The organism is Nodularia spumigena CCY9414 (assembly GCF_000340565.2).
Classification (GTDB): Bacteria; Cyanobacteriota; Cyanobacteriia; order Cyanobacteriales; family Nostocaceae; genus Nodularia; species Nodularia spumigena.
Genome location: NZ_CP007203.1, coordinates 1,631,002 through 1,688,672, shown reverse-complemented (window position 1 = coordinate 1,688,672; position 57,671 = coordinate 1,631,002). Strand labels below are relative to the sequence as shown.

General features: G+C 41.6%; 55 protein-coding genes (2 of these 55 only partly in view). 30 read left to right on the top strand and 25 right to left on the bottom strand.

The window, feature by feature from the left end:
* The 4 genes from NSP_RS07415 to NSP_RS07400 form a co-directional block, all read left to right on the top strand.
* A protein-coding gene (locus tag NSP_RS07415; RefSeq protein WP_017803943.1) for a DUF3598 family protein crosses the window boundary here: on the top strand, positions 1–416 show its 3' portion. Its footprint begins 28 nt before the window's first position; 416 of the gene's 444 nt are visible here — the last part of the coding sequence; its start codon lies off the left edge, out of view; the stop codon is at positions 414–416.
* A gap of 276 nt (positions 417–692) precedes the next feature.
* Positions 693–2,081, top strand: a complete 1,389-nt coding sequence (gene hisS / locus NSP_RS07410; RefSeq protein WP_006198395.1) for a histidine--tRNA ligase — start codon at positions 693–695, stop codon at positions 2,079–2,081.
* Between the two features lie 186 nt (positions 2,082–2,267).
* Entirely contained in the window at positions 2,268–3,275 is a 1,008-nt protein-coding gene (locus NSP_RS07405) for a zinc-binding dehydrogenase (protein WP_006198396.1), read from the top strand.
* Between the two features lie 151 nt (positions 3,276–3,426).
* The gene (locus tag NSP_RS07400) at positions 3,427–3,825 is read left to right on the top strand and encodes a nuclear transport factor 2 family protein (RefSeq protein ID WP_006198397.1); all 399 of its coding nucleotides are present in this window, start codon (positions 3,427–3,429) and stop codon (positions 3,823–3,825) included.
* Positions 3,826–3,860: 35 nt separating this feature from the next.
* Here NSP_RS07400 and purU read toward each other — a convergent pair whose 3' ends face one another.
* The 5 genes from purU to NSP_RS07375 all read right to left on the bottom strand — a co-directional run bounded on the left by purU (position 3,861) and on the right by NSP_RS07375 (position 9,355).
* Positions 3,861–4,715: a formyltetrahydrofolate deformylase gene (gene purU / locus NSP_RS07395; RefSeq protein ID WP_006198399.1), complete on the bottom strand. Its 855-nt coding sequence runs from the start codon at positions 4,713–4,715 to the stop codon at positions 3,861–3,863.
* A gap of 18 nt (positions 4,716–4,733) precedes the next feature.
* The gene (locus tag NSP_RS07390; RefSeq protein WP_006198400.1) at positions 4,734–5,345 is read right to left on the bottom strand and encodes a DUF4340 domain-containing protein; all 612 of its coding nucleotides are present in this window, start codon (positions 5,343–5,345) and stop codon (positions 4,734–4,736) included.
* Positions 5,346–5,424: 79 nt separating this feature from the next.
* Positions 5,425–7,281 (bottom strand): GldG family protein, encoded by a 1,857-nt coding sequence (locus NSP_RS07385; RefSeq protein ID WP_006198401.1) that lies wholly within the window; start codon positions 7,279–7,281, stop codon positions 5,425–5,427.
* Between the two features lie 265 nt (positions 7,282–7,546).
* Positions 7,547–8,359, bottom strand: coding sequence for an ABC transporter permease (locus NSP_RS07380; protein ID WP_006198403.1), 813 nt, complete (start codon positions 8,357–8,359; stop codon positions 7,547–7,549).
* Complete coding sequence (locus NSP_RS07375; RefSeq protein WP_006198404.1) at positions 8,360–9,355, bottom strand: ABC transporter ATP-binding protein; 996 nt, start codon at positions 9,353–9,355, stop codon at positions 8,360–8,362.
* Positions 9,356–9,543: 188 nt separating this feature from the next.
* On the opposite strand from NSP_RS07375, the gene NSP_RS07370 reads away from it, so the two are divergent.
* From NSP_RS07370 to rnhA, 4 genes are all read left to right on the top strand, one after another.
* A complete protein-coding gene (locus NSP_RS07370; RefSeq protein ID WP_006198406.1) occupies positions 9,544–10,017 on the top strand; it encodes a helix-turn-helix domain-containing protein in 474 nt (157 codons plus the stop codon).
* A 56-nt stretch (positions 10,018–10,073) separates the two neighbouring features.
* Positions 10,074–11,117, top strand: a complete 1,044-nt coding sequence (locus tag NSP_RS07365) for a DUF262 domain-containing protein (RefSeq protein ID WP_017803942.1) — start codon at positions 10,074–10,076, stop codon at positions 11,115–11,117.
* Between the two features lie 151 nt (positions 11,118–11,268).
* Positions 11,269–12,306 carry an MAE_28990/MAE_18760 family HEPN-like nuclease gene (locus NSP_RS07360; protein ID WP_231859552.1) on the top strand — a complete coding sequence of 346 codons (1,038 nt, stop codon included), beginning with the start codon at positions 11,269–11,271 and terminating at the stop codon, positions 12,304–12,306.
* A gap of 197 nt (positions 12,307–12,503) precedes the next feature.
* Positions 12,504–13,442: a ribonuclease HI gene (gene rnhA / locus NSP_RS07355; RefSeq protein WP_006198410.1), complete on the top strand. Its 939-nt coding sequence runs from the start codon at positions 12,504–12,506 to the stop codon at positions 13,440–13,442.
* 364 nt (positions 13,443–13,806) lie between these two features.
* Here rnhA and cruG read toward each other — a convergent pair whose 3' ends face one another.
* Both cruG and cruF read right to left on the bottom strand, forming a co-directional pair.
* Entirely contained in the window at positions 13,807–14,973 is a 1,167-nt protein-coding gene (cruG, locus tag NSP_RS07350; protein ID WP_006198411.1) for a 2'-O-glycosyltransferase CruG, read from the bottom strand.
* Between the two features lie 166 nt (positions 14,974–15,139).
* A complete protein-coding gene (gene cruF, locus NSP_RS07345) occupies positions 15,140–16,048 on the bottom strand; it encodes a gamma-carotene 1'-hydroxylase CruF (RefSeq protein WP_173403268.1) in 909 nt (302 codons plus the stop codon).
* Positions 16,049–16,588: 540 nt separating this feature from the next.
* Between cruF and NSP_RS07335 the strand changes: the two genes are divergently transcribed.
* Positions 16,589–17,026 carry a hypothetical protein gene (locus NSP_RS07335; RefSeq protein ID WP_006198413.1) on the top strand — a complete coding sequence of 146 codons (438 nt, stop codon included), beginning with the start codon at positions 16,589–16,591 and terminating at the stop codon, positions 17,024–17,026.
* A gap of 27 nt (positions 17,027–17,053) precedes the next feature.
* Here the strand turns inward: NSP_RS07335 and rpmA are convergent, their stop codons facing one another.
* Both rpmA and rplU read right to left on the bottom strand, forming a co-directional pair.
* On the bottom strand, positions 17,054–17,335 hold the full coding sequence (gene rpmA, locus NSP_RS07330; protein WP_006198414.1) for a 50S ribosomal protein L27: 282 nt from the start codon (positions 17,333–17,335) through the stop codon (positions 17,054–17,056).
* A 27-nt stretch (positions 17,336–17,362) separates the two neighbouring features.
* Positions 17,363–17,761: a 50S ribosomal protein L21 gene (gene rplU / locus NSP_RS07325; protein ID WP_006198415.1), complete on the bottom strand. Its 399-nt coding sequence runs from the start codon at positions 17,759–17,761 to the stop codon at positions 17,363–17,365.
* 3 nt (positions 17,762–17,764) lie between these two features.
* On the opposite strand from rplU, the gene NSP_RS25905 reads away from it, so the two are divergent.
* The 3 genes from NSP_RS25905 to NSP_RS07315 all read left to right on the top strand — a co-directional run bounded on the left by NSP_RS25905 (position 17,765) and on the right by NSP_RS07315 (position 19,538).
* Entirely contained in the window at positions 17,765–17,911 is a 147-nt protein-coding gene (locus NSP_RS25905) for a hypothetical protein (protein WP_158442622.1), read from the top strand.
* Positions 17,912–18,042: 131 nt separating this feature from the next.
* Positions 18,043–18,231: a type II toxin-antitoxin system VapC family toxin gene (locus tag NSP_RS07320; protein ID WP_017803940.1), complete on the top strand. Its 189-nt coding sequence runs from the start codon at positions 18,043–18,045 to the stop codon at positions 18,229–18,231.
* 215 nt (positions 18,232–18,446) lie between these two features.
* On the top strand, positions 18,447–19,538 hold the full coding sequence (locus NSP_RS07315; protein WP_006197286.1) for a nucleotidyltransferase domain-containing protein: 1,092 nt from the start codon (positions 18,447–18,449) through the stop codon (positions 19,536–19,538).
* Between the two features lie 121 nt (positions 19,539–19,659).
* Here NSP_RS07315 and NSP_RS07310 read toward each other — a convergent pair whose 3' ends face one another.
* Positions 19,660–19,950: a hypothetical protein gene (locus NSP_RS07310; protein ID WP_017803939.1), complete on the bottom strand. Its 291-nt coding sequence runs from the start codon at positions 19,948–19,950 to the stop codon at positions 19,660–19,662.
* A gap of 94 nt (positions 19,951–20,044) precedes the next feature.
* Positions 20,045–21,169 (bottom strand): magnesium chelatase ATPase subunit I, encoded by a 1,125-nt coding sequence (gene bchI, locus NSP_RS07305; protein ID WP_006197284.1) that lies wholly within the window; start codon positions 21,167–21,169, stop codon positions 20,045–20,047.
* A 238-nt stretch (positions 21,170–21,407) separates the two neighbouring features.
* On the opposite strand from bchI, the gene NSP_RS07300 reads away from it, so the two are divergent.
* Positions 21,408–22,589, top strand: a complete 1,182-nt coding sequence (locus tag NSP_RS07300) for an AbrB family transcriptional regulator (RefSeq protein WP_006197283.1) — start codon at positions 21,408–21,410, stop codon at positions 22,587–22,589.
* Positions 22,590–22,632: 43 nt separating this feature from the next.
* A complete protein-coding gene (locus tag NSP_RS07295) occupies positions 22,633–23,448 on the top strand; it encodes a DUF1838 domain-containing protein (protein WP_017803938.1) in 816 nt (271 codons plus the stop codon).
* Positions 23,449–23,512: 64 nt separating this feature from the next.
* Here NSP_RS07295 and NSP_RS07290 read toward each other — a convergent pair whose 3' ends face one another.
* From NSP_RS07290 to NSP_RS07265, 6 genes are all read right to left on the bottom strand, one after another.
* Positions 23,513–23,881, bottom strand: a complete 369-nt coding sequence (locus NSP_RS07290) for a pentapeptide repeat-containing protein (RefSeq protein ID WP_006197281.1) — start codon at positions 23,879–23,881, stop codon at positions 23,513–23,515.
* A 71-nt stretch (positions 23,882–23,952) separates the two neighbouring features.
* The gene (locus NSP_RS07285; protein ID WP_006197280.1) at positions 23,953–24,489 is read right to left on the bottom strand and encodes a hypothetical protein; all 537 of its coding nucleotides are present in this window, start codon (positions 24,487–24,489) and stop codon (positions 23,953–23,955) included.
* 190 nt (positions 24,490–24,679) lie between these two features.
* Positions 24,680–25,708 (bottom strand): VOC family protein, encoded by a 1,029-nt coding sequence (locus NSP_RS07280; RefSeq protein WP_006197278.1) that lies wholly within the window; start codon positions 25,706–25,708, stop codon positions 24,680–24,682.
* 64 nt (positions 25,709–25,772) lie between these two features.
* Positions 25,773–28,001, bottom strand: coding sequence for a CHASE2 domain-containing serine/threonine-protein kinase (locus tag NSP_RS07275; protein ID WP_006197277.1), 2,229 nt, complete (start codon positions 27,999–28,001; stop codon positions 25,773–25,775).
* A 277-nt stretch (positions 28,002–28,278) separates the two neighbouring features.
* Positions 28,279–28,557, bottom strand: a complete 279-nt coding sequence (locus NSP_RS07270; RefSeq protein WP_006197276.1) for a hypothetical protein — start codon at positions 28,555–28,557, stop codon at positions 28,279–28,281.
* 158 nt (positions 28,558–28,715) lie between these two features.
* Complete coding sequence (locus tag NSP_RS07265) at positions 28,716–29,774, bottom strand: class I SAM-dependent methyltransferase (protein ID WP_006197275.1); 1,059 nt, start codon at positions 29,772–29,774, stop codon at positions 28,716–28,718.
* 493 nt (positions 29,775–30,267) lie between these two features.
* Here NSP_RS07265 and gifA point away from each other — a divergent pair, with 493 nt between their 5' ends.
* Positions 30,268–30,468, top strand: coding sequence for a glutamine synthetase inactivation factor IF7A (gene gifA / locus NSP_RS07260; protein WP_006197274.1), 201 nt, complete (start codon positions 30,268–30,270; stop codon positions 30,466–30,468).
* 193 nt (positions 30,469–30,661) lie between these two features.
* Here gifA and glnA read toward each other — a convergent pair whose 3' ends face one another.
* Complete coding sequence (glnA, locus tag NSP_RS07255) at positions 30,662–32,077, bottom strand: type I glutamate--ammonia ligase (protein WP_006197273.1); 1,416 nt, start codon at positions 32,075–32,077, stop codon at positions 30,662–30,664.
* A gap of 371 nt (positions 32,078–32,448) precedes the next feature.
* On the opposite strand from glnA, the gene apcB reads away from it, so the two are divergent.
* Positions 32,449–32,958 (top strand): allophycocyanin subunit beta, encoded by a 510-nt coding sequence (gene apcB, locus NSP_RS07250; protein ID WP_006197272.1) that lies wholly within the window; start codon positions 32,449–32,451, stop codon positions 32,956–32,958.
* A 198-nt stretch (positions 32,959–33,156) separates the two neighbouring features.
* On the opposite strand, the gene NSP_RS07245 is transcribed toward apcB, so the two are convergent.
* Positions 33,157–33,660, bottom strand: coding sequence for a hypothetical protein (locus NSP_RS07245; protein WP_006197271.1), 504 nt, complete (start codon positions 33,658–33,660; stop codon positions 33,157–33,159).
* A 256-nt stretch (positions 33,661–33,916) separates the two neighbouring features.
* Between NSP_RS07245 and NSP_RS07240 the strand changes: the two genes are divergently transcribed.
* The gene (locus NSP_RS07240; protein WP_006197270.1) at positions 33,917–37,774 is read left to right on the top strand and encodes a HEAT repeat domain-containing protein; all 3,858 of its coding nucleotides are present in this window, start codon (positions 33,917–33,919) and stop codon (positions 37,772–37,774) included.
* 71 nt (positions 37,775–37,845) lie between these two features.
* Positions 37,846–38,658, top strand: a complete 813-nt coding sequence (locus NSP_RS07235) for a TlyA family RNA methyltransferase (protein ID WP_006197268.1) — start codon at positions 37,846–37,848, stop codon at positions 38,656–38,658.
* A gap of 119 nt (positions 38,659–38,777) precedes the next feature.
* Here the strand turns inward: NSP_RS07235 and NSP_RS07230 are convergent, their stop codons facing one another.
* The 3 genes from NSP_RS07230 to NSP_RS07220 form a co-directional block, all read right to left on the bottom strand.
* Positions 38,778–39,050 (bottom strand): Calvin cycle protein CP12, encoded by a 273-nt coding sequence (locus tag NSP_RS07230; RefSeq protein ID WP_006197267.1) that lies wholly within the window; start codon positions 39,048–39,050, stop codon positions 38,778–38,780.
* Positions 39,051–39,326: 276 nt separating this feature from the next.
* The gene (locus NSP_RS07225; protein WP_006197266.1) at positions 39,327–40,676 is read right to left on the bottom strand and encodes a GTP-binding protein; all 1,350 of its coding nucleotides are present in this window, start codon (positions 40,674–40,676) and stop codon (positions 39,327–39,329) included.
* A 150-nt stretch (positions 40,677–40,826) separates the two neighbouring features.
* Positions 40,827–41,231, bottom strand: coding sequence for a hypothetical protein (locus tag NSP_RS07220; RefSeq protein ID WP_006197265.1), 405 nt, complete (start codon positions 41,229–41,231; stop codon positions 40,827–40,829).
* Between the two features lie 572 nt (positions 41,232–41,803).
* Between NSP_RS07220 and NSP_RS07215 the strand changes: the two genes are divergently transcribed.
* The 3 genes from NSP_RS07215 to bicA all read left to right on the top strand — a co-directional run bounded on the left by NSP_RS07215 (position 41,804) and on the right by bicA (position 46,048).
* Positions 41,804–43,222 (top strand): SulP family inorganic anion transporter, encoded by a 1,419-nt coding sequence (locus tag NSP_RS07215; protein WP_006197264.1) that lies wholly within the window; start codon positions 41,804–41,806, stop codon positions 43,220–43,222.
* A gap of 116 nt (positions 43,223–43,338) precedes the next feature.
* Complete coding sequence (locus NSP_RS07210) at positions 43,339–44,202, top strand: universal stress protein (protein WP_017803935.1); 864 nt, start codon at positions 43,339–43,341, stop codon at positions 44,200–44,202.
* A gap of 178 nt (positions 44,203–44,380) precedes the next feature.
* Complete coding sequence (gene bicA / locus NSP_RS07205) at positions 44,381–46,048, top strand: bicarbonate transporter BicA (RefSeq protein WP_006197262.1); 1,668 nt, start codon at positions 44,381–44,383, stop codon at positions 46,046–46,048.
* 175 nt (positions 46,049–46,223) lie between these two features.
* On the opposite strand, the gene NSP_RS07200 is transcribed toward bicA, so the two are convergent.
* Both NSP_RS07200 and NSP_RS07195 read right to left on the bottom strand, forming a co-directional pair.
* On the bottom strand, positions 46,224–46,550 hold the full coding sequence (locus NSP_RS07200; RefSeq protein WP_006197261.1) for a hypothetical protein: 327 nt from the start codon (positions 46,548–46,550) through the stop codon (positions 46,224–46,226).
* A 110-nt stretch (positions 46,551–46,660) separates the two neighbouring features.
* A complete protein-coding gene (locus NSP_RS07195) occupies positions 46,661–47,296 on the bottom strand; it encodes a TetR/AcrR family transcriptional regulator (RefSeq protein ID WP_006197260.1) in 636 nt (211 codons plus the stop codon).
* A gap of 627 nt (positions 47,297–47,923) precedes the next feature.
* Between NSP_RS07195 and NSP_RS07190 the strand changes: the two genes are divergently transcribed.
* The 5 genes from NSP_RS07190 (at position 47,924) to NSP_RS07170 (ending at position 52,935) form a co-directional block, all read left to right on the top strand.
* Positions 47,924–49,129 carry an ABC exporter membrane fusion protein gene (locus NSP_RS07190; RefSeq protein ID WP_006197259.1) on the top strand — a complete coding sequence of 402 codons (1,206 nt, stop codon included), beginning with the start codon at positions 47,924–47,926 and terminating at the stop codon, positions 49,127–49,129.
* 53 nt (positions 49,130–49,182) lie between these two features.
* Positions 49,183–50,355, top strand: a complete 1,173-nt coding sequence (gene devC / locus NSP_RS07185) for an ABC transporter permease DevC (RefSeq protein ID WP_006197258.1) — start codon at positions 49,183–49,185, stop codon at positions 50,353–50,355.
* Positions 50,356–50,464: 109 nt separating this feature from the next.
* Positions 50,465–51,205, top strand: coding sequence for a DevA family ABC transporter ATP-binding protein (locus tag NSP_RS07180; RefSeq protein ID WP_006197256.1), 741 nt, complete (start codon positions 50,465–50,467; stop codon positions 51,203–51,205).
* A gap of 119 nt (positions 51,206–51,324) precedes the next feature.
* The gene (locus NSP_RS07175; RefSeq protein WP_006197255.1) at positions 51,325–52,269 is read left to right on the top strand and encodes a M23 family metallopeptidase; all 945 of its coding nucleotides are present in this window, start codon (positions 51,325–51,327) and stop codon (positions 52,267–52,269) included.
* 123 nt (positions 52,270–52,392) lie between these two features.
* Positions 52,393–52,935 carry a late competence development ComFB family protein gene (locus tag NSP_RS07170; protein ID WP_017803932.1) on the top strand — a complete coding sequence of 181 codons (543 nt, stop codon included), beginning with the start codon at positions 52,393–52,395 and terminating at the stop codon, positions 52,933–52,935.
* 385 nt (positions 52,936–53,320) lie between these two features.
* On the opposite strand, the gene NSP_RS07165 is transcribed toward NSP_RS07170, so the two are convergent.
* A complete protein-coding gene (locus NSP_RS07165; protein WP_231859551.1) occupies positions 53,321–54,067 on the bottom strand; it encodes a L,D-transpeptidase in 747 nt (248 codons plus the stop codon).
* 299 nt (positions 54,068–54,366) lie between these two features.
* Here NSP_RS07165 and NSP_RS26235 point away from each other — a divergent pair, with 299 nt between their 5' ends.
* The 4 genes from NSP_RS26235 to NSP_RS07150 all read left to right on the top strand — a co-directional run.
* Positions 54,367–54,519 (top strand): hypothetical protein, encoded by a 153-nt coding sequence (locus NSP_RS26235; protein ID WP_006197252.1) that lies wholly within the window; start codon positions 54,367–54,369, stop codon positions 54,517–54,519.
* Positions 54,520–54,966: 447 nt separating this feature from the next.
* Positions 54,967–55,623: a sigma-70 family RNA polymerase sigma factor gene (locus NSP_RS07160; RefSeq protein ID WP_042202444.1), complete on the top strand. Its 657-nt coding sequence runs from the start codon at positions 54,967–54,969 to the stop codon at positions 55,621–55,623.
* Positions 55,624–55,781: 158 nt separating this feature from the next.
* Positions 55,782–56,396, top strand: a complete 615-nt coding sequence (locus NSP_RS07155) for an anti-sigma factor family protein (protein WP_006197250.1) — start codon at positions 55,782–55,784, stop codon at positions 56,394–56,396.
* Between the two features lie 594 nt (positions 56,397–56,990).
* Positions 56,991–57,671: the start of a TonB-dependent receptor plug domain-containing protein gene (locus NSP_RS07150; protein ID WP_017803931.1), read on the top strand. 1,395 nt of this gene lie beyond the right edge of the window; 681 of the gene's 2,076 nt are visible here — the first part of the coding sequence; its start codon is at positions 56,991–56,993; its stop codon lies beyond the right edge, outside the window.

Genomic DNA, 57,671 nt, shown 5'->3' with positions numbered 1-57,671 from the left:
TAATGGCGCGCCATGAAGGAGAATGGTCTGGTGCTTATACACTGGTTGATACAGAAGGAAAAATTCTGGATAAATATACTTCTCATTTAAGCTGTAAATTCAGAGAAAATCCTCCCTTTTCTTACCACCAAATAAATCGCTATCAATGGCCTGATGGTAGAAAAGAAGAACATCATTTTCCGGGAATATATCGTGATCAAAAAGTATGGTTTGACACCGAACGCCTTGATGGTTGTGCCTGGGAAGTAGACGATACTACTATTATGTTTCGTTTCGCATTTAAAGGAATGCCCGACGCATATTTATATGAAACAATTTTCCTAAGTCCTTGTAATAATTTTCGCTTCCGCACTTGGCATTGGTTTAAAAATCATCAAGTCTACCAACGCACCTTAGTACAAGAACAGCGAATATAATTTTTTGATGAATTATGCTGTTTATGGTGCATAAAAATTCGTAAATGTGCCTTTATTTAAATGAAGAAAAATTGGATATTTCGCTAAAGTATCACAATTGGGGAGGGAATAAGAATTAATTGACCACAGATAAATCCTACCATTTCCTTCTTCCTTCCTTTCTTTCTTCCTTCGTGTCCTTCGTGTCTTCGTGGTTCGTTTCCTCATAAATTTTCTTATTCATCCAACAAGCGCTATAATTTAAACTTCCAAACTCATACTTAACAAAGTAAAAACATGGCAAAAAGTGACAAAATAAACTTTTCAACACCCAGTGGATTTCCCGAATTTCTCCCCAGTGAAAAACGCTTAGAAGTATACTTATTAGATAATATTCGCAAAGTATTTGAAAGCTACGGATTTACACCCATTGAAACACCCGCAGTTGAACGCTTAGAAGTTCTCCAAGCCAAAGGAAATCAAGGCGATAATATTATTTATGGTATTGATCCTATATTACCACCAAATCGGCAAGCTGAGAAAGAAAAAGCCGGCGAAACAGGTTCAGAAGCTAGAGCTTTAAAGTTCGACCAAACTGTGCCTTTAGCAGCTTATATTGCACGTCATTTAAATGAATTAACTTTTCCCTTTGCGCGTTACCAAACTGATGTAGTTTTTCGGGGAGAAAGAGCAAAAGATGGGCGTTTTCGTCAGTTCCGTCAGTGCGACATTGATGTAGTTGCTCGTCGTGAACTCAGTTTACTGTATGATGCTCAAATGCCTGCAATTATCACCGAAATATTTGAAGCTGTAAACATTGGTGATTTTCTAATTCGTATAAATAATCGCAAAATTCTCACAGGTTTTTTCCAATCTGTGGGAATTGCAGAAACTAAAATTAAAGCTTGTATTGGCATTATTGATAATTTAGAAAAAATTGGGGAAGCTAAAGTTAAGCAAGCTTTAGAAACAGAAGGAGTTATCCCTGAACAAACTCAAAAAATAATTGATTTTATTAGTATTAATGGCAGTGTTGAGGAAGTATTAGATAAACTCAAACATTTGGCGGAAAATCTCCCAGAGGCGGAACAATTCAATCTGGGTGTAACTGAGTTAGCAACTGTAATTACAGGCGTGCGTAACCTGGGAGTCTCTGAAAATCGGTTTTGTATTGATTTATCTATTGCTCGTGGTTTGGATTATTATACGGGTACAGTTTACGAAACAACTTTGTTAGGACATGAGGCTTTAGGTAGTATTTGCTCTGGCGGCAGATATGAAGAATTAGTTGGGACTTTTTTGGGCGAACAAATGCCTGGTGTGGGTATTTCTATTGGTTTGACTCGTTTAATTAGTCGTCTGTTAAAAGCTGGTATTCTTAATACTTTGTCTGCTACACCAGCGCAGGTGATGGTGGTGAATATGCAAGCAGATTTAATGCCTATTTATTTAAATGTTTCTCAAGAATTGCGGCGGGCTGGACTTAATGTGGTAACTAATTTTGATAAACGTCCATTGGGTAAACAATTTCAACTGGCTGATAAACAAGGTATTCAATTCTGTGTAATTATTGGTTCTGAGGAAGCCGCAGCGCAAAAGTCTTCTCTTAAGGATTTAAAGTCAGGTGAGCAAATAGAGGTTACACTGGAAAATTTGGCTGGGGAAATTAAAAAGAGGCTTGGGTAAATGAAATCTTTTTTATCACGCAAAGGCGCAGAGGCGCAAAGGAAGAATTTTAAAGTTGTATGAAAAACTTCGTTAAAAAAGCATTTTTAGATAAGGAATGCGGATTTAATAAAATACAGAACCTCACCCCCAACCCCTCTCCTTACTAAGGAGAGGGGAGATTTTGACGCAAGTTAATTAAGTACTATGGAAGCAAAAATTTACAAGAAACTAATTGCTAAACGGTTTAGCCACGATTTTAAATCATCTGTGGAAGTTGTGGAGGTTCCTATTCCTGAACCTACAGGTAACGAAGTTTTAATTCGGAACCAATTTGCGGGTGTTAATGGCGGTTTTGATACTTTGCTTTGTCGCGGTGAAGTTCCTTTTGCTAGTTTAATTCCACCTTTTGATGTGGGTGTGGAAGCGGTGGGAGAAGTGGTGGATGTGGGGGAAAATGTCTCAGATTTTAAAGTGGGTGATACAGTTCAAACTATTGCTCGTGGTGGTGGTTATCGTGAATATCAGGCTGTAGATTCTAAATTAGCATTTAAGGTGCGTGAATCTAGACCAGAGGTGTTAACTTTAATGCCTACAGGTGTATCAGCTTTGGTTGCACTTGAACAAGTCGGTGAGATGAAAAGTAACGAAGTTGTTTTGGTGACGGCGGCGGCTGGTGGTACTGGTCATATTGCTGTACAATTGGCGAAGCTAGCCGGTAATCATGTGATTGGTACTTGTGGTTCTGAGACTAAGGCAGAGTTACTTAGGGAATTAGGGTGCGATCGCATTATCAATTATCGTCAAGAAAATCTCCACCAAGTCCTCAAACAAGAATACCCCAATGGCATTAATTTGATTTTTGAGTGTGTGGGTAAAGATGTTTTTGATACCTGCGTTGATAACTTAGCCGTGGGGGGACGTTTAGTAGTGGTGGGTTTTATCTCTGAATATGCGAAGCAACCAGAAAAAGTTACCCAACCGCGCATTTATCAGCAGTTATTTTGGAAAGGTGCTTCTGTGCGTGGCTTTCTCATGCCTCATTATAGTCCATATTTAGCCGAGGCAAGCGATCGCCTCTCAAATCTCTTCTACTCAGATAAATTAAAAGTTGCGGTTGACCCAACGCAATTCCTTGGTATAGAGTCTATCCCTTCTGCTGTAGAATATCTCCTGAGTGGTCAAAACTGCGGCAAAGTAATTGTCACATATTAAGTATAAATCCTGGTAAATCATCACTTTACCAGATGGGATATAGCGAAGGATTCATCTGTGTTCATCTGTGTTCATCTGTGGACAATAAATTCTTCTAAAACCTATTTATAACGGAATAGCTGTAATATTATATCCATAATTAGAGTTGAATATGTCAGAAAATTCGGAAAAAACTTTAAAAATTGCTCAACAAGGATTTGACCATTTTACCCACGGTTTAGCCACAGGAGAGTGGTCAGCCTTTCTAGATATGCTTACAGAAGATTTTACCTTTTGGTTCCCAATGGGCAAATTTCACGGTTTAAATGAGGGTAAAGACCGCGCTAGAGAGTTTTTTCAATATGTCTCAGAGTCTTTTAATTCGGGTATTCAGCTTACTTCTTTAGACTCAGTTACCAGTAATGAAACAACTGTGGTTTTTGAGTTTCGTGACGAGGGACTATTATTGAATCAGCCTTACAAAAATCGGGTTGCTGTTTCTTTTGATGTGCGTGGAGAGCAAATTTCTGGCTATCGGGAATATTTTGGTAGTGATGGTAAATCTTTTTAAACGCTGATGAAGCCGGATTAATGGGTTTTTGATTTTTATCCAAATACTACTGTTCTATTAGTATATACTAGGACTCGATTTTGTAAATGCAACCTCACGGCTCTGGCTAAGACTACTCTTTCTAAATCTTTACCTTTTCTAATTAAGTCTTCAATTTCATCGCGGTGGCTGACTCGTACTACATCTTGTTCTATAATTGGTCCAGCATCTAAATCAGCAGTTGCATAATGGGCTGTAGCTCCAATAATTTTAACACCACGTTCAAAGGCTCGATGATAGGGATTTGCTCCTACAAAAGCTGGTAAAAATGAATGATGAATATTAATGATTTGGGGAAATTTGTCAATGAAATCTGCGCTGACAATTTGCATATATTTGGCTAAAACTACTAAATCAATTTGATATCTTTGCAGTAATTCTAGTTGTTGCGCTTCTTGTTCGGCTTTGTTATCTTTGGTTATCGGAATATGATGGAAATCTATGCCAAATTGCTCTGCTACTTCCTTTAAATTAGCATGATTACTCATTATTAGGGGAATCTCTGCGGCAAATTCTTGGGCGCGTTGTCGCCAAATTAAATCAAATAAACAATGGTCTTGGCGACTCACCCAAATGGCAATCCGTGGTATACTATCAGAAAAGTGTAATTGCCATTTTGCATCTAAAGGTTGTGCGATCGCATTAAATGCCGGAGCAATAAATTCTCGTGGTAAATTAAAACCATCTAACTGCCATTCAATCCGAGTCAGAAATAACCCAGCAGCAAAATCTGTATGCTGGTCTGCATGAATAATATTACCACCATTAGCATAGATGAAATTGGCAAATTTGGCAACTAATCCTCTGCGGTCAGGACAGGAAATGAGTAAGGTAGCGGTGGGTTTGGTCATGTAACCAGTTGTTAATTTTTAATTTTTAATTGTTTCATTTTCTGGACTTTTTTTGTCCTCACTTGTATCTTTAGGTGGTTGCCATTCTGAAAGTTCCCGATTTACGGCATTGGCAAAATCTCTAGATACTAGCAAGACATTTATATTATCATTTTCTGGGGTTCCTGCATCAGCTTGAGCATACAAAAAACGATTGTTAAAGTCAGGTTTACCCAAAATTAGCTGATGAGTTTTCTGATTTTTTAGGTTAATATTAATAGTGGCGAGTGGTTGCTCTAAACCAAATTCTGCGCGTTGGTTAGCTGGAATTGATAAAGTGCGATCGCTTTCACCTTTAACTAACAAATTCGTTAAATAAGCCACAATAGCATCATTTGCTGGTTCTGTAGTCGGATATGTTAGCAACCACCGGGAATTTTCCGCTTCAGTGTTACGTTCTAAATTCAGAGTGATATCTTGGGTTTTGACTGTTAAAGATTGGATATCATCTTCTGTAAACGAGAAAATTTGCTGCTGTTGTTTCTTAACTTCTTCTCGCTGAGTTTTACCTTGAATTTCATAGAAATAAACGAAACCACTCAAACCCAGCGCTAGTGATATTAAAATTAAAGTTGTTCGTGGTAATTTCATCTTCAATTATGAGTTAAATGAAAGTAAAAAGTAGAAATATTTAATTCTAACTTTTTACTTTTTACGGTTTACTTGTTAATTATCTCCGTTTCCACCACATAATAGCCGCAGTGACTAACCCCATGAGAGGTAGTAATAACAAAGATGACAATGTTAAAAGGTTAGCTTGGACGATATTTAAATTAATTCGACGGTTTCTTGCTTCCTTGGGGCGAATGGAAAGAAGTTGTTGATCTTGTTGACTCAACCAAGTAACTGAGTTGAGAAACACATCTCCATTCAGTTGTTGTTGAAATAATCCATCAGTTGCAAAATCTGAATCTCCAATTACTACTAACCGTGACTCAATTTTAGGTTCTTCGGACTTATCTTCGGTTGTGGAATTGGAGTCAGTTTCACCTTCAATTGTGGGTGTGGGTGAAGCTTCGGGAGTTGGTGTGGGTGTGGGTGTGGGTGAAGCTTCGGGAGTTGCTTGAGTTTCGGGAGTTGGTGAAGCTTCGGGAGTTGCTTGAGTTTCGGGTGTGGGTGTGGGTGTGGGTGTGGGTGTGGGTGAAGCTTCGGGAGTTGGTGAAATTTCGGGTGTGGGAGTTGGTGAAGCTTCGGGTGTGGGTGTGGGAGTTAGTGAAGCTTCGGGTGTGGGTGTGGGTGTGGGTGAAGCTTCGGGAGTTGGTTGAGTTGTAGCTGGAATGGTTCTCGTCAAAGCCACACCCAAAGTCAGAGAACCTGGGGTGTCTGTTTGGGAGTCGAACTCTAATTTTTCGCTTTTTAGGTCACTTTCCGCCCAACTCTGAGGATAAGGTTGAGTTTGCAGTAGGGCTGTAGCCTCAATATCAGGTACGGTGTTAATTTGTAAAGGTCTTGCTAATTGATAAAAGGAAATACCATTACCAAACTCTGCGGTTATGGGATGTTTTCCGTAATTGGTGACAATGGGAACAGCAGGGCCAAGTCCCACACCTGTCCCAGAAACATCCACTACTAAACGATTATCTAAGCTAATACCCCACTCTTGCAGCAAGCTGTCGAGATTGGTATCAGTATTGGGGTCAATCATTAATAGTAAATTTCCACCACGATTGAGATAATTTTGTAAGGCTTTGACTTCGTTATCAAATAATTCTTGTTTGGGACCAGCTACTACAACAACAGCAGCATTTTCTGGAACTTGGGAAGTTTCCACTAGATTCAAGGGAGATGCAATATAATTTATATCATCTAATGACTGAATGGCTTGTGAAATTCCCCCCTGACCAGATATGGGTTTTTCTCCATGTCCTTGAAGAAAGTAAATTGGAGTCGTGGTCGTAGTGGTAATTTGTTGCAAACGATTTGTTAATCTAACTTCTGATAAACGTTCATTGACATTTAACTTTTGCACTAATTGGCGATTATCTCCAGATTCTAGATAAACTTCCCCATAGTCTTGAACACCAAACTTATTTGCTAGTGTTGGTCGAGCTTGGGGGTCAATATATTCAAACTGAAAATTTGAACTTTGTCGCCGATAGTTTTCGAGTAATTCGCCGTCTAGGGGATTTCTATTAACATCAAATACCCACACTTTGACTGATTGCGGTAAGCGACGCACTAAGTTTTGAGATTGAGGCGATAGGGTATATAATTGGGCTTCTGTTAAGTCTTGACGCAGGTTATAGCGAGTCGCCAAAAAGTTAACTAACCCTAAAATGACGAATACTGCGACAATGGCAATGAGGGCGTTAGTACTAGCTTGAGTAGAACGACTATTCCACCATCGATTTTGCTGACTTTGTAATACTATCCACACTCCACTGATGACAGTTCCAGTAATTATAAAAATTAAGGGAATAATTCCCCAGTTTCCTGAAACTAACCCAGATGTTAAGCCCGCAGCCACTAAAAATGGCCCTAGCCAAAATAAATATTTTACCAGTTTCTTTTTTTTGATGATATTCATGTTATTTCATTACTTACGCAAAATTATGAAAAAACGAACCACGTTCGCGAAGCGTCTCCCCTTCTCCCAAAGGGAGAGGCTAGCGCCAAGGGAGAAGACACGTTCGCGAAGCGTCTCCCCTTCTCCCAAAGGGAGAGGCTAGCGCCAAGGGAGAAGGACACGAAGTCAAGAGGGTTTCAGAGAGTTCTTGCGTAAGTCCTATATTTGTCATTAATCATGAGTCATTAGTTATTAGTCTATTAATTAACTATTAATTAACTATTAACTACCGACGTTGAAAGCGTAGTGCATCAATTGACTGGGCTGTGAGAAAGATGCCTAAAAAAATGTAACTGGTAAATAGAATCAAGGCGCTAGTATCAAAAATACCTTGGATGAGGGTATTGTAATGTTTTAATAATGAGAAATGTCCCAATATTTCTCCGGCTGAACCACCGATACTTTTGGCAATTACATCAACCAACAATAACAATAAAACGAGGGCGAATGTGAGGACAGCAGAGAGAATTGTGCTGTCGGTGAGGGAGGAAATAAACATTCCTAATGATAAGATGGCGGCTGCTAGCAAGATTAAGCCCAAATGCCCTAGTAAGGGAATGGTGAGGGACATGGGAGGATTTGATTCCCCGATGGCGATCGCCTGAAAGACAAACAATGGTAAAATCAGGGTGGTAAAAAATGTCAATACCCCTAATAATTTACCTACAGCTACCGCCCAGTTAGTGACTGGTGAGGTGGCTAAAAGTTCCAAAGTCCCGCGCTTGCGTTCTTCGGCATAAAGTCCCATTGAGAGAATTGGTAAAATAAATAACAATAGCCAACCCATGCGATCTAAAAATGCCCGGACAAACTCGTAGGGAACATCTATGGGTGGAACTGGTATCCCTAGTTGCTGTTGTTGTAAGTCTATTTGGGCGACTGCTGGCAAAATTCCATCTGGCCCTAGTAAAATCATCACAAAGAATAATCCGCCGATGAACCAAAATACACTAGCGATCGCATAAGCTAACGGTGAGATAAAATAACTCTGTAACTCTCGGCGATAAATGGCAATAATATTACTCAGAACTATACCCATTTATGCTGCTTCTCCTTCATTGGTTTCTGATTCTGCAAGGGATTCTAAATTTTTTTCTTCTGTAGTCAATTGCAAAAATACATCTTCTAGGGTAGCGCTGACACGTCGCATTTCATATAATCCAAAATCGGCATTTAGCAAAGTTGTAGCAATATCCTTTCCCGGTTCTATTCCTGGTTGTGATATTACCCGCAGGTAGGCGCGGTTGTCGCTCGATGGTTGATGACTCGAAACAGATTCTACCAGACTTACACCTGCCACTTTTTGCAATACTTGTTTTGCTAAACCACTATCACCCTCAATTTCTAATTCATATCCTGAGCCACCTGCCAACTGTGTCATTAAATTTTCTGGGGTATTAGTTGCTACTAAGTTACCTTTGTTAATAATTGCCACCCGGCTACAAGTCATACTCACCTCTGGCAAAATGTGGGTAGACAGAATAATTGTGTGCGTACCAGCGAGACTTTTAATTAAATTCCGTACCTCAATAATTTGTCGGGGATCAAGTCCTACTGTCGGTTCATCTAAAATAATCGCTGGGGGATCATGAACAATGGCTTGAGCAATGCCGACTCTTTGGCGATATCCTTTAGATAATTTGCGGATAATGACTTTGCTCTTATCTTCTAAGTTACAGCGTGTGATGGCGGCTGTTACCTTTTCGGTGCGATCGCCTGCGGAAATGCCCTTAATTCGTGCTACAAAATGTAGAAACCCTTCCACGGTCATTTCTGGATATAACGGCGGTGTCTCGGGTAAATAGCCAATGCGTTGGCGCACTGCGAGAGAATCTTCATTGACATCAAAACCAGCAATTCTGGCTTTACCCTCTGTAGCTGGGAGATAACCCGCTAAAATCCGCATGGTTGTAGTTTTACCAGCCCCATTCGGCCCTAAAAAGCCTAAAATTTCCCCAGGTTCGACGCTAAAGGTAACATCATTAATCGCTGGGGTGGAACCGTAGGTTTTACTGAGATGTTCTACTTCAATCATTTTTACTTTATTAGGCGATCGCTCAGATATACAATACTCAATAATCTTAGATCATGAAGGGATTAGGGCTGGAATCAGGTCAGGCTTTTTCGTTCATCTCGTCTATTTCGTTTATTTTGAATAAATATTATAATAGGTGATATATATCGCTATAACTTTGAGATCAAAATAATCACAGGCTAGTATTTATGGCACTGAATGCTCACGAAATAGTAGGATGTGTTGCACCCACAGAAGAAGACACGACTTTGGCACAAGCTAGTAGTCAAGCCTTGGCATCCTATATACAAAATCATCAGATTGAGCAGACAATCAAAGTCCTGTTCCATGAAGGCATGAGTGAGACAATAACTATACCAGCATCTGCATTTCATTTGCTTGTTGATATTTTGACCCAGATGGCCAAGGGAAATGCGGTGACACTTATCCCCGTTAAGAAGGAACTTACAACTCAAGAAGCTGCTGATATTCTCAATGTCTCGCGCCCTTATTTAGTAGATTTATTGGAGTCTGGAGCAATTCCCTTTCGCAAAGTTGGGACACGTCGGCGAGTGCGTTACGAAGATGTCATAGACTACAAAAACCAGATTGATGCTCAACGAATGCAGACTCTTGAAGAACTCGCTGCTCAAGCTCAAGAACTCAAGATGGGATATGACTAATTATGAAGCATTAATTCCCAACCTAGAAATAACCACTTTTATAGAGGATATAGATCATGAATCTTGCACCAACAGAAGCAAAAATGTGGGAAAAAGCAGCTTCTAAAAAACAAATTAGAATGTCTGATGCTGAGATAAATGAAAAGTATGAATCTGGTGAACAAAGAATATTGACTGAAATGAATCGGGAGAAGCTACCAAGCTTTGTTGAAGCCTTAAAAAAACCTAGATATATGGATGTGCGTCCTTTTTATCAAAGAAGAACTCGGTGGGATGAAACGATGCAATCAAGACTAATCGAGTCATTCTTGATTAATATTCCTGTTCCTCCAATTGTTCTTTATGAGAAAGAGTTCAACTGTTATGAAGTCATGGATGGTCAACAAAGAATTACTGCTCTCCATGATTTTTACGATAACCGTTTAGAATTGACAGGACTAGAACTTTGGCCAGAACTGAACGGAAGAACCTATGCTAATCTTCCTGCCAAAATTAGAGCAGGTATTGATCGTCGCTCCATATCATCCATAGTTTTGATTACCGAATCAGCATCAAATCCTGAAGAAGCGTTACTACTAAAGCAACTTGCTTTTGAAAGACTAAATACAGGTGGTGTTGCTTTAAGTCGTCAGGAAATACGTAACTGTCTGTATTATGGTAAGTTTAATCAACTCTTACTTGAACTAGCAAATAATTCTATCTTTGCGGATGCTTGGGGAATTCCAATTGATAATGAGCAACAACTAAATGATAACAATCTATACAAGAAGATGGAAGATGCCGAATTAGTTCTTCGTTTTTTTGCATTACGCCATGTAGAAGATTTTCGTAGAGGACTGGAAGGATTTATGAATCTATATATGATGAAAAGTCTCAATTTTTCTGATGAAGATATCGATATTCTCAAAAATATTTTCCTCCAAACTATAGATTTAGCACATCAAATATATTCAAACAATTTATTTAAGCCCTTTGATCCCAGTTCTGAAACATGGAAGGAAAATGCTTATAAAGCTTATTATGATGCAGTTATGGTCGGATTCAGTAGACATTTGGTAAATGCAGATACTTTAGTAGAAAAAAAAAATAATAGTAATTGAAGAGACAAAAAGGCTATTTAGAGAAGATACATCAAAGCTATTTACAGGTGGAGGTCGAACTCAGTCTGATATTAAAAAGAGAATTAGATTATTCGATGAAATGCTATCCCAAATCATCGCAGGTTAAAGAGCGATGTTTGAGGAAATTTTAATGACAGCAAAAGTTAATATTAATACTGTCCGTTCCATTATTAAAACTAATAATAGGCTGATGGAGATTTCGTTTGCTTCCGGTGCTTTATTTAAGACGAAAATATGCGAAGAAACAGAATTAGTCCTCAATGAACTTTTGCAAGATATACCGAAAGCGAGAGAATGGAGAATTTACGATCAATGTGCTGTATTAACACGCTTATATGCAATTTATGAGCGTTTTGTAGAAGAATTAATTAGTGATTGGTTAATACTTTTACCAGGATTATATCCCTGCTATTCAGATTTGGAGAAAACAATCAGAACTACTCACCAGCTAGGAGTAGGAAGATTACTGACTGAACTGAACAAAAGCAGGTATGAACGCCTTACTGTCAAGAAAGTTATGCAAGGTTTATTTGATGGGACTACTGGTGAGAAAAAGTATGAATTACTGCCAGATGCTTTTCTCATTCATGAACAGAACTTACGCCGAGAAACTTTAGAAAGATTATGTGCAAATGCTGGTATATCAAACGCTTGGGCATGGGTTGAAAAACATAGATCCATCAAATATTTTTTAGAAGAAATTAGAGGAGATCAGAATAGTGCGGAAGGAGAACTTAATGAATTTATTAGCTATCGTAATGATGCAGCACACGGTTTCCCTGATGAAGTTCTAGGGGCTAGTACATTATTAGAATTATGTGACTTTGTAGATGCTTTGTCCCAAGCACTTGCTGAGTTAGTAACTTATCAGGTGATTAAACGCAAGGAATCAATAGGGCAGATTAGAGAGATTGGCAAAATTACTGAGTGGTTCAAGAAGTCTAATGCTGGAGTTGCAAAAGTTGGAGAAATTAAGTTATCCGTTGGCAACAACCTTTTATTAGTCAGTGAACAGACATCTTGCTGCTATTTGGTTGCTATCAACAGTATTCAAATTGATGGTATTTCAGTGAATGATTTACAAACAACTACTGGGATGGAAGTTGGGTTAAAGTTTGACTTGAGTGCTAAAGAAGGGTTGCGTTTATATCAATTAGAATTTGAATAACATCGACACCGCGTTGGCGTAAATTGTTAGGGAGAGTAAAGCTGCTAGAGTTATTAAAAACCTAGTAATAGGATATTTGTATACTCTTTTCAGAGATATCTATTGATTTTTCTTTTGGTTGCGTTAACCTATATATTGCTTCGCATCTTTCGCCGCTAATTTTCCCCTGCGTATCAATGCAGTGCGATATCTTCACTATGTCCAACCAACGCAAAATTCAAAGCATCTACACCGATGGCGCTTGTACTGGGAACCCTGGCCCTGGGGGTTGGGGTGTGGTCGCTTATTTCAGTGATGGCAAAATCCACGAAATGGGTGATGCTGCCAGCTATACGACTAATAATAAAATGGAAATGCAAGCGGCGATCGCAGCTTTAAATTTCTTCCACGCATCAGGACAAGCTGAACCCATCACCCTCTATACCGATAGCGAATACTTGATCAACTGCGTGACTAAGTGGTTACCAGGATGGAAAAAAAGAGGCTGGAAAAAAGCAGACGGTAAACCTGTCCAGAACCAAGAACTTTTAGAACTTCTCGATCAACTCAATACTCGCCAAGTAAATTGGCAACACGTCCGGGGACATTCTGGTAACATAGGTAACGAGCGCTGTGATGTGATTGCTCGCTCCTTTGCTAGCGGTCAAATCCCATCTCTACAAGAATTATCCGCTACTGAGTCCTACAAATCTTTACATTCTTTAGGTGAAGCAAATGTAGAAAAAGTAGCCGATTATGAATCTAAATCTACAATACTTCACAAAAGTACACAAGATAACAGTACTTTGATCTCAGATATAAACGCTATGGAACCATCCAGCGCACAAGCTGCGGCCGCAAATGAAGAAAAACTGTCTACAACCAGGGTAAAGCAACTCAAAAACTTGCTGGAGACTCTGCGTATAGCTGAGGAAATTTCGGAAAAAGGCTACTTAATCACCAGTTCTGAACTAGCAGACTTGATGGATGTCCACGCCAGTGCTGTAACTAGTCGGGGAGACGAGTGGCGCTGGCGGAACTGGATAGTGTCACGGGTAAGACGCGAAGGAAATCAAATTCTCTGGGAACTGGAACGAGGCGATTGCGGTTCGCGCAGTGCCGGAGGCGATCGCCTAGAAACCGAAGACGAAATATGATCAGTAACACCCCTAAATATACCTGCTATATAAAACCTAGACAAAACTAGACTTTACTTTCTACTTCAACGGGAGCATGGGAGCAGTTATCCCTCAGTAGACTTTCACGCCTTAGCCAGACGCGATTGTGTTCCAATTAAGTTTCTGAAAAAGACTACCACCATCATTGCTTGGTTTTCGCGTCGGCAATAGTCTCAATTCAATACTTGATATCACCGTATTATATATCAAGTAGTTGATTTTTTCCTAAAATATATATTGATTTTTGTCAATATAAGTATAGTTTTGTCTATGAAATTGTCAACTTAGGACTTGCTCTTACCCCCCTCCTCGCTTGCACAGGAGGGGCTGGGGGTGGGGTGAATCAGTTATACTTTCTTCCTCGCCACTCCTTTGGGGTATGCAACGCTGATAGAAAGATTCGCAGTACAGCGATGGGATCAGCTAAAGGAGAAAGCCAAAATAACCAGCCGCCTTGAGCATTTTTGCGGTCGTATGAAGGTGCGATCGCCAATAGCATAGCAAAACGAATCACCAACAGAAATACATTTAAGCCTAATAACAGAGGATTCAAAGAAATTAACCAGCAACTGAGGACAACCAACAAAGGTAAACCCTGAACTGCTGAAAGTAACCATAAATCCCCCCAAACTTGAGCAGATGGAGATGCGTCTTTCAAATCCAGACTGCGCCCCCATTCCTTCCAAGTCTCTACCGCGCCCTCATACATCCGCACCTTCAGCACCTTTGCGCCATCCAAAAAGCCCACCTTAAAGCCTTGAGCCGCAATATGTCGCGCTAATGTGACATCATCACAAAAAGAACTTCTAGCACTGGTATAACCACCTACTGCGGCTAAAACAGAACGGCGACACAAAAAGCACTGCCCATTGGCCATTACCCGTTCTGGTTGTTCGGTGGTAATTCCCGCCGGGTCGAACCTATACAGCAGAGTCATTAATAATGCCGGTTGCAGCAAGCATTCACCGGGATACTGAAGGATAAACTGCGGCGAAAGGGAAACTAAATCATATTCTTGGGCTTCTGCGGTCTTCACTAAACTAGCAACTAGACCTGGGTCTGGTTGGGTATCAGCATCCATCCCCAGAAACCACTGACTGGCTTCAGAACTATGCAAAAAGCCGTTATGTAACGCCCAAGGACGACCCACCCAATTAGCAGGTAAGGGGTCATCAGTCATTAAGCGAAAACGGGGGTCTTGCTGCTGTGCAGTTTTGACTAAATCCGGCGTACCATCCTGGGAATTACTATCTACGACAATAATTTCTCGAACTTCGTAACTTTGCCGACTTAAGCCAGATAACAGAGGACTAATGCGAAGTGCCTCGTTTAACGTCGGAACCACAACGCTGACAGTACCCAGAAGCTCAGGTGTTGGCTGTTGGGGTTGGAGGGGCGGAAGTCTTCTTGGCCCCTTTACCAGACGGGAAAGGAGAATGGCTGTTGCTGGTATTTGGATAAGTAGCAATAGAAAAGTTATGACGCTTTCTACTGTTAAAGCGTTTTCCACAGTAAAAGTATTTTGCAATAGGTATGGTGATTACACAAAGAATGGGTTAGGGGACATATGGCAAAAGTCAAAAATAAAATGCTTGCTGTGACTTTGTTTTTGGGATTTTGTCATATCCTCACCGCCTTTGCTGTTGCGGTATTGGTTGTCTTCCTGTCCCATATTTTTATTTCAAAGCAACTTTAATATTTGCCACTGAAACTTCGTTGGTTGTTGATTCTGTATCAATTTGGGCAGATACGGCTGAACCTTTTAACCACAGTGCTAAAGAAGGAGCTACACCTAGTACAAAGCCTAATCCTACAGGAATGGTGAACCCAGCAGCTAAACTCATGACTGTAGCAAAACCAAAGTTAGCTAAATATACTACTAAGGGTACATTGAGTTGCGATCGCTCAAATTTGATCGGGTTACTGTTCCATAGCAAAGCCGCCACAGTCATAAATACAGCACCAGTACCCAACCAGCCCGCAAAGTTTTGATAAGGCATTCCAAAGAACGGCCCCGGTTGTTGCCAATACCAGAAGGGGAGAGAAGTTTGACTCATGGCTGGGTCTAGCACAAAATCCCAAGAAGTCAAGCACAAAGAACCCAAACCGATAGCACAGATATGTCGCCACCAGCTAGGTTTTGTATCCACTTCTAAACCAGCACGCGCCAGCAGGTAAGAAGAGCATCCCACATAAAACCATGACAGGGGAATTGTGAACGGCACTAAACCAGCGATTTTATAGCCCAAGCCACTGAGATAGCTGTAGTGACCGAAAGGAAATCCTGTACTGGTTCCTAGTAGTTCACTACCCAAAGAAATGAATATTGCGGGTAGCATAAATGCCAAAATTCTACCCAAACCCAAGGTTCGCAAACCATATAAAAATACAGCTGCTGTTCCCAAGATCATATAGACCACACCACCACCGGACATACTCCACTGTATGGCGGTTTGTCCAAATTCAGATACATGGAAAATTACTTCGGCATTAGGTACAACTAGTAGTATGCCTACTAATCCAAACACCATTGACACGATATGACCAATCAGGCATACGCGCTCCGCGATTACAAGTTGTTTCATGATAAGTCCTTAACAAGATGTGACGTGTGGCAACTCGGCTGTTAATAGTTTACAAATGTTTACGCAAATATTTAACTAGTTTATGCCATTATTCTGGTGCAAGTGGTTGAGTTTTCTTGGCAAGAGCATAACAGCCTATTGATTTCATCTATAAAAAATAGGATGATAAACCTATAGTCTAAGCCATTGCAGCCAAAATATTCTCACTAAAGCTTTTTTCTAGTTAGCCTTTGTGATCTCACCTGTCAGCCTACAGGTTTTCACTATACAAAAATATATTTTAGGGGAGATATAGCAAAAGTCAAAAGTCAAAAGTCAAAAGTAGGGGCGGGTATGGCTACGCCACGCAAGCTATCATAGATATCATTCAATATCAACCAGGATATTAGTAAACCCGCCCCTAGGGTGAATTGGTTTGGGAATTTTGTCATGTCATAACAACCCTGGCGGTTGCTATAACAATTCAAGTAAAACCAGGGTTTTGGTTGCACCATATACTTGTTAAATTACAGATTGAGCCGCTAGTGGTTACACTGACCCATGACAATTGTGAAAACACTTCCCTGGATTTCCTTAGTGCTGGTACTGTTTAGCTACGGTACATTGGGTTGGGCATTATCTGAAACACAAGCCCCTTTGTATGTGTGGATAACTTTTATACTTGCTGTTTCACTTTTAGTGGCTAGCTTGACTATTCCTTGGTCGGCAATATCAAAATACTCTAATCTATTCCTGCAATCAAATATCAGGTCTTTTGCTGTTGCCACTTTTGGCGCATTTTTATTTTTTTTAATGCTGGCTTGGTTCCGAATATTTCTGGATACCTTGCTGATTATTTCTGCTGGTATATTAGCCAGAATTGACTTTCAAACTGCTGGGTATAAGCAAGGACAAGCTTTTTTAATTACATTGATATTTTCATTAGCAGGTTTAGCCTTGGGTAAAGTCCTGCATTTGGGATTTTCCCAGCAACTATGAGGGTGGGGAGTACCCACCCAACCAAATCTAAACAGCTGCTGCTTCAACTGGCGCAGCGACTGGATAAACGCTAACTTTTTTGCGGGATTTACCTTTTCTCTCAAAGGTTACTACACCTTCAATCAAAGCAAATAGAGTGTCATCGCTGCCAATACCGACGTTATTTCCGGGGTGAACTTTGGTACCACGCTGACGCACGAGAATATTTCCCGCAAGCACAGTTTGACCACCATAGCGCTTTACGCCCAGGCGTTGAGCATTAGAGTCGCGACCGTTACGAGTACTACCAGTACCTTTCTTATGAGCCATAATTACCTCTTGTGTTTTTTCTAATTATTATTCAGCAACAGCTTCAGCAGGGGATTCTTCGAGAACGGGAAGTTCAACAGCTACACCGTTTTCGGGACCAAAGACTTCACCATTAAAGTTAATGGAATCAATCATCAGTCTCGTGATTTCCTGGCGATGTCCCCGTTTTTTGCGGGTTTTCTTTTTAGGCTTCATTTTATATACCAGGACTTTACGGCCTCTAAAGTTCCGCACTACTGTCCCTTCTACAGTCGCCCCTACTACTAACGGCTGTCCAATGGTGACTTCGCCGTTATGCTGTACTAGTAATACTGAATCTATTGTAACTTTTTCATCCGCTTCGATATGGAGCAGTTCAATATCGTAAAAGCGACCTGGCTCAACTTTTAGTTGCTTACCGCCAGTTTCAATAATTGCGTAGGTCATGGAATGGTCCTTGAGTTTGCCGTACAGGTAGCTGGCTTTAAAGGCGATTTCTCTGGTTTTGAGCGATCGCTGTTGCTAGCTTTTGTGATATGTCTACCTGATCCGAGCAGGAATGAGACAGACAATCTATTATCTTACCAGATAACCTGAATTTAAGTCAACTAAAATATATTAATTATGCTATGCGATCGCCTCAAATATAGGACTTGCGTAAGTCCTATAAATGTCAATCTGGTAAGCTACGTTTAAATTCACCGCTTCCGAATTTAATAAAAACTCAAATGCAAGTGAATAACCTGCAAATATTACCCATTGAGTTATCTCACATCTATGCTCTGGAAGATTTACCTAACCATCACCGCGACCCATTTGATAGAATTTTGATTGCTCAGGCAATAGTTGAAAAGATACCTTTATTAAGTATAGATGTGGCATTTGATTCATATCCAGTTCAAAAGATTTGGGAGTGAAATTTAAGAGTGACATTAGCTCACAGAATTAAACTCCTCAATCTTGTTAATTATTACGTCAATTGTACAAATACGAAATTTTTCCCATGAAGCATGACTGCGGAAATGTAAAGATAACGTAATTTTTTTATCTATTACTTTTTTTAAACAGTGAATACCCTTAATTGGCGGTTCACGTTGAGTTAGATAAAATGGCTATATTTTAACCAATAAATATGCAAAGAATAGAAGTTGAACAAAGAACAATATTGATTGGTTTATCTGGTAGCCACGGCTATGGGTTAAATCGTCCTGAGTCAGACTTTGATTTTCGGGGAGTATTTATTGCACCCAAGAGATATTACTTGGGATTTGACCACATAGAACAAAAAGATACTGGTTGGGATGAACCAGGGATATTTCCCTTTATTGATAACAATGAAGACACAGTTATTTATGAGTTAAAAAAGATAATTCAGTTATTAGCAGGGGCGAATCCCAATATTTTAGAATTGCTGTGGTTGCAGAATTATCCTGTTTTAACATCAGTTGGACAACAGTTAATTAAGCACAAAAGAATATTTCTCACAAAAAAAGTTAAACATACTTATTCTGGTTATGCTTTTGCTCAAATCAAGAAGATGGAAACCCATCGCAAATGGTTGTTAAATCCACCACAAAAGAAACCACTCCCATCTGATTTTGGCATAGAAGATGAAGCGCCACTTATTAAAGATGAATTAAACGCTTTTCTAGAGTATCTTTATCATTTAATTAGAGGCAGAATTGAATTTTTAGAAGAAGCTGAGGAATTATATAAGTTGCTGACGGCAGATATTGATTTTAAAGGAGTATTGAAACAATACACTTTACCTGATGAAACTTTAGAATATACCCAAAAGTTAACCAATAGCCGTAAAGATTTTATTCGCTTATTGCAAAAAAGCCAAAATTATCAAATAGCTTTAAGAGAATGGAAAGCTTATATAGCTTGGCAGGAAAACAGAAATCCTGCTAGGGCGGAAATGGAAAGAAAGTCTGGTTTTGACCTGAAGCATGGAATGCACTGCATTAGATTATTACGCAGTGGATTAGAAATATTACAACGAGGAGAAATAATTGTAGATAGAAGAATTGCTGGTGATGTGGAAGATTTGAAAGCTATTTTAAGAGGCGATTATTCCTATGAACAAGTGATGAAAATGGCAGAGGATTTAGTTAGCCAAATGGAAATTGTTTACGATAAATCAAGTTTACCTGCGCGACCTGATTTGGAGCAAATTAATGAATTATGTATGGAACTGGTAGAAATGCAAGGGTGGGAATGAAGAAGCAGGGAGCAGGGGAGAAGAGGAATGGTTGTTAAGTAACCGGAAGTTTAAAGTAATTTCTTACTCCCCCCTTGCTCCCTGCTCCCTGCTCCCCTGCTTCTTCTGGGGTGAGGTTCTATTACAGCAAATCAGCAAAGCCGTAGATACTAATGAAAAGCAATAATAAGGCGGTGAATTGGGTAACTCGTCTTTGGGGTGAGGGAGCGATCGCTTCCCGGACTAAGATAGAAATCGATGCTCCCACTACCAGGCTCAAACCCAAGACTAAATAAGGCATATCTGCTGGTAAAATGGTAGCTATGATTAACATGGCGATCGCTAGCATGAGCATCAATAACTCTACCAACCCAGGTGGGTTGTATTGGCTAGCTAAAATCAAGCTGTTTAAGCAAGAGTTCCACAATCTCATAATTAATCTGAGTGGAGACGGAATGAATCGCGTTTGTACAATAAAAAAGTGCTGAGTCATGAAATAACTTTTCACAACTCAACCCTAAAAATTTTTAACCTCTAGCCCCTATTTTTTGACCTACGCCATTTTTTTGTGTAGCATCATCTTCTGGTGGTTCCAAACCAAAAACCCGCGCAAAAGCTTTTTGTACCTTATAGCCAGTATCAATAGACTCTAAGGGGTCTTTCCGCAGTCTGTGACGCAGACATAAAGTAATCACGCGTTTGATATCATCAACGGTGACTTCGCTACGACCTTCAAATGCAGTTAATGCTTTAGCGGCGCGGTTGCTGACAATATCACCACGCAAACCATCTACATCTAGTTCTGAGCAAATTTCCGAAATCTTGACTCGTTGGTCGTAGTCAAGTGTTACTTTTGGTAACAAATTTTGAGCATTGACAATTTTTTGTTGTAATGCTTCTTGTTCCCCTTGGCATTTTTCCAGAAATTCCGGAGGATTTTGATCAAATTCCGCCCTTTGTTCCACAATTTGCACCCGCAAAGCTGGTTCTTTGACAGTGTGGATTTCTGCGTGCATCCCAAAACGGTCTAGCAATTGGGGACGTAATTCACCTTCTTCTGGGTTCCCAGAACCTACAAGCACAAAACGGGCTGGGTGACGAATAGAAATACCTTCGCGTTCTACAGTATTCCAGCCACTGGCTGCGGAGTCCAGTAGCACGTCTACTAGGTGGTCGTCGAGCAAATTGACTTCATCTACATAAAGAATGCCTCGGTTAGCCTTAGCCAGCAATCCCGGCTCAAAAGCTTTCACACCTTCAGATAAAGCCTTCTCAATGTCGATAGTGCCACAAACGCGGTCTTCTGTAGCCCCCAATGGCAAGTCTACCATTTGAACTTTTTTGTGAGCTATGGGAATTTCTGCCCCTTGTTCTACCATTTGGCGAACTTCATCACTCATCACATCGGGGTCGTTGGGGTCACTGTTGAAGGGGTCATTGGCAACAACAGGGATTTCTGGCAATAAATCAGCCAGCGCCCGGATAGTCGTGGATTTGCCGGTACCGCGATCGCCCATAATCATTACACCACCGATTTTGGGGTCAATCACGTTCAACAGCAGCGCCAGTTTCATTTCTTCCTGGCCCACAATTGCCGTAAATGGGAATACCACGCGACGCGCACTTGCCGTGGATTGAGCAGTTGGAGTCACTAAATTACCTTAACAATATTTTTCTTATTACAATTCCTTATTGTGCCACAGTTAGGGGGTGGAAGCACCGGCAACAGGGGGTTAGTACCGCAGGGCGGAAGTCAAAAGTCAAAAGTTAAAAGTCAAAAGTTAAAAATAAGCAAATTTTTGCAGTTTTTATTGCCTGTATAACGATGTGCGTTTTAGGTAATTACGCTACTTTGAGTGCATATTGAATTAATTTAAACAACCCTTTTAGATGAATCAAAATCTCAGTGTTACTCCCACCCAAGAGTTACCCACTCATCAACATCCAAATGTTGCCCAACCAGTATATGTGAAGCTAGTAATCCTCAGTCTAGAACTCCTGCTGGCCATACCTTTGGCTTTAGTCTTAGTCAAGTTACAAGTAGGCGGCATTGCTTGGATATTTGGCGGACTTGGCTCTGGTGCAATAGTTTTACAAGGATGTCGGATTTTCTACCAGTATTATCCCAAACCTAATCGCCGGGCGAGGAAGGTGGGAATGGCACTTGTCGGCTTGAGTGTCGGTGCATCAAGTAGCAATAGCGATTTAACCAGTCTGGCTTCTGGTGTTCCTATATTTATTTTTCTCACTTTATTTTTACTGCTGTGTGGTGGCTGCATTGGCTACTTATACTCACGCTTGAGTCAAACCAATTTATTAACCTCAATGCTGGCGACAGTTCCCGGCGGTGTGGGAGTCATGTCATCTATTGCGGCCGATTACAATAGAAATGTTACCCTTGTAGCCTTAGTTCAGGCAATTCGCGTCACTACCGTAGTATTACTGATTCCCTTGATTGCTCGGACATCAGTTGATCATGTTCTCAGCCAGCAAACCTTACCTGTCACAGTTAGATTACTGAGTTTTGAGCCATCCCAACTGGGATTACTGTCTTTAGCACTGGTAATTACCACATTGGTAGTTTCTCTAGCTGGATTATGTAAAATGCCAGCAGCCGAGTTTTTTGGGGCATTAGTAGTTGGTCTAGCCTTTAATTCTTTGTTACACTTGCTACCTGTTTTCGGTGATGTGGATTTTAGTCCGCCGGTGTTGATCAAATTATTAGGTCAACTGCTGTTGGGAATTACCATTGGTGAGTATTGGGGAGATAAACCTAATATTGGCAAAAGGGCTATAGGTTATGCTTTTATGTCTGTAGCTATGACTCTGATTGCGGGTGCGATCGCTGCTATGCTGGCTATGCAATTAACCTCTTGGGACTGGTTAACTTGTCTGTTAGTTACAGCACCAGGAGGAGCGCCAGAAATGATTTTAGTATCACTGGCATTAAATCATAATGTAGAAATTGTCACAGCTGGTCATTTAGTCCGACTCATTGCTATTAATAGTTCTCTACCATTGTGGATATTTTTATTTAGTCGTCTTGATAAGCAGCTATCAGACCCAGTTTAATAAACCAATGACTAATGACTAATGACTAAGGAGACAATATATGATGGTTGCCCAAGTTCAAGAATTAGATGCCCAAAAATGGGTTAAAACTCGCTCTTCCCTTAACCCTACGAAATCTACATTTCTCACCTGGACAGGTAAAATTTACAGTTTTATTCCTGGTGAGAAAAGAAAACTGCTGTTTAAAATGTCGGGAGTCAGCGTTAGTAGGTGTATTCCCACAGCAGAGGGTAGCTGGGATTTTACTTCTAGGGAATTGACTTACTACCTAGATCCACAAACAGGCGAGATTCTGCGAAACTGGGAGAACCCCTGGACAGGTGAAACAGTACCTGTGATCCATGTTGCTAATAATCCTGTACAGGGGCAGTTTCAAGGCAAATTTCCCGCCCAAGTTGAAGGAGATACCACAACCTTCGTTTTTGATATTTTTCCCACTTATCCTAATTTACTGGCAGAAGACCCCAAGTTTGCTGCATACAGCCCATATCCAATTTATCAAGCCACGGAACTATTCAAATTAGCTGTACCAACAGTAGATTTATCTAACTCAGAACTAGATTCAGTGTCTCAACTTAGACTCAGTTGGGATAGAATTGGTCAATGGTTGCCCTGGATGAAAATGGGCGATAGCTCTGGTTATCTCATTTACAGTGCTTCGGGAAGTAAAGTAAATGGTTTGACAGAATTACCCCAGTTACTTCAAGATGAAATTAATACCCGCGTTCCTCTGTACAAGCAAGCACCAAAAGCTTTTTTAGATGGGGAAGACATGACCTCTTGGCTGTACTTCCAAAAACACTTTCAGGCTTACTTGGCTGGCGAAATCTTCCCCCTTCCTGAAGCCGAAGAACAGTGAACAGTAAACAGTGAACAGTGAACCCAATTATCTCTCTTGACTGATAACTGATAACTGATAACTGTTAAAATTTCTGCATATTTCGGCTTTCTGGGTCGAAACCTCGCGAAAACCTCGTGCTGTCATCATAGTAAGCCCCAGTAAAGTCAGCACCGTAAAATTTGGCTAAATTGAGTTTCGCTCCTCGGAGATTGGCCTGGTTCAGTTTAACGCCAGACAAGTTAGCTCTAGTTAAGTTCGCATTGGCTAAATTAGCGTGACTTAAGTCTGCTCCCCAGAGTTTGGCTTTAGCTAGGTTAGCTCTTCTCAAATCTGCTCCCCACAAGTTGATTCCAGGTAAGTAGGCTGCTATCAGCTTCACTCGAACGAGGTTTGCGGCGGGAAAATACCTCTGTCCTGAGTTATAAAGTCGGATTAATTCTTTGGCATCCATGAGTTTCTTTGATGAAATCTCTATTTCTAGAATAGTTTGCAATGGTTTCAAACGCTCAGGGGCGCAAAAGTTTAATTTCTCAAAGAAATCACTTCAAAATCGAAGGAACCAATGAGACGGTTATCAACGTAAACCTGTATTTGATGCTTACCACCAGGATCGCCAGGAACCATCGTCCAGAAATTCTCAATTTTGCCATCATTGGTGAATACTGTACGGGTTGTTACAGCTTCCCGCCCATCAGATGATAAAGACAAGCTTCCACCATCATCTGTAGCCCAAGTTTCTGGAGGTTTTGGTAATCGCATAATTTCTCGCCATGTTACCTTACCTTTGTAATTTTTCAGTTGAATCCGCCATCCGTATTTACCACCCTGAGACAGTAATATTCTCCGGGTAGGAGTAAAGTAACTTTGACCTTTGGAATTAACTTTGAGCACTCCAAACTCAGTTGTATTCAGGGTAATCGGTTGAGTGTTCCTTGACTGAGAAATTGACTCAGAAGAGGTTACGCCATTATCTGCTAAAGAAGTTAAGGGTTGAGAAGCTATGAACCCAGATATCAGCCAAGAAGAAGTTACTACAATCGTCGCAGTCCAATTTCTCATTCGCACAGCAAAATTTTTGGGTCGGTTAATGCTACATATTCCCTAATTTCGACCTGCTTTCCGGGTTGAGAGAGAAGTCACAATCTTTCCTCCAGCACCCAGCACCTGAACGGGCGAGTTTATTCAGAATTTCGAGGGACTACAGGCTCACTGCTTGAAGCCGCTTCCACCCGCGCCTACCGACTTATTCTCAACCTTCTACTAAGTTCCAAAAGTAGCCATCCGGTGCAACAAAGGAAAAACTTTTCTCTCTAAACTCATTTTCGATGATGTTGGTAAATTTTAGCACTGAACTGGCTTTAATGCGATCGCAATATTCTTCTATTCCCTGTATCCGGTATGTATAAAGTGAAATTCCTAAGCAGCCCGGTTGTGATGCGTCAAAGCGGGATTCTAAATTAATTGCATCTGGAAATCGAATGATGTAAAGTCTCCCGCTCCGCGCCGCCATTAAGTCAGATTTGGAGGAACGAGGGTCATCAAAGGCTGTGACAATAAACTTTTCACCAGGTTTGAGGTCAAACATTTCTCGCCCTGCTCCTGAAGATTCATAGCTCGTTTCCACATCATCACGGACACGCAATAAACCTAAAACTTCTTCATAAAATTTCAGGATTTGCTTACTATCATCCTGTACAATCATGCCCATATGGGTAAACTGGCTAGTTTGGAAAGCCGCACTATAGTTAATTTGTCCGTAATCTGGTAGTGTATAGCCAAACCTTTGAAATAGAACTTGTCGCGTTAAGGGTTGGAGTAATAACATTTCTCGCACTCCCACCGCAGGATCTGTAAAAGGTCGGCTTTTTCGCTCTTTGTTATAGATAACTTCCCAGTGAGGATTGGTATATTTAATTGCCCAACGTCCGGCTTTTGCATCCTCGGCATGATTTAAAATGGTGAGAATATCAGCAGTTAAAGTTGTCGCCCAGCGATTTCCCTTCACTTTCATCGAAGCTAACCCTAATCCCTGATTCGTGGGCTTTTGCCAAACCATCAACCTAATTAAACCATGATCGGCATTTTGGTGGTAAAGGCGAATCGAACGCAAAGAAGAATTCACCCCATATAATGGATAGGCTGCATCTGCGGGTAATTCCCCCACTTGACCAATGCGATAGCCAAATTGCTCCCAATATTGAATGGCAAAAATTGGGTCTGGAACGCCAATACATACTTCATATATACCTGCAATTGCAGTTTCTTTACCATCAGTCATAGAAATTTAGGATTTGAGGTTTTAAATAGTGTAAGTTCCTCTAGGATTTGAGGATTGAATCAACTCAATAAGAGTTTGCAGATGTAGAATTAGTCAGGTGATTTAAATCTTGCATTACATCGGTTGCGTTTTGATAGCGATCGCTAAAATGATAGCGTACCATTTTATCTAAAATTGCTGCTAATTCGTCGCTAATTTCGGCTGTTTCTCTCCACAGGATATTACCAGTATCTAAATCTGGTTTGAGTTCTTGGGGTAATATTCCAGTAATCGCTTGAATACCTATCATTCCCAACGCGTAAATATCACTAGACAAGCGGGGATGACCGGCAAATTGCTCTGGTGGCGCATAACCCCTTGTCCCAATGGCGACAGTTGCTAACTCTGTTTGCTCGCTATTTGGGGGTTGCATCAACTTGACTGCACCAAAGTCAATTAATACCAGGCGATTATCTTCAGAGCATCTAATAATATTAGTTGGTTTAATATCCCGATGAATTATCCGACGCTCATGCATAAATACTAATACTTCTAGAACTCCCTTGAGCATATCAATCACAAAAGCTTCATTCTGTACAACCTGCACAGGTGGTAATTCCTCATTTAGAGTATGTCCAGGAATGTATTCTTGGATTAAATAAAATTCTTGCTCCTCTTCAAAGTAAGCTAGCAGTTCGGGAATTTGCTGATGTTTTCCCAACACTTCTAAAATGTCCGCTTCAGTATTAAATAGCCTTCTGGCTACTTCCATAAATTTAGTATCCCGACGTGCCGGCATTAATTGTTTAACTACACAAATAGGATTACCCGGACGCTGAGTATCTTTTGCTAAATAAGTCCGACCAAATCCCCCAGCCCCTAAAATTTTTGATATTTGGTAACGTCCAGCCAAAAGTAAATCACCAGTTCTTTTTTCTGGGATGATAGGTGTGGATGTAGCGTGAATATGTAAGTCACGAATTGCTGTAGTTTGAGTATCTTTTAAAAGAATATTTAACTGTTCAATTGCTGAATTTTGTTGTTCAATTTTTAACAGTATTACCTTTGTTTGCTGCTGATTTTGGTAGGTGGTATAAATCATCGTACTCACACCACTGAGAAGAAAACCTATGGCTGGAGGGATAAGCGGTATCCAACCAGCTTGGAAAAATACCACTATGCAGATTACTACCAAGCCAGCTAAACTTGCACCTCCCACGACTAGCAACAACAAAGGATGTCGCATTCGCCACCCCACAATACTACCTATGGTTGACCAGCCACACAGCCAAAGGATTTCCAACCCTTCAGACCAGTACCAAATTAGGGGTCTTCCATCCAACACTGTACTGAGAATCTGACTAATTATCTGTGCATGAATTAAGACAGCAGGGGTTCTAGATGGTTGGTCAGGTGCAGCATTGTAAGGTGTATTTAAGCCAGGGTTAACACTGGGTGCAGTTGTGCCAATAATTACTATTTTATCTTTGACTAAATCCGGTTCGAGTTGATTATTAAGAACTTGTGTAAGAGTGACTTTCTCAGCGATGCGTTCAGTGTGGCGGTAATTTAATAGTATTTGATAACCTGCTGCATCCAGTTTTTTATAACTACCGGAATTGGCTTTGAGGGTGGAAAATAAAGTTTCACCTATAGAAAAATTATATTGGTCAGGAAAGTCAATGTAAAAACCCAATTTTTCTAGATAATTAACTGCCAATCTAGCAGCAAATGAGAAAGAAGTTGTACATTTGTTATCTTCAGAGTGGGCAAATAATAAACTGCGGCGGATAATTTGGTCTGATTCGTAATCAGGAATTAAATCCTTAAAGCCGAAATTATCTTCAGGAAAATTAGATGGTGGGGGGATTTCTTGCCTGTTTATGCTACTAAATAGGCAAGTGCTAATAATATTTTCGGGATTTTTGAGATTGACTGCTAAATTTTCCTGATTGGCACGGTTAAAATGGATACCAATAATACTGGGGTGGTAGGATTCTAGTTTGAGCAACATCTGATTGATTTTGGCATCTGATAAAGGCCATTGCTCTTGTGCTAGATCCTCTTGAGTAATTTCTACTAATAATATGCGATGATCGGGTGGTTCCACAGGACGCGATCGCAACATTTGGTCATAAGCTTTTAATTCCCAAGGCTGTAACCATTTCAGTTCCCTAACTCCCCATACCAAAGCTGTCACTCCCAGGCTTGTTACTAAAATAAGTTGTAACCAGGGCTTCTGGGAAAAAGTATCACGGTATGTCTTGTCTTTAGCAAACGCAGCTCGAAGTTTTTTTAATATTCCACTAATCACGGCGTTGCGGTAGTAGCCTAAATTTGGTAAATGTTGCCAACTCGGAAAAAATTACCGAATTGGGGTTAATGAGCTTTTCACTCAAACTGTCTTTAATTTAGCAAAATTTAGCAATTTACTGGTTGCTCTGAGCAATATCTGTAAAGAAATATTCTAGTGCTTGAAATCTCCAAATTGTAGGGTGGGTTAGGACGTTACAAAACCTTAACGAATAAGGGTGAGTTAGCTTGCGCTGTCCCGTCCGACAATTTTCGGGGAATTTATTTTTTGCTCTTCCCTAAAATTGTGTTTCCGATTCTTGCACTTGTTCCACAGGACTAGCAAAAGAAATAGGATCAAGGGATTGGCTAGGCGAATTTAACTGCGGTTGTTCGGGCGATGTTTCAATAATTGCATCACTGAAGTAAGAGCCAACAATCTTGTCGTAGTTAGAAGCAACAGCTAAAAATGTCCCACCCAAAATATAAATTGGTAACGGTAGATTAAATGCTTTTAACCAGTCAAACAGTTCTGCAAAAGCGAACAACACTAAAAAACAAGCAAGCCAAACCCTCATTCTTTCATCCTCCGCGTGTAAGCCACCCTACTAATAGAGTAAACAGCTTGCATGATACTTGATGTTCAGTGTAACCACAAATGCCAAGAAAACCTGACATCTTACTGAATTTATTTTTTATTGTCGGGTGAGCGAACATACTCACCCTGATATTCAAGTTAAGCAGGCTTATGAGCAATAAAATACTTACTCATAAAGTTAACTTGCACCTCTATCTTCTCAAAACCAGCTTTTTCTAGACGTTCTACCAAATCATCATGAGTGTAATCCCGATAGTAGGGTTCATGAAAGACTTCTGCAAAAGAATCCATTGTCACAGCAAATTCCGGTGAATCACTCAGTTGAATAGAATCACAAATTACAAATACTCCCCCCGGTTTTGTGACTCGGAAACATTGTTCAATCACTGTTTGCCGTACTTTTGCTGGTAACTCATGGAAGAGAAAAACAGAAGTTACAGCATGGAAATAGTCGTTTAAGTAAGGTAACTCTTCCGCATTAGCTTGTAAAAGTTGCGGTAACTCTCCGGGAATTTCCGATAGTTGTTGATTTGCCTTACGCAAATAAGCTGGTGATAAATCCACACCATACAGAGATGCTTGAGGTAAAGCTGCCCGAATCATCTTCAGTGTTCGCCCAGTACCACAAGCAACATCTAAAATCCGCATTTGTCGTGGCGGAACCGCATCAAAAGCTTTCAGCCCTTGTTTCAGAGGCGCAAGAATCCGCCGCCGCATGGGGTCAGCAGTCCCATTAAAGAGAATTTCTACCTGTAAATCATATAAATTGGCTGAATCGTCGCTCAAATAGCCGTTACTTTGGTGATGAAAGTTCTGCACATAATAGCTGGGATAACCATCTGTCTCTATTTCCGGCGAAAATTCTTGATATTTCTGTTTTTCGGCTCGTTCCCAGATTTGAGGTATGTCTAGACATAGCAGTGGATAGTAGCGGAAAAAATCTGCCCAAGGGTTGTCAAACAATAAGCTTTCGGGATATACCCCTTTTTGGGCATCCTCCCAGTCTGTTTCTAGCAGCTGATTTATTTTTTGTTGAAGTTTGAACAAAACCTCCCTAGGAATGGGCTTGCCCTTTTGCCCTAGAGTAGGATGAATGAGATTCATCAGCCTTGAACTTAAAGTTTTATGAGCTAGACCAAAGTAACTTTTGCCTTGTTGAAAGGTCTGATAAGTTAGCTTGCTTAAAGTGTCAGACATAAGAATATGGGAATATTTATCTGTTTTAATAATTATATGTAAAAAATTGTAACGAAAAAATCATCTATCTTAGGAATGTGAATGAAACAACGTGCAAATTTGGTTTTTGACAATCTCCCCTCTCCTTACTAAGGAGAGGGGTTGGGGGTGAGGTTCTATATTTCAGTAGCGCAACGCACCATCCTAAATTTCGGTGCGTTAGGACTAAAGTCCATAACGCACCCTACCAAATGAAAGGTTTTTGGAATTGTGTGTATACCGTCCTTAGTAAGGAGAGGGGTTGGGGGTGAGGTTCTATATTTCAGAAAATCCGCCTGAAGAAAGTTGTGGTGAAGCTTTTGACTAGAAAATAGTCATCTCCAGCCACTGAAACATAAAGTTTTATTACAAAATTGCAATTCTGTAACTTTAGCTACAGAAATCTCGCTAATATAAGAACTGAAGAGATAAATAGCTCATAATTTATAGCTAAAACCATAAGGAGGACTGTGATATGTCTATTCAAGATAGAACTCGTGCGTTAGCAATGCGCCAATATCAGCAAGTGAAGAATCGTCAACAATCAATGCTGATGCGTGCAGCACAGGAACTCGGTCTTCCTGAAGAACTAGCTGAATACTGGAGTCCTCTTCAAGGGAAAATTGATCCGACCACTCGGACGATTTATGAAAGTAGCCACGCTTCCATGAGCTAGCACCGCTACGCGAAAGTCAAAAGTCAAAAGTCAAAAGTCAAAAAGCTGATTTTATAGGCTTTTCATTGATTTCAAAAATAGACGAAAAGTCTAGGTTCCTGGCTTTAAAATGGTAATAAACTCAATTTTTGATAGTGATAATTAAAAAAAAGCCACCCTCGTAGGGTGGCTAAAAATTCACTACTAATCGCAATTAGCAATCGTAATAGAGGTAAAACTCATAAGGGTGAGGACGCATCTGCATCTGCTTAACGTCGTTAGCCAGCTTGTAGTCAATCCAGTTTTGGATGAAGTCTTCGCTGAACACGCCTGATTCTGTTAAGAAAGCATGATCATTTTCTAGTGCTTCCAAAGCCAATTCCAGAGAACCTGGAGTTGAAGGAACCTTCGCCAGTTCTTCTGGAGAGAGTTCATAGATATTTTTATCTAGGGGTTCACCAGGATGGATTTTGTTCTTGATGCCATCAATACCAGCACACAGCATAGCTGCAAATGCTAAGTAGGGGTTAGCAGTCGCATCAGGACAACGGAACTCTAAGCGCTTGGCTTTGGGGTTATCGCCAGATAAAGGAATCCGCACAGAAGCAGAACGATTACCTTGAGAGTAAGCCAAGTTTACGGGTGCTTCGTAACCAGGGACTAAACGTTTGTAAGAGTTAGTTGTGGGGTTGGTGATGGCCAAAAGTGCTGGTGCGTGCTTCAGAATACCACCAATGTAGTACAAGCCCATTTCACTCATCCCAGCATACTTATCACCAGCAAATAAAGGTTTGCCATCTCTCCAGATGGACTGGTGACAGTGCATACCTGAACCGTTATCGCCAAAAATTGGTTTTGGCATAAAGGTGACAGTTTTGCCGTATTTTTTGGCAACATTCTTGATGACATATTTGTAAGTCATCAGCCAGTCAGCAGCTTCAATTAATTTACCAAAGCGGAAACCCAATTCGCACTGACCACCAGTCGCAACTTCGTGGTGTTGTTTTTCAATGGGTACGCCGCAATCTTTCATTGTCAGCAGCATTTCGGTACGGATGTCTTGGAAGCTATCCGCAGGCGATACTGGGAAGTAGCCTTCTTTGAAGCGTGTTTTGTAACCCAAGTTGGGGCTTTCTTTCCTCCCAGAATTCCAACCACCTTCTACAGAGTCTACATGGTAGTAGCCTTCATGGGCATTTTGGTCAAAGCGGACATCATCAAAGATAAAGAATTCTGCTTCAGGGCCAAAGAACGCTGTATCACCAAGACCAGTAGAAACTAAGTAGTCTATTGCGCGTTGGGCAATAACACGGGGACAACGACCGTACCATTCACCTGTGCGGGGTTCTTTAATACTACAAATTATACTTAACGTTGGCTCTTTCATGAAGGGGTCGATCCAAGCAGTGTTGGGATCGAGTACCATCATCATGTCCGATTCGTTAATGTTTTTCCAACCCCGAATGCTGGAACCGTCGAAAGGTACGCCATCAGAGAAGGAACTTTCATCGATTTGGTCTTGGTACAACGTCAGATGCTGCCAAGTTCCTGGTGTATCGATGAATTTCAGATCAATCATCTGAATTTTTTGGTCTTGAATCAATTTCAAGACTTCTTTTGCAGTCGTCATTGTTACTCCTTCTCTACCTATTTCCTAAAATCAAACCAGAATCTGCCAAAGCATCCTAACCCAGATGATTTGAACTAAGTTGTAGATGACACACCTGAAATATCATAAATCCTGGACATTAGAAGATTTTGTACTTTTTGCTACAGCTTATCTGGATTACAGGTTATATTAACCTTTTGTCTCGCATCTGCACAAAACGTAAAGTTCATCTCATAGGGGTCAACTTTGGCATAGAATCCTTAGATAGCGGATGAATTGTTTTTGTGCCGCATCATATTTTAAATAAAATACATGGCACAAAAATTTACTGGTGCATAAATGCAACCAAATTAATATCAAACCATAGATAGCATTAATTGGGAGAAGAAAGAATGCGTGATGCAGTTACAAGCTTGATTAAGAATTATGACGTTGCTGGACGGTATTTTGACCGGAATGCAATTGACAGCCTAAAAACTTATTTTGAAAGTGGCACAGCACGGGTAAAAGCGGCGGCGGCGATTAACTCGAATGCAGCAGCGCTGGTAAAACAGGCTAGTGTTAAGTTATTTGAAGAACAGCCTGAGTTGATTCGTCCTGGCGGAAATGCCTACACAACTCGCCGTTATGCGGCTTGTCTACGGGATATGGACTACTACCTCCGCTATGCTACCTATGCTTTGGTTGCGGGTAATATGAATGTGTTGGATGAACGTGTACTCCAAGGATTGCGGGAAACTTACAATTCTTTAAGTGTACCTATTAGCCCGACGGTTTTTGGTATCCAGATTCTCAAGGATATGGTAAAGGCACAAGTTGCCGCCGCAGGTATTGCTGATACTGCCTTTGTGGATGAACCTTTTGATTATATGACTCGTGAGTTGAGCGAGAAGGATATTTAGTATCTAGCCCTAGCGATGAGAAATCGCGGGACAACAAACCCATTCCGTATTGGCGGATAATTCTGATATCGCACTTTGGCTTTTTTGACAAGGTGCGTTTACTTTTTTTAATAATAAAAGCAGGGTAGGCTTGAGAGGAACCCCTCTTCTTCCGTTCCGGCTTTTGTTCCGCCGACAAAATCAGCGCACCGGGAGTAATTATTGCAAAATATTAGGTGCGATCGCACCTATGATCAACAGAAAGAAAATCTCTAGGATGTAGCTCACGAAAACACTACGATTGAGCAGACCATCCCACAGGTAGCCTTGACGTTTAGCAATTGGCTGACGCTTGTGTGTATAAGCCCAACTGCCATAAATACCAGGGCTTTTCAACTTGTATTTATCAGTCAGAATATACTCAATTTCGGCAACACGGGGATAGAAACCGCGCTGAAAGTGTTTCCATTGACTTTCGAGAATCCAGAAAAATAAGGGAATAGAGCAACCTATTAAGGCGATCGCACTGGCGATGGGTTTTTGCTGTAACATCAAAACTAACACACCCCCAGTCCCAGTAATTCCCAGGGCTTTAATCACCCAAATCTGCTTGTTATAGTCTTCTATCGTATTTTGCAGAAAAAAATATTCCTGTTTGAGCAAGTCTAATTCAAAATCATCGAGAGATTTAGGCTGGGGTTCAGTTGGTAATAGGTTAGACATGGGTGATGGCAGAGTTCACTGAGATTAAATTAGCACAATTCGTAGTTAGAGAACAAAAAAGAAAAAAGATCCCCGACTTCTCAAAGAAGTCGGGGATCTGAGCCTCTCTGAACTGCTGATTCTTATTTAATAAAATCTAAACTCAGATAATAAGTTACAATTTCACTCAGTAAGGTCAAAAATACACCGTTACCACGGGTTAGATCAGCAACATTTAATCTTTCCCTAACGCCAACATCTCACTATTACACACCCCATGAGCAACTGGAATGACTATCTCACATCACTCAGCAATGATTATGCCCAATGGTGGAATGATTACACGCTGACGGATGTAGTGGGACAGCAGCGAGTTGAGCAGAATAAATCGCCCCGGCTGCTAGATTTTACAGTGGTGGTATTGCCCACTAAAGAGGAACGGAGCGAAGCCCAGGAGAAAACTGAGCGTTTAGATGTATTGGCAGGGTTGCGGAAATATGCTCAAGAACACGTCTTACTGGTAGGGCGGCCAGGTTCGGGGAAATCAACGGCGTTAGTGCGGTTGTTATTAGAGGAAGCGGAGAAGGCGAGATCCCCCCTCAATCCCCCCTTAGAAAGGGGGGAAGCCAAATCTTCAGAATCCCTTTTGTTAAGCAGGGCAGATAAAATTAGTGGCGAGTCATTCAGCCACAATAAAGCCAAATCTTCAGAACCCCCCTTTTTAAGGGGGGCAGGGGAGATCATCCCCGTGCTGGTAGAGTTGCGCTATTACGAAACCTCAGTGCTGGATTTAATTCGGGTTTTCTTAAAGCGCCATCGCCTACTGTTGGACACTGCAACCATAGAAAAACTGTTATTTGACGGGCAATTCCTCCTGTTGGTGGATGGTATCAACGAATTACCCTCAGCAACAGCACGACAAAATTTATATACATTCCGGCAAGACTACGAAAAAAGCACGCCGATGATATTCACCACGCGGGATTTAGGCGTGGGGGGCGATTTGGGCATTACCAAGAAGCTGGAAATGCAACCCCTGACAGCAGAACAGATGCAGCAGTTTGTCCGCGCCTATTTGCCAGAACAGGGTGAGCAGATGTTGCAGAACTTAGGCGACAGGTTGCGGGAGTTTGGAGAAACGCCGTTGCTGCTGTGGATGCTGTGTTCATTGTTTGAACCCGCAGGAGACATCCCGGCAAACTTGGGTTTGGTGTTTCGCAAGTTTACCCAAATCTATAATGACAAACTCAAGCCAGATATCCAAGTTACAGATGAGTCTCGGCGGTGGTGGACTCGATTATTAGAACATTTGGCATTCTACATGACCACAGGGGATAAGCGGACAGAATTAAATGTTGCCATATCCAGGTTAAAAGCAGAGGAAGTTTTAACCCAGTTTTTGCAAGCTGAGAAATTTGATAAACCACGCGACAGAGCATTAGAATGGCTGCAAGATTTACTCAAGCATCACTTAATTCAAATTGGAGCAAATGACAAAATTGAATTTCGCCACCAACTAATTCAGGAATATTACACCGCCGAATGTTTGCTCAAGCAATTACCAAACCTCAATGATAACTGTCTCCAGCGAGAGTATTTAAATTATTTGAAATGGACTGAACCCCTGAAATTAATGCTGGAATTGGTGGATGATGGGGATGGGGCGCAGGCGGTGCAAGTGGTGAACTTAGCCTTAGAGGTAGATTTGCAGTTAGGGGCAAAGTTAGCAGGTGCTGTAAAGCCAGAATTCCAACAGCAAACAGTTGATTTAGTTGCTGGGTTAGAAATTCCTCTATTATTTAAAATTACGCTTTTAGGTTTAACAAAATCTAACAAAGCGATTCCTGGATTAATTAAATTGCTCGAACATGAAGACTCCGATGTGCGTTGGAGTGCGGCATTAGCCCTGGGAGAAATCAAATCAGAGGCAGCGATTCCTGGATTAATTAAATTGCTCGAAGATGAAGACTCCGATGTGCGTTGGAGTGCGGCATCAGCCCTGGTAAAAATCAAATCAGAGGCAGCGATTCCTGGATTAATTAAATTGCTCGAAGATGAAGACTCCGATGTGCGTTGGAGTGCGGCATCAGCCCTGGGAGAAATCAAATCAGAGGCAGCGATTCCTGGATTAATTAAATTGCTCGAAGATGAAGACTCCGATGTGCGTTGGAGTGCGGCATCAGCCCTGGTAAAAATCAAATCAGAGGCAGCGATTCCTGGATTAATTAAATTGCTCGAAGATGAAGACTCCTCTGTGCGTAGGAGTGCGGCATTAGCCCTGGGAGAAATCAAATCAGAGGCAGCGATTCCTGGATTAATTAAATTGCTCGAAGATGAAGACTCCGATGTGCGTTGGAGTGCGGCATCAGCCCTGGTAAAAATCAAATCAGAGGCAGCGATTCCTGGATTAATTAAATTGCTCGAAGATGAAGACTCCTCTGTGCGTAGGAGTGCGGCATTAGCCCTGGGAGAAATCAAATCAGAGGCAGCGATTCCTGGATTAATTAAATTGCTCGAAGATGAAGACTCCTCTGTGCGTAGGAGTGCGGCATTAGCCCTGGGAGAAATCAAATCAGAGGCAGCGATTCCTGGATTAATTAAATTGCTCGAACATGAAGACTCCTCTGTGCGTAGGAGTGCGGCATTAGCCCTGGGAGAAATCAAATCAGAGGCAGCGATTCCTGGATTAATTAAATTGCTCGAAGATGAAGACTCCGATGTGCGTTGGAGTGCGGCAGATGCCCTGGGAGAAATCAAATCAGAGGCAGCGATTCCTGGATTAATTAAATTGCTCGAACATGAAGACTCCTCTGTGCGTAGGAGTGCGGCATTAGCCCTGGGAGAAATCAAATCAGAGGCAGCGATTCCTGGATTAATTAAATTGCTCGAAGATGAAGACTCCGATGTGCGTTGGAGTGCGGCAGATGCCCTGGTAAAAATCAAATCAGAGGCAGCGATACTTCAGATTATGAATCTGCTAAAAAATCAAAAATTTGTGTCAGCAAATAATGGAGATACGCTGCGTTATGCAGTACAAGCACTGGAAGCAATACAAGAAAACTGTCAATACTATAAATGTCTAACTCAACCAAAACCCTTACCATCTCTTCCCTCATCCCAGCCTAAAACTTCCCTAATGTACATTCTCCACCTCTCAGACCTACACTTTGGCACACCTGACCAAGCTAAACTTTGGTCTAACCAACTAGCAATTGACTTGCAACAAGAACTCGAAATTCCTCACCTTGATGCCCTCATTCTCTCCGGCGACATCGCCGACAAATCAACCCCCCCAGAATACGCAGCAGCCCAACAATTTTTTGACGAACTCCGCCAAGATTTCCCCCTCCAACCTGAGCAAATTATCATCGTTCCCGGCAATCATGACCTCAATTGGTCACTAGCAAAAAAAGCTTACCAATTAATTGACCGTGATGACTATAAGGGAGAACTGACGCAAGGTGAATATATAGAAGAAAATGCCAGTGTCATTCGTGTGCGAGATGAAGAAAAATACAAAAGACGATTTGAACACTTCAGCAACTTCTACCAAACTATCAAAAACCAACCCTATCCTCTAGACTATGACCAGCAATACACCCTCGACCATTTCCCCAACCAAAACCTGCTCATTCTAGGGTTAAACTCCGCTTGGCAATTGGATCATCATTACAAATCCCGTGCCAACATTAATATGAATACACTCAGCAACGCCCTCACAAAAATTCGCCGCCAAAAAGAATATGAAAACTGCATCAAAATAGCAGTATGGCATCATCCCCTAGATAGCGCCTGGGATGACCGCATCAAAGACCAAAGCTTCATGGAACAGTTAACCGTCGCAGGTTTCCGCTTCTTCCTCCACGGACACGTCCACCAAGCCCAAAAAGGCTTTAATGAATACGACGCAGAACGAGGACTATTCCGCATCTGCGCGGGAACATTCGGCGCACCCACCCACGAACTCACTACCGCCAAAGGTTGGCAATATCACCTAATGAAGTTGGAAAATAACACCCTCACCGTCCGCAGCCGCAAACGCGAGACAGAAAACGGCGCATGGGAACCAGATAATTGTTGGCGACAAGGTAGGGGTCAAGGTTCGTTAGATTCTTATACAATTACATGGGAATAGAAAATTTGGTTAACCGTGAAGAAATTATTCATTTTGCTTTAGATTTGATATTACCAGGAGAATCAAGTTAATTGGTGAAGCAGCGACTCGATACATTATTAGTAGATTTAAATTTATGTAGTTCTCGCGCCTTAGCACAGCGATTAATTCAGGCGGGGGAAGTGACTGTAAATCAGCAGGTGGTGGATAAGGCTGGGACAGAAGTTGATACTGCGGCTCAAATTAAGGTGAAAGAGCGATCGCGCTTTGTGTCTCGCGGAGGTGAGAAACTGATAAAGGCTTTGGATGCTTTCCCTATCTCCACCACCGGACGCATTTGTTTAGATGGGGGAATTTCTACAGGCGGTTTTACCGATTGCTTGCTACAAGCGGGAGCAAAACAAGTTTACGGCATTGATGTCGGTTATGGACAAGTTGACTGGGGTTTAAGAAATGATCCACGGGTGATTTTAAGAGAACGTACCAATTTACGCAATCTCACACCCGAAGATTTGTATAGTGAAGCTGACGAGATACCTGATTTGGCGGTGGTGGATGTATCGTTTATTTCCTTAACTAAGATTTTGCCGGCTTTGTGGCGATTAACTAAATCTCCCAGGGATGCAGTCTTGCTAGTTAAACCACAGTTTGAAGTGGGAAAATCCCGTGTTGGCAAAAAAGGCGTTGTCCGCGATCCTCATGACCAAGCTGATGCTATTTTCCAAGTTTTGCAAGTAGCTTGTCAATTAGGATGGAAATACAAAGGTTTAACTTGGTCGCCGATTACTGGCCCGGCTGGAAATATCGAGTATCTTTTATGGTTAGGAATGGAAAGTGACTCACCACCGCCTGATTTAGATGCAATTAAGCAAATGACGCAATCAGCAATTGCTAATTTAGCTTAAATCGGTGAACAATAAACATTTATCACGCCGATTTAGTCAGGAATTTCGACCGAATTACGTCTCTTAACTGATAACTGATAACTGTTAACTGATAACTGTTAACTGTTAACTGATAACTGTTAAACATCGTAGATTAGGCATTCTATGGCTTCTGGATGGGTTTCACAGTAAGTTTCCAAAGCAGTTTTGCGGTGTTTTGCTTGCTGCTGCTGGTGCGCTTTTTCAGCTTGTAATTCTTCGACGATATCCCAAGCTACAGCACAGCTAGCTGAATTATCTCCGTCTACGTTGCAGGTTTCACGAGCTTCCACAATAGATTCTAGGATAGCTTCATCAAGGGTTGTAGTCCCGTTGTTAACAGCAGATTGGACGGCTTCTAGGGTTTTTGTCATGATATTTTCACCTGTGTTGAGTGAGATGAACATTGACTGTAAGCTTCAGATGATCTCAAAAGCTTATACTTCCAGTGTAGATAGGCTGATCAAAAGCGTCTGGTAGTAAACACCGTAAAATGAAGGTAAAAAATCCCAAAAAATCAAATTTCTGTTGGGAGTTTTGCCTTGATTTTTATTTCCATCATTTTCTCAATTTTGCATCGGAAATTGGTAATTTAGACCTGTTGTCATCAAAATTTGATGGAAAATGATTTCATCAATATTTTTGATTAATTATTGATACTTTGCGCCTAATTCCTGTTGCAAGCGATACAGAATTGTCTGGTGGTCAACCTGAGATAAAATTTCTGCAATTACGGTACTAGCTCCTAATTGTCCCCAAGTACAACCTTTTTCTAAATATACTTGGGCGGCTTTACCGACTGTGTATGCACCATAACCTGCAATCCCAGATTGCGCGATCGCAGTCCCAGCGTAAGCAGTAATATTCAGAGGATTTTCACCACTGGCAATAACAGCCGTACTTTTACCTAAACCTAGCATCACACTACTACCTATTTCTCCTAACAGCAAACCACCAGAACTAAAGAAAATCGTCTTTAAAATTTTGCTGGCTTCATAGCTAGTCATAGGTAAGCCATATAACCGTGCGAGAGAACGAATCAAAGCTAAGTCGGCGATCGCACCACAGATGACATCTAAAACAGGTACAGGATTTAATCCTACTGCCAATGCTTTATATTTAGTAAATTTCCAAATAATATTTTCAGCTTCTTTGTCGCGGAAGTTCATAGTCTTTTGTGCGATCGCCTCTTCTGCATCCCGTGCTTGAATCAGTGCATTTAAAGCCAAAAGCGATCGCCCTTCCCGATTCAAAATATTTAAAATTGTCTGCTGAAGTTCCTCCACCTGGGGCTGTAGTGTCTCCCATTCATAGCTGACACGACCATCCGGCCACTCAACCCGTACTTCCATCGGTGCTGGTTCCGCCGCCACCATAACAATTTCATCAGGTAATAAAGGCTTGGCTTGGGGATGTCCTGCGCCTAGTTGTTGCAAATTATCGTAAATTGCGGAACGGTCTGTTTCTGGATATAAATCGATTTTGTTAAATACCAAAATCAGTGGCTTTTGGGCTTTTCGTAATTCCAGCAACCCTCGATACTCAGTCCGCGTGATATCACCCGAAACCACAAACAAAATCAAATCCGCCTGACGCGTCACTTCTCGCGCCATTTTTGCCCGTGTATCGCCTCCAATTTCATCTAATCCAGGGGTATCAATTAACTCTACTAATACCTTACCTCCTGGCTGCCAACGCACAGAACGCGGCCATTGGGTGACACCATTTAGAGGGCCTGTTTGGAGAATCTTCTCTCCTAGCAAAGCATTTAACACTGCTGATTTTCCCCGACTCACCAAACCAAAAGCCGCAATTCTAATTACATTGGAGTCTAGTTTGTTGAGTGTAGAATTCAACGCGTCTAATTCCGGTTTCAGCAAGCCTACCAATTGAGGGTTTGAGGAAAACTTTCCTGACTTGCGGAGATATCCATACCAAGACAGCGCTTGTCTGAGACTAGCACGGGCGCGGTTTAAGTGAGTTTCTTGGAGATTACGCACGAAGTTAGATTGATTCAAGGTTGAACAAACAACAGGCTACATTTCCATTTTGCTCTAATTTCTCGGCTTTTAGCACCGCATGATGTCTAACCTTTGGTGATCATTGTATAGTCAGCATCTTCATTCACCCAATCTAAAACTGTTTTTAGACTATTTCTCGCCTGGCTTGTAAATTTTGTGAGGATATTTCTTTTCAAAATAAGCAATAGCAGCTTCGCCAAATGCCTTAACCGCAGAAGCACCAATCGCTGGTTGAACAACTTGCCCGATAACAGGAATAAATCCTACTATACCACCGCCAACTCTAAACAGTAACTGCCCTCCACCCATTGCTATAATTGCTGCGGCTATTGCTCCGGCTCCGCCAGCCGGAATTAAATCAACGTTATATACTGAGGCAATCCGAGTCACAACAGCTGCCTGTACAGCAGTTAAACTAGTATTAAAGGCGATCGCACCGATGAAAGGAACACCACCAGCCATTCCTGCTGCGGCTCCACCACCCATCATTAACCAGAGTTCCTCTCTGGCTTGGTCACGGCAAAATTTAGGCATAAAAATATATAACAGTAAGAACAGCATCTCATAGTTAAAATACCCAAATATTGCTCTGAAATAACTGTCCAAGAATAATATTCATTATATTTTTATTGCAAATTGTAACAACCCCATGATATGGTAATTATCAATAAATCAAAGCTCTTGTAAGTGTTCCGTAGTCAGTAGGTTCGGGTAATGTCGCAGGTAACGATCTCTTCGGTAGCCTTAAATAGTTGGGATTGTCCACCTTAAAGTGCAGCCTTAGCCTTGCCGTAATTAATCAGAAATGAAAGCAAGTCTTCCAGGAAAACAGGCGAACTTTCATTCAGTTTTGCAGCGATTCCCATTCCACGAGTTTAGCCTGTGAATTTGGCTTTTTATGTCTGTGTGAACTATTGACCTACTAAGCGTTCTGCATACTGTCTGACTCTGCAAATCAGTATGGTACTTGCGAAATCTTGTTGAGAGGTGAACTATTTGCAGTGCGCCAAAGTATTGTTAATTTTACATGAATAACGGCGCAAGGAGGAGACTTGAACGGAACTATTTTGAGGCGAGAGTGGTTTTTTAACACTCAGCGAGACATTATGGCTGGGGCTGTTGTGGGATTAGCCTTGATTCCAGAAGCGATCGCTTTTTCCATTATTGCCGGAGTTGACCCCAAAGTGGGGCTTTACGCCTCATTTATTATTGCAGTCATGACAGCCTTTTTAGGCGGCAGACCGGGTTCAATTTCAGCCGCTACAGGCGCAATGGCGCTACTCATGATTGATTTAGTCAAAGATTATGGTTTGCAATATTTATTAGCCGCCACCTTGTTAACCGGAGTCTTTCAAATTCTGTTTGGGTTTCTAAAACTGGGTCGCCAAATGAAATTTGTCCCCAGGGCGGTAATGATTGGCTATATCAATGCGCTGGCGGTGTTAATTTTTCTCGCCCAGTTACCCCAACTGACCAATGTCCCGCCCACTGTATATATACTGACTATACTTTCTTTGGGGATTATTTATATACTACCTCGCTTTACCAAAGCAGTCCCCTCGCCCTTGGTAGCTTTAGCGGTGATGACTATAGCCGCAATTTCCCTGAAATTAGATGTTCCCACCGTTGGGGATATGGGCGAACTACCCACCACTTTACCGTTCTTTGCACTGCCCCAAGTGCCGTGGAATCTGGAAACATTAAAGATAATTCTGCCCTATTCTTTCACCTTAGCGATCGTTGGTTTATTGGCTTCCTTATTAACGGCGGCTTTGGTAGATGAACTCACCGATACACCCAGCGATAAAAACCAAGAAGCCAAAGGACAAGGAATTGCAAATATTGTCACTGCCTTTTTTGGCGGTATGGCAGGATGTGGGATGATTGGACAATCGGTGATTAATGTCCAGTCTGGTGGACGAGGGAGACTGTCAACCCTTGCATCCGGAATTTTCCTGTTAATTGCCATTTTGTTTTTGCAAGATTGGGTGAAGCAAATGCCCATGGCATCCCTAGTTGCTGTCATGATTATGGTATCAATTGGGACATTTCGCTGGTCTTCTTTAAAAAATATTTCCCGCATCCCCCGCACTGAAACCGCCGTCATGTTGACAACAATGTTTGTGACGATTTTCACTCGTAATTTTGCCTTGGGTGTAGTCACAGGTATTGTTATGAGTACGGTGTTTTTCTCCAGCAAAATTGCCCAATTGGTATTTGTGGATAAAGTGCTGAGTGAAGATGGTTCCCATCGCATCTATAAAGTCGTCGGACAAATTTTCTTTTTATCAAGAGATGAATTTTTGGCATCTTTTGATTTTACCGAACTCATTGAGCGTGTCACCATTGACTTAACTCATGCTCACCTCTGGGATCAAGGAGCAGTGGAAGTACTTGATAGAGCAATCATGAAATTTCGCCGTAATGGTGCAGATGTAGAAATCATTGGACTGAATGAAGCTAGTGCTACTTTGCTGAATAAATTAGCAACTTCTCAAAAAGCCGCTACTCTCAAACAAGAGTAGTAGAGCCATCATCAAGGTGTTGAGGAAATGGTAAAATTGCCAAACCAATTCACAGCAGACTTTTGACTTTTGCTATATGTTTACCTTCTAATCCAAAACCAGGGACTCAAACCATCATGAAAAATATTTTACTTTGTACCGATGGTTCTGCATTTGCGAACAACGTTTATAAATATGGCGCTTGGTTTGCTCGTCAATTTCATGCTAACATCAATGTTTTATTTGTCACTGATATTCGCAGTAAACAAGTAGCTTCTACTGGTAACTTAAGCGGTAGCATTGGGCTTGGTGCTTCTGAAAATTTGTTGCATGAATTGGTGGAGTTGGAACATAAAAAAGCCAAGCTAAATAATCAACGAGCGCGTTTAATTTTGCAAAATGCGGGGGAAATTCTCAAAAACCAGGGAATTAGAGATGTTCAGTTAACCAATAAAACCGGATTTCTGGTAGATTGTTTTCATGAATTTGAACAAAATTCAGATTTAATTGTTTTAGGTAAACGGGGAGAAGGGGTAGATTTTGCATCTGCTCATCTAGGAGCAAATGTAGAGCGAATTGTTCGTACTACAAAAAAACCATGTTTAGTTACCCCGCTTGAATATAAACCAATTGAGAAAGTTTTAGTTGCTTATGACGGCAGTTTAACAGGGAAAAAAACACTACAATTTTTAGTAAATTCTTCTTGTTTCCAAAAATTAGAAATACATTTATTAAAAGTAACTAAAAAGGAAACATATCCCAGGGCGGAGAATAGAATAAATGAGGGTAAATATATTTTAGAAGCAGCAGGTTTTAATCTCATTTCTACGATTAGAGAAGGTGAAGCAGAAGAGGTTATTAATCAATATATTACTGAGCAAAATATCAGCCTTTTACTTATGGGAGCGCATGGACATAGCCGCATCCGTGATTTAATAATTGGTAGTACGACAATTCAACTCCTGAGAAGTAGTAATATTCCTGTATTGCTGTTTCCTTAAGAAGTTGTTAATCAAAGTGATTTTTGATAATTTTATGTCTCCATTGATTTCCCTGATTACCCCTTAAATAGATGATTTTGACATAAAATCTCTTGTCTTTAGGACTGGAGTTTTAGAAATAAACTCTGACTCCGTTGAGTTGAATTAATTGCAATTGTTTAACAGAGGAAAATCTTTCGTGCAAATAACCAATGAAATCCATTTTCGTAACGTCCAAGGAGATATTCTTGGCGGTTTAACGGCGGCGGTGGTGGCCTTACCGATGGCATTAGCTTTTGGTATTGCTTCTGGTGCGAGTGCTGCTGCTGGGTTATGGGGAGCAATATTAGTCGGATTTTTTGCCGCTTTGTTTGGTGGTACACCCAGCCTGATTTCTGAACCCACAGGCCCCATGACCGTAATTGTCACCGCCGTGATTGCTGGATTAACAGCTAATAATCCCGAAAATGGTCTGGCAATGGCATTTACTGTGGTGATGATGGCAGGAGTAGTTCAAATCCTGTTTGGGGTATTGCGATTGGGGCGGTATATTACCATGCTGCCCTATAACGTGATTTCTGGATTTATGACAGGAATTGGCGTAATTCTGATTTTTTTGCAAATCGCACCCTTCTTGGGGCAAGAAACGCCTAAAGGTGGTGTAATTGGTGTCCTGCGGAATCTTCCGGATCTAATTGCTAATATCAGTCCTCTGGAAACTCTCTTAGGAGTGATCACTTTAGTAATTCTGTTCTTATATCCGGCGCGATTCAAAAAGGTTCTTCCCCCCCAATTGGTAGCGTTAGTTATTGGGACGGTAATTTCTCTGTTTTTCTTTCGTGGTGTGGAAATTCGCACTATTGCCACTATTGGCGAAATTACTCCGGGTTTGCCTAACTTCCAGATGCCCACTTTTACCCCGGAAAATTTGCAGTTAATGTTTGTTAACTCCGTGGTATTGGGAGTGGTGGGTTCTATTGATTGTTTGTTAACTTGTGTCGTATCTGACAGTCTCACCCGTACAGAACACAAATCTAACAAAGAATTAATCGCTCAAGGTATTGCTAATTTAATTACTGGCTTATGTGGTGGGATTGCAGGTTCTGGAGCAACAACGGCGACTGTAGTTAATATCCAAGCTGGTGGACGGACTGCATTATCTGGTATCAGTCGGGCTTTATTTCTGTTAATTGTGGTTTTGTGGGCGGCTCCCTTAACTTCTGGGATTCCTCTGGCTGTATTAGCTGGGATTGTCTTAAAAGTTGGGATTAATATTATTGATTGGGGCTTTCTCAAAAGGGTTCACAAAATCTCTTGGAAGGCGGCTGGAATTGTCTATAGTGTGGTACTGCTAACGGTGTTTGTCGATTTAATGATCGCCGTAGCTGTGGGGGTATTTATTGCGAATATCTTGACTATTGAGCGCCTTGACGAACTGCAATCTAATTCTGTGAAGGCGATTACTGACGCTGATGATCAAATTGTCCTGACTCCGGAAGAAAAAGAACTTTTAGATGCAGCTAATGGGCGCGTTTTGCTGTTCCATCTCAGTGGACCGATGATTTTCGGTGTTGCTAAAGCTATTGAGAGAGAACATCGGGCGATCGCTAATTATGATGTTTTGATTGTGGATTTAAGTGAAGTTCCGGTACTGGGTGTCACTTCTTCTTTGGCGATTGAAAGTGCCATTCAAGAGGTGATTGATGCCGGACGGGAAGTTATCATTGTCGGTGCAACAGGAAAGGTGAAAAATCGCTTAGAAAAGTTAGGTATTGCTGGTTTAATTCCCGGAAACCACTGGATGGGCGATCGCTTGAATGCACTCAAAGAAGGGTTAGATTTGGTTCAGTCAAAAGCAACGCTCTAGCAGCCATGAATCAAAACCTAATCAATAGAGTGATTACCTAAAATTTACCCGCAGAGGCGTAGTAAAATACGCCTCTACATAACTATAGTATGTCATTAGTCCGAGTAAAAACTCCGCGAACCTCTGCGCTAACCTCCGCGAACCTTTGCGTTAAAAAAAACTCCAACTTTTAGCCCTACCACCAAAGGCGATTGCCATTTTCATCTACTCGTGCTTGGCGAATTACATCAGAAATTTCTTCTGCATCTCTGACATGATGCAGTGCCTTTTTTGTCCCGTCAGGGTATTCGACAACGAAGTAAGTCGGGACTGTAATCTGGTCGCCTGTGATATCTGGTACATCCACAGCTACTTGTTTGGCCTTCTCTTCGAGTGATTTCGATTCCTCAATTACATCTCCCGGATTTGCTGTTAAGTTTCTTTCCTTGGCTGTTGGCTCTTCTCGTGAATGCCAATCTTGACTTACTGGCTGATTTATTTGATTTTCTAGTTTCTTAACCATGATATTTTTTCAAATGAAAATTTATACATCTACTAAGAACAATCTAAAAAATCACAGACATAATGAGTTCCTTCTTCCGAAAGAGTTGGCAATGAAGATTCATCAGTAGGTTAATCAGCACAATTAACAATCAAGTGTGTCAAGGCATCTATTAAGCGATCGCTTTCCATTGGTATAATCTCTTTACCATGCATAATTTCTTGCGTAATCACGAAATGCACCAACGAGCCAATGAGAATTCTGGCTGTTGCCTCTGGATCAGGTATCTTTAATTCTGGGTGAGAAGCTAAATATTTAGTGATAGTCTCAATGGCTGGTTTTGCAATGCTGTAAATAAATACCTGCGATAATTCCGGAAAACGTGCCGACTCTCCCATTAACAGCCGCTCAAATGACTGATATTCTTGATCGTTAACCATCTGATTCAATGCTGTGGCGGCTAATCGGCGCAGCACAACATAGGGTTCTCCCTTGAGGGGTTGCGAACCCAATATGGAATAAAACTGCTTTCTGGCAAGTTTCTCAATTAATGCTTTAAATAATCCTTTTTTATCGTGAAAGTGACTGTATACTGTGGCCTTAGAAACCCCAGAGGCTTCTGCTACCCGATCCATGCTAGTGGAAGCATAGCCATGAGCTAAAAATTCCTGCATCGCCCCTTGCAGAATTTTTTCCACTTTATCTATTTTATCTGCTTTATCTGCTGAATTTGAGCGGTCAATCTCTCCAACTTTTGGGCGTGCCATGTTCAAATAGTCCTTATTGTATACCTCTTGAGGCTAGGGCATCGGTCACTTAATTTTGGATTTTGGATTTACGATTTTGGATTAACCTCTCCTTATAAAGAAGAGGCTTAAACATGGAAAACTTTTTGTTTTTCTTCTGCGTGAACCCAGAGGCTTGAGACCAAATATTTTAGATTTCAGATTTTCATTTAATCCAAAATCTAAAATCTAAAATCTAAAATCTAAAATCGCTTCGGTGATGATTTTCCCTTCATCCCCATTTCTTGGCGATATCGCTTGACTAAACTAGTCGGTTTAGTATAATTCTATTATAGAACTAAACGGTTTAGTTTTGTCTACCCCAGATCATTCTGCTCGTGACTGGTAAGAGGCAGAGCGGCTGGGTGCTGGGTGCTGGAAAGAAGAGGAAAAGTCATTTCCAACTCACCCCCGCTCCGGTGCTCCGGTGTTCCCTTTCCTCTTGCATATGTCTTTTGAAAAACCGATGATTATGTCCAAAATTCAGGGAAAGCATGAGATTTTTTTCTCTGGTGAGTGATAAAAGAGAGTTAGGCGGGACATTTACCAAAATTTAATTTTTGCTCATTTGAATCAGCTTATTTGCAATTGCTTCAAAGGTATGCTATCGTGCAGAACTCAAAGCTAGATCGATCAATATCTCCCCAATCAATTTTACGTCCGCCCTTTTTTATCGCTATCATTGTATCTTTAACTGTAATTGGTAGTAGTGTTTATACGGTATTAAAATTTCAGGATACATTAAATCAGAAGGCTCCAGCACCAGCAGCACTACTACCTGAGCTAAAAACAGTAACAGCCCTTGGACGTATTGAACCACAAGGAAAAGTGATTAAACTCTCTGCTACCACATCAACCGAAGGCAGTCGGGTAGAGGAACTTTTAGTGCGGGAGGGGGATAGGATTAAAGCAGGGCAGGTGATAGCGATTTTAGACAGCCGCGATCGCTTGTTAGCGGCCTTGAAAGAGGCTGAAGAACAAGTGAAAGTAGAACAGGCAAACTTAAACCGCATTCAAGCAGGTGCTAAACGGGGAGAAATTTTAGCACAATCCGCCACAATTGCTCGCTTGGAGGCAGAACGCCAAGGTGATATTGCTGCCCAAAAAACCACATTAGCTCGATTGCAAGCCGAAGTGCGTCACGCCGCAGCCGAAGAGCAACGCTATCAAGCCCTGTATGAAGAAGGAGCCATATCTGCCTCTCAAAGAGACAGCAAGCGTTTAACACTGGAAACAGCCCAAAAAAATCTGCAAGAGGCACAAACACAGTTAAAGCGCACCGAGTCAACCAGCCAGCAACAAATTAAAGAAGCTATAGCGACACTAGATCAGATTTCGGAAGTGCCGCAAGTGGATATTGCAGCGGCCATAGCCGAAGTAAATCGTGCTATAGCAGCCATGAAGCGGACACAAGCAAATCTAGAACAAGCTTATGTGCGATCGCCTCAAGATGGACAAATATTCGAGATTCACACCCGCCCAGGCGAATTAATCTCAAATGAAGGTATTGCTGAGATTGGGCAAACCAGTCAGATGTACGTAATTGCAGAGGTGTACGAAAGTGATATTGGCAAAGTTCATCCAGGGCAGAAAGTGCAAATATTTGGTGATTTTCTCGCGATTGAATTGCAGGGAACAGTTGACCGTAAAGGCTTACAAGTGCGTCGGCAAAATGTGATTAACACTGATCCAGCTAGCAATATTGATAACAGAGTGGTAGAAGTTTATATCCGGCTAGATGAGATTTCTACTCAGAAAGCTGCCAACTTAACCAATATGCAAGTCAAAGCAGTAATTCAATTGTCCAATTCGTAATTCGGAACACATTATTTTCTCGCGTCTCTATTCAGGATGTTGCACTTCATATGATGGGACTAATCAGACAAATGCGGCGGCGCACACCTCTAGGATGGCTGCAATTGAGTCATGAAAAGAGCCGTTTACTGGTAGCATTGTCAGGGATTGCCTTTGCGGATGTGTTGATGTTCATGCAGATGGGCTTTCAGACGGCGCTATACGACAGTAACACGAGACTACATCGCAGTTTGCAAGCAGATATTGTTTTGACGAGTCCCCAAGCCCGAAGCCTGCAAAATATGCCCCCATTTTCGCGACGGCGGCTTTATCAGGCTATGGATATCCCTGGAGTCTACTCAGCAGAAGCAATGTATGTCAACAACATCATTTGGAAAAATCCCCAAACACGCCGCCAGACATCGGTACAAGTCATCGGTTTTAATCCAGATCAGCCAGTTTTTGATTTACCGGATGTGAATCGACAATTACAGTCAATTAAGCTACCGGATACTGTTTTGTTTGACCGCAGTGCTAGGGGAGATTACCAAAAGGCGATCGCTCAAATTGACGCAGGTCAAAAACTCACCACCGAAATTGAAGGGCGGACAATTACCATTAGTGGTTTATTCACTGTGGGGGCTTCTTTTGGTTCTGATGGTAGCTTGATGACCAGTGATCAAAACTTTTTACGCTTATTTTCGAGACGACCAGCCAGCAGTATCAGCTTAGGTTTAATCAAGGTAAAACCAGGTTATGACCCCAAACAGGTAGCGATCGCTTTGCAAGCATACCTCAGAGATGATGTCAGCGTCATGACTCACGCCGAATTTATTGAATTTGAAAATAACTTTTGGCGAACAAACTCCCCCATTGGGTTTATTTTTAGCCTGGGTGTCTCAATGGGGTTTGCAGTGGGAGTAATTCTGGTTTATCAAGTTCTTTCCACTGATGTCAATGCCCATGTCAGGGAATACGCGACCTTTAAAGCTTTGGGATATCGCAATTATTACCTGCTCAGTGTCGTCTTTGAACAGGCTTTAATTTTAGCAGCATTGGGATTTATTCCCGGAGTAGCAGTATCCTTGGGACTTTACCAAATGACTCGCACGGCGACAAATTTGCCGATGTATATGACAGCAATTCGCGGATTGCACGTACTAATTTTAACCATAATTATGTGTTCAATTTCTGGGGCGATCGCCACCCGGAAACTACGATCTGCTGACCCGGCTGATATGTTTTAGTGAAATGGAGTGTGGGGAGTGGGGAGTGTGGGGAGTGTGGGAGATGTGGGAGGTGTGGGAGGTGTGGGGAGAAGACGGTAACTTCCTAATGACTAATGACCAATGACCAATGACCTTTATTTACACCCACCTACTTATGGTTCCAGTTATTTGCATCCAGAATCTCGATCACTATTTTGGACAAGGTTCACTTCGTAGGCAAGTTTTATTTAATATCAATCTGGAGATTAAATCTGGTGAAATTATTATTTTGACTGGGCCTTCTGGTTCTGGTAAGACTACTCTACTGACCTTAGTTGGGGCGTTGCGTTCTCCCCAGTTTGGGAGTTTGCAGGTTTTGAACAGGGAACTTTCCGGTGCTAGTGCAGAACAATTAGTGCAGGCGCGACAGCATAACGGTTATATTTTCCAAGCACACAATCTGCATGGTAGTTTGACAGCACTCCAGAATGTGAGAATGGGTTTGGAACTGCACAAGCATATTGGCCCACGAGAGATGCAAACTCGTTCGGCCCTGATGCTAGAACAGGTAGGCTTAGGAAATCACCTTGATTATTATCCTGATAAATTGTCGGGAGGACAAAAACAACGAGTTGCGATCGCCCGCGCTTTGGTGAGCCATCCGCCACTGGTTTTAGCAGATGAACCCACTGCGGCTCTTGACAGTCAGTCAGGTCGAGATGTGGTCAACCTGATGCAAAAACTCGCCAAAGAACAAGGTTGTACAATTCTCATGGTGACTCATGACAATCGCATTCTAGACATTGCTGATCGGATTGTTCACATGGAAGATGGCAAGCTAGTCAATGGCTCTCCCATGAAATTTAAAATTTCCCAAACATCCTGCTAGAAAAAATCATGGTACATCTACCGAGGTTCCGAGGTGCGTTTTCCGTGCCTGGGAATTTTATTTTGTTTGGTATATATGATATGACATTTAGCAGAAGTAAGAGATTGTGTTATAGCTCTATGACTATTGATCATCAAAATCAAACTAGAGAATCTGACAAGAAATTGTCTTATTTTAGTTTCAAAAGCCCGAAACCCAAGAGCCATATAAAAAACTTATTCATCGGCATATTTGCATCTGTCTTGGTTGTCATCTTGGCTTTACCTGTAAATGCTTTGCAAGCACAGGTGACTCCCAGTAATCCTCAGTTGGGTGATACCTTATCTGTGGTGATTAACGTAGATAATCCAACCAATGGTAGTAATCCCACCGTGGCTGTAGGTGAAAATTCTTATCCAGCATTTGTGATCGCCCCCAATAAATATCGGGCTTTTATTCCCACCACTCCACTGGATAAACCGGGAACCATCACACTGAAGGTTTCAAGAGATGGTCAGGTGCAAAACTTGGCAGTGAATTTGCGTAATCGTACCTTTCCCACACAACGGATTAATTTACCGCCGGGGAGCGCTGGGGTGAGAGCCACAGAACATGAACTCCAGCGTGTCGCAGCTTTCAAAAAAATCCAAACACCGCAAAAGCATTGGAATGGTCCACTCCGCCAGCCAAATGCAGGGCGGATTACGACAATCTATGGTGTCCGTCGCTACTATAATGGAAAATTTGCTGAGAATTACTACCATCGTGGCGTTGACTACGCTGGTGCTATGGGTTCACCCGTAGTTGCCCCAGCAGATGGAACAGTTGCTTTGGTAGGTACAGTATCCGAAGGGTTTCGGGTTCACGGTAACACAATTGGCATTGACCACGGACAAGGAGTAACCAGCATTTTATTACATCTTAATGGCATTAAGGTCAAAGAAGGCGATTTCGTGAAAGCTGGTCAATTAGTTGGCACAGTGGGTTCCACAGGCGCTTCTACAGGACCGCATTTGCACTGGGGTTTATATGTCAATGGGCAATCTATTGACCCAGTACCCTGGAGATTTGATGGAGTCGATTAGTCACAAGCAAATTGATGCCGCCGTTTTTCCATAAAATATATACTTTTTGCCGATAATTAGGGAAAATGAATTGGATTGATACCGTCCCTACCCTGCTTGGTTAGCGTAAAAATAATGAGCGTTATGAGTATTGAAAAAATTGTAGAACAAGCTCTCCAGGATGGTTATTTGACACCAGTCATGGAAGCCGAAGTTGGAAGAATCTGTGATAACGCATCGGAACTCTCAATTGAAGAGTACATGGCGCTGGATAGACTGATGGGGGCATTATTGACCGGTGAGGTAGTGGCGGTACCTCGCAAACAATTCATTAACGTCATGGAAGAATTGGTACTGAGTGAGGCGATCGCCAGAGCCGCAGAAATTGAAGCCACCAGCGAAAAATCCTTGGATGTGGGGGATATAGCCGCTTACGCCCTCAACCGCTTACCACCCTTGTATGCGACTACAGAAGAAGGTGCTAGCTACCAACGTCTACGGGCGAAGGCAGAACTCCAAGATTTAATTTCCCTGCAAATTAGTGAGTCTATAGGACGTAACCTCGACCAACCAAACGACAATAAAACACCAGTCTCGGTCAAAAGCACTGGTAATGAAGTTATGCGCCAAGTCAGTAATTTACTCAGTGTCTACGCACCCAACTTTGAGCAAAAATCTCAGTTTTAATAGTCATTTGTCCTTAGTCATTAGTCATTAGTCATTTGTCCTTAGTTAAGCACACCCACGATAGCTGGCGTTGTGTAGCCAGGGATATGCTTTGAATAACAGTCCTTAGTCTGTGAGTTTTTCCTCTGACAAAGGGCGGGGTATGCACCCTCAACAACTAATACAATGACCAATGACCGAAGCGATTTTAGATTTTAGATTTTAAATTTTGGATTAAATGAAAATCTGAAATCTAAAATATTTGGTCTCAAGCCTCTGGGTTCACGCAGAAGAAAAACAAAAAGTTTTCCATGTTTAAGCCTCTTCTTTATAAGGAGAGGTTAATCCAAAATCGTAAATCCAAAATCCAAAATTAAGTGACTAATGACCAATGACCAATGACTAATTAATCACGCACTGATATAAGTGTGCCAACGTTTACCTGCTCATATAATAACCGGACATCATCATTACGCATTCTTAAGCAGCCATGAGAGATAGCAGCTCCTAACAAGTGTGTATCTGGTGTGCCGTGAAAGCCAATTTCATTGCGTCCATCTGACCAAAAACCAATCCATCGCTCTCCCAAAGGACTATCAGCACCTGATGGAAATACTTTACCAGTGATTGGGTGCTGCCAAATCGGATATTTTTGCTTATCGGTGATCCGGAAAGAACCTGTAGGAGTTTCCCAACCTTCCTTACCGATAGCAATTGGGTAACTGGCTATGACTTCACCTCCCTTGTAAACATAGGTACGGCGATCGCTTAAATTCACCACGACTTCTGTCTGAGATGATGTTGGGGAAGACAAACCCTGGGAATTCTGCCTTTGTCCGGGAAACAGCGCTCGCATTTTTGGCAATAACTCCGTAGATCCGGCGGAATTTTGGCTGACTGCACCCGACATATTCCCAACAGAATTTCTCTGGACATCTGGCTGGTAAGTGGGTTTATTCACAGATGTAGACGCGCCCGCAGCAGTTTTACTTCCACTCCCCAAAGCACCCGGCGACGGACTTCCGGCGGCGGAAGCTGACTGCTCAAACTGGGCTTGAGTTGTCGTCATGCGCCAGTGGACAGCTAGCGATAAGATAGCTGTGCCAAAACAGAGAAACATGAATATACGCGCTAGAGATTCATTTCTTACCATTGCTATCGCCTATTGTTTATCCGTTCATAATTTACTAACGTTTGCTAACAAACTGAAATCTTCTTGCTTCATCTGATTAACCCTGACATATCCAGTTGACTAATTGGTTCATGAGTACATCCAAAATTATCAATAATTTATAATTACTTATCTGTTCTCTTATAACTCTGCCAATACTTTTGGGCAAACTAATACTATCAGGATATTTTGGCACAAAATTCTTAGGGAAAAATTTTATTCACTCAGAACACTCACAGTGCATAAAATTCATCATTAATGGTGTGGGTGAGAGAAAAATCATGTTTGAAAGATTATTCCTAGCAGTCATAATTACATTTTCCCTGAATTTCTTTTTTCAAGTCCGCATACTCAATTCCACTCATGCTGGTATTAATGATCCACAACAGACAGAAACATCAACCACAATTATGGTGGACAATCCGCAAAAATAACCTTTTTTGTCGCTACATCTGCCTACATTAACAGTTGTATTTGAGAACCACAGGACTGAATCGCCTCTTGCTACAAACCAGGCATAACATATGTTCTGTTTTTTTTGACATACTCCCCGAGCGTCGCGGACGGGGATTCTTCACGCTTGAGTGAATTAAAAATCCTTCTCCCTTGCTCCCTGCTCCCTGCTCCCCTGCCTCTTCTGGTCAGATAGTGTTGATTGCACAAGTGTACGTAAATCTACTAAATTTTCACCAGGGATTAATAATAGCTAAAAACACAGCTATATAATTAGTAGGAGTCAAAATAGACTTGTGCGGTAGCTATTAATTTCCCTAACTTTATATACCACCATGTACCAGTCATAAATCCGTCACTGCTGGCAGGAACATTGCGCCCATTAGCTTGTCTAATAGATAGGGATGATTCAAAATTCAGTACGATCTATGAGCCAATCGATTACTGTATCCTGGTCAACTATTGATGCAAGATACCCAGAAGCATCGGTGCCAGTTGACAAACTATCTAATCACGATCTGATTTTAAGCTGTCAAGTCGGACTGCGCCCAGACCGTGCCGCGTTTGCAGAGCTATTGCGCCGCTATCAAAGTCAAGTTGATCGAGTTCTATACCACCTGGCTCCAGATTGGCCTGACAGAGCCGATTTGGCTCAAGAAGTGTGGATTCGAGTGTATCGAAATATTAACCGATTACAAGAACCAGTCAAGTTTCGGGGCTGGTTAAGCCGAATTGCTACCAACTTGTTTTATGACGAGTTGCGTAAACGCAAGCGGGTAGCCACTCCCTTGTCTCTGGATGCTCCCCGCACACTCGAAGACGGTGAAATGGATTGGGAAATTGCTGGAGATACTCCCGGACCAGAGGAAGAACTGACCACTAGAGAATTTTACGAGCAACTGCGAGAGGCGATCGCGGATTTACCAGAGGTATTTCGGACTACCATTGTACTCAGAGAAATCGAAGGTATGGCATACGAAGAAATTGCCGAAATTACTGGTGTTTCTTTGGGAACAGTCAAATCCAGAATCGCCAGAGCTAGATCCAGATTGCAAACTCAGTTGCAAAATTATTTAGATGCCTAATTTACAAAATCTGCTGATTGGCTAATAACTAAATTTTAAGCCTGTTTTGTGAATTTTAATTTAATCTGAAAGTTCTGCTCCCATCGGCTGGAAATTCCCGCAATTTATCCGGATTTCTCGTTGACTTTACCCGCATATGAATTGGTAATAATGCTACAATGAATACTAATTCTCCATTTGATGATCATTTCCCTTGGCTAAATCTTCAAGATTTTTCCGATGGGACAGGTCAGCATACCAATGAATCAACGGGTGCTATGGATATGGTGAAGCGCGATCGCTTCGAGTTATTAAGTGCTTACCTCGATGGAGAGGTGACAGCCTCCGAAAGCAGGCAAGTTGAAGAATGGCTGAAAAACGATGCCTCAATTCAATGCCTGTATAACCGACTACTAAATCTCCGGCGGGGCTTGCGGACTTTCCCAGTCCCAGCAGCCCAACAGCCGCCAGAAGTCACAGCCGTGCAAGTATTACAGCGTGTGCGCCGCCGCTCCCGTCCCATTTGGGCATTGGGAGGAGCCGCCGTTGCTGCTTGTGTTATCGGTGCTGTATCTGGTTTGCTACCAGGCGGTGAATTCAAGACACTGCAACTGGCGCAACAACCAGTAGAGCCTACACAAGGCACGACAAAGCCTGTAGCTTCAACTTCTCCCCTAATGGTGGCATTAAATAACCCGGTAATAGCAATTCCCAAAGCAGCAATAGCCTCTCCAGAGCAGTCAGTTAATCTGGAGCAGCCTGTACTAGGGGAAATCGACACAAACATCAATTAATCGCCATTCTACTGAGCGGGTTAACTAAACTTGCTCCACCATCCATCTGGTTGAGCAAGTCCTAAGTTGACAATTTCATAGACAAAACTATACTTATATTGACAAAAATCAATATATATTTTAGGAAAAAATCAACTACTTGATATATAATACGGTGATATCAAGTATTGAATTGAGACTATTGCCGACGCGAAAACCAAGCAATGATGGTGGTAGTCTTTTTCAGAAACTTAATTGGAACACAATCGCGTCTGGCGTAAGGCGTAGAAAGTCTACTGAGGGATAACTGCTCCCATGCTCCCGTTGAAGTAGAAAGTAAAGTCTAGTTTTGTCTAGGTTTTATATAGCAGCAACATTTCCTACTTGCTAACTCGCTCTAAATTTATCTATAGCTGGTCCGTGGTCCGTGGTCCGTGGCCCGTAGGGTAAAAACCTTTCGGTGTCTAACTTTTATGATCAGTTTATGTCCTAACGTCCTTGGCGGTTGCTATAACTACGGCTATACAGCAACTATGACAGGATGTCTTTTGACATCATTATGCTGTAGGAGCAAAAATACTACTTAGTAATTTTTACTTAATGTAAGAACAGCAAGTGAGCAAGTATTTTTTTCTCCTACCAGTTGCTTTGCCAATTCTATTAATAGCTTTTCCTGCCCTTGCTATTGAGACAGAACAGGTAAAATCCACAATTCTTAACTTGAGTGAAATTGAGTTACCTGCTACTAATGCGGAATTATTAACTCAAGAATCTATACCCATTGAAGTTAACCCCCAAACTCAGGCAGAAATAGAAGCAATTCCCAACGATGATGCAGATATTTCCATAGAAGTCATCGGCGAAAAAGACCCTTTGCCTGAGTCTACCCCTGTTTACGTCATCGATCAAGAAGAAATTCAAAAGCAGGGTGCTACAAGTGTAGCAGATGTATTAAAAAGAATGCCTGGTTTCACCATCAATAATGTGGGACCTGGTGCAGATATTCACACAGGTACATACTACCGGGGAGCTTCAATTGAACAGTCTGTATTTCTGATTAATGGTAGACCAATCAATAATAATATCAACACCTATCATGGGGGAACTGATTTAAATAGCATTCCTGTAGAAGCTATTGAACGAGTAGAATTATATAGTGGTGTCACCTCCGCTTTGTATGGCTCATCAGCATTTGGCGGTGTTGTAAATATTATCACAAAAGCAAGTTATAGTCAACCGAAATTAACTGGGAGTACAGAATTTGGCTCCTTAAATTTAAATAATCAACAGCTAAGT

Coding starts and splice junctions, on each gene's coding strand:
- hisS (WP_006198395.1), top strand. CDS start 693: ATGGCAAAAAGTGACAAAATAAACTTTTCAACACCCAGTGGATTTCCC.
- NSP_RS07405 (WP_006198396.1), top strand. CDS start 2,268: ATGGAAGCAAAAATTTACAAGAAACTAATTGCTAAACGGTTTAGCCAC.
- NSP_RS07400 (WP_006198397.1), top strand. CDS start 3,427: ATGTCAGAAAATTCGGAAAAAACTTTAAAAATTGCTCAACAAGGATTT.
- purU (WP_006198399.1), bottom strand. CDS start 4,715: ATGACCAAACCCACCGCTACCTTACTCATTTCCTGTCCTGACCGCAGA.
- NSP_RS07390 (WP_006198400.1), bottom strand. CDS start 5,345: ATGAAATTACCACGAACAACTTTAATTTTAATATCACTAGCGCTGGGT.
- NSP_RS07385 (WP_006198401.1), bottom strand. CDS start 7,281: ATGAATATCATCAAAAAAAAGAAACTGGTAAAATATTTATTTTGGCTA.
- NSP_RS07380 (WP_006198403.1), bottom strand. CDS start 8,359: ATGGGTATAGTTCTGAGTAATATTATTGCCATTTATCGCCGAGAGTTA.
- NSP_RS07375 (WP_006198404.1), bottom strand. CDS start 9,355: ATGATTGAAGTAGAACATCTCAGTAAAACCTACGGTTCCACCCCAGCG.
- NSP_RS07370 (WP_006198406.1), top strand. CDS start 9,544: ATGGCACTGAATGCTCACGAAATAGTAGGATGTGTTGCACCCACAGAA.
- NSP_RS07365 (WP_017803942.1), top strand. CDS start 10,074: ATGAATCTTGCACCAACAGAAGCAAAAATGTGGGAAAAAGCAGCTTCT.
- NSP_RS07360 (WP_231859552.1), top strand. CDS start 11,269: ATGACAGCAAAAGTTAATATTAATACTGTCCGTTCCATTATTAAAACT.
- rnhA (WP_006198410.1), top strand. CDS start 12,504: ATGTCCAACCAACGCAAAATTCAAAGCATCTACACCGATGGCGCTTGT.
- cruF (WP_173403268.1), bottom strand. CDS start 16,048: ATGAAACAACTTGTAATCGCGGAGCGCGTATGCCTGATTGGTCATATC.
- NSP_RS07335 (WP_006198413.1), top strand. CDS start 16,589: ATGACAATTGTGAAAACACTTCCCTGGATTTCCTTAGTGCTGGTACTG.
- rpmA (WP_006198414.1), bottom strand. CDS start 17,335: ATGGCTCATAAGAAAGGTACTGGTAGTACTCGTAACGGTCGCGACTCT.
- rplU (WP_006198415.1), bottom strand. CDS start 17,761: ATGACCTACGCAATTATTGAAACTGGCGGTAAGCAACTAAAAGTTGAG.
- NSP_RS25905 (WP_158442622.1), top strand. CDS start 17,765: ATGGTCCTTGAGTTTGCCGTACAGGTAGCTGGCTTTAAAGGCGATTTC.
- NSP_RS07320 (WP_017803940.1), top strand. CDS start 18,043: ATGCAAGTGAATAACCTGCAAATATTACCCATTGAGTTATCTCACATC.
- NSP_RS07315 (WP_006197286.1), top strand. CDS start 18,447: ATGCAAAGAATAGAAGTTGAACAAAGAACAATATTGATTGGTTTATCT.
- NSP_RS07310 (WP_017803939.1), bottom strand. CDS start 19,950: ATGAGATTGTGGAACTCTTGCTTAAACAGCTTGATTTTAGCTAGCCAA.
- NSP_RS07300 (WP_006197283.1), top strand. CDS start 21,408: ATGAATCAAAATCTCAGTGTTACTCCCACCCAAGAGTTACCCACTCAT.
- NSP_RS07295 (WP_017803938.1), top strand. CDS start 22,633: ATGGTTGCCCAAGTTCAAGAATTAGATGCCCAAAAATGGGTTAAAACT.
- NSP_RS07290 (WP_006197281.1), bottom strand. CDS start 23,881: ATGGATGCCAAAGAATTAATCCGACTTTATAACTCAGGACAGAGGTAT.
- NSP_RS07285 (WP_006197280.1), bottom strand. CDS start 24,489: ATGAGAAATTGGACTGCGACGATTGTAGTAACTTCTTCTTGGCTGATA.
- NSP_RS07280 (WP_006197278.1), bottom strand. CDS start 25,708: ATGACTGATGGTAAAGAAACTGCAATTGCAGGTATATATGAAGTATGT.
- NSP_RS07270 (WP_006197276.1), bottom strand. CDS start 28,557: ATGAGGGTTTGGCTTGCTTGTTTTTTAGTGTTGTTCGCTTTTGCAGAA.
- NSP_RS07265 (WP_006197275.1), bottom strand. CDS start 29,774: ATGTCTGACACTTTAAGCAAGCTAACTTATCAGACCTTTCAACAAGGC.
- gifA (WP_006197274.1), top strand. CDS start 30,268: ATGTCTATTCAAGATAGAACTCGTGCGTTAGCAATGCGCCAATATCAG.
- glnA (WP_006197273.1), bottom strand. CDS start 32,077: ATGACGACTGCAAAAGAAGTCTTGAAATTGATTCAAGACCAAAAAATT.
- apcB (WP_006197272.1), top strand. CDS start 32,449: ATGCGTGATGCAGTTACAAGCTTGATTAAGAATTATGACGTTGCTGGA.
- NSP_RS07245 (WP_006197271.1), bottom strand. CDS start 33,660: ATGTCTAACCTATTACCAACTGAACCCCAGCCTAAATCTCTCGATGAT.
- NSP_RS07240 (WP_006197270.1), top strand. CDS start 33,917: ATGAGCAACTGGAATGACTATCTCACATCACTCAGCAATGATTATGCC.
- NSP_RS07230 (WP_006197267.1), bottom strand. CDS start 39,050: ATGACAAAAACCCTAGAAGCCGTCCAATCTGCTGTTAACAACGGGACT.
- NSP_RS07220 (WP_006197265.1), bottom strand. CDS start 41,231: ATGCCTAAATTTTGCCGTGACCAAGCCAGAGAGGAACTCTGGTTAATG.
- NSP_RS07215 (WP_006197264.1), top strand. CDS start 41,804: ATGGCTGGGGCTGTTGTGGGATTAGCCTTGATTCCAGAAGCGATCGCT.
- NSP_RS07210 (WP_017803935.1), top strand. CDS start 43,339: ATGAAAAATATTTTACTTTGTACCGATGGTTCTGCATTTGCGAACAAC.
- NSP_RS07200 (WP_006197261.1), bottom strand. CDS start 46,550: ATGGTTAAGAAACTAGAAAATCAAATAAATCAGCCAGTAAGTCAAGAT.
- NSP_RS07195 (WP_006197260.1), bottom strand. CDS start 47,296: ATGGCACGCCCAAAAGTTGGAGAGATTGACCGCTCAAATTCAGCAGAT.
- devC (WP_006197258.1), top strand. CDS start 49,183: ATGGGACTAATCAGACAAATGCGGCGGCGCACACCTCTAGGATGGCTG.
- NSP_RS07180 (WP_006197256.1), top strand. CDS start 50,465: ATGACCTTTATTTACACCCACCTACTTATGGTTCCAGTTATTTGCATC.
- NSP_RS07175 (WP_006197255.1), top strand. CDS start 51,325: ATGACTATTGATCATCAAAATCAAACTAGAGAATCTGACAAGAAATTG.
- NSP_RS07170 (WP_017803932.1), top strand. CDS start 52,393: ATGAGTATTGAAAAAATTGTAGAACAAGCTCTCCAGGATGGTTATTTG.
- NSP_RS07165 (WP_231859551.1), bottom strand. CDS start 54,067: ATGGTAAGAAATGAATCTCTAGCGCGTATATTCATGTTTCTCTGTTTT.
- NSP_RS26235 (WP_006197252.1), top strand. CDS start 54,367: ATGTTTGAAAGATTATTCCTAGCAGTCATAATTACATTTTCCCTGAAT.
- NSP_RS07160 (WP_042202444.1), top strand. CDS start 54,967: ATGAGCCAATCGATTACTGTATCCTGGTCAACTATTGATGCAAGATAC.
- NSP_RS07155 (WP_006197250.1), top strand. CDS start 55,782: ATGAATACTAATTCTCCATTTGATGATCATTTCCCTTGGCTAAATCTT.